This is a genomic window from Glaciimonas sp. CA11.2 (genome assembly GCF_034314045.1).
GTDB lineage: Bacteria > Pseudomonadota > Gammaproteobacteria > Burkholderiales > Burkholderiaceae_D > Glaciimonas.
Map to the genome: position 1 here is coordinate 4,495,136 of NZ_JAVIWL010000001.1, position 57,671 is coordinate 4,552,806.

The window sequence follows — 57,671 nt, forward strand, 5'->3', positions numbered from 1 at the left end:
TATCTCCTCGGCCGCAGGAGCTCTTTCATTAGCGATGATGGCGAGGCAGACCTTTTCGCCTAGTCGGGAATCTGCTACGCCGAATGCGACAGCCTTCTTCACGCTCTCGTGCCGAAGCGCAAAATCCTCAATGTGGGATGGATAAATATTGTAGCCGCCGCGTATGATGATGTCTTTCTTGCGCCCGATGATTTCCAGATTGCCCTCGTTGTCGAAGCGTCCGAGGTCTCCGCTCATGAACCAGCCGCTGCTATTGAAGGAGGATTCGGTTGCCGACTGATTGCTGAAGTAGCCTAACATCAGAACGCCTCCGCGGCCGCCAATTTCACCGATATCACCAGGTACTGCTTCTAAATCCGGATCGTCAGGTTGCCATAATCGAATTTCGTAGCCGGAACACGCTTTGCCGCAAGTACCGGTTATTACGCCAAAAGAGTCGGTCGGTTTGGTGTACTGATGCGAGCCGTTTTCGGTCATGCCATAGACGTTTTGAGGCTTAGCGCCGAGCGATAGTAGCCGGCTTGCGGTTTTATTCGGGATGTTTGATCCTGCCATGTAAAACACCTCGACGTCGCCAATGCGGGTAACGCCGCGCCGCTCAACTTCCTGCAACAAATCGATCGCGTGGGTCGGTACTCCCATTACATAGGTAGTCCGGGTGAGTTCGATCCAGTCGAGTGGCGCGATCCCGGCTAGGGGATCGTACATGACCAGCTCACATCCCGTCACCAGCGCTTGCTCCAGTGCAACGATGGCGACGTGGTGACTCATCGGACTTAAGGTCAGCACAATGGTCTTATGAGTTGGTCCCCAGTCAGCCACCAATGCACGACCGTTAGCCAACAGAGTGTTGTCGCTGTGCATGACCGCCTTGGGCATTCCGGTGGTGCCACTGGTAAATGCGAGGTACACAATCTGATCAGGGTGGGTACTCGGTAGCGGCAGCGGAATACGAGACGGTTGTCCAGTTAAGGGCATGTGGTACGCGCCAGGTGGCATATCGGTATCGGGTGCAAGTAGCGGCGGTAATGCATAGACCCGTTTCATCCCGCTTAGTGCGATGGCCTGCGCGAAAATATCCGAGGTTGCAGCGTCTGCTCCCCATCCGGGTTGCGCGAAAAGGGCCCGGCTTTCGATTCTTGTCAGCAACGTGACGATCTCTGCCACGGTGTAGTTCTGGTGTAATGAGGGATTGCAAATATACCCGTTGCGCGAACAGGCCAGCAGCACGACTACTGTTTCCACCCGGTTTGGTAGCCAGATCGAGACTCGATCACCGCGTCGCAATCCACTGTCATACAAATTAGCTGCCACGGCATCCACCCAGGCGACCAGCACGCGCCAGGTCAACCGGCGCGTGCTGTCACGCAGCGCGTAAGCGTTGCCACACTCCGTCGCATTGCGGCTCGCCAGAGAATACAAGGTATCCGTCTGCCATACGCCTGCGAGGTAGTTCTCCCTGGCAGCGGCCGGATCATGCAAGGTAAGAAGATGTGACATGCTGGTATTCTCCGAAAATGTCGTTCTTCAGTATCTGAAATGCGTTGGATCAGGCGTACCGTGCCTGATAAATAGAGGAGCCGACTAGAGAGGCCGGTCCATGTCACTGGTCCTTATTGCGCCGCCTGAAAACAAGTCTAACGCTGATCTAACCGACGGCTTTTTAAGCATGCGTGGGCGGATCGGCGTCTCCTGGATAAAGCTGGCGCCCTCGAACGACATAAAATCACCCCCTCAGATAATGCCTTTTGTACGCAGGTGTTCCAGCTCTGTACTATCGCTATTGAGCCAGGAACGCAGGATTAGGTCAGTATGCGCCCCAAGTCTGGGCGGCGGCATCTGCGTGCCTTCCGAATGTCCGTCAAATCGGATTCCCAGACCCACTTGAGGAATGGGGCCGTCTTCTCCTTCAGTTTGGTAGATGAAACCCGACTCGCGTAGCGCGGGATCGCTGGCAACGTCGCCTACCGTATTGAGTGGTCCGGCCGGAACGCGGGCACGCGTGAGCAAATCTAACCATTGCGCACGAGGCTTGCTTAGCAGTATCCCTGCTATCAGTTCGACGATTTCTCCGCGCCGCGCACAACGCATTGCATTGCTTGCAAACTCCGGAAGGAGGGCCACCTCGGGCCTCTCCACCGCTTCCCAGAAACGCTTCCAGATCGCGTCGTTGCCTAAGCCTAGCGTGATGGGTTCATCGGCCGTATCGAACACCTGATAGATCGCGATGACACTATCGCGGCCGCCAGATCTGCGGGTAAGTTTGCCAGATCCGAGGTAAGGCATCAGCCTCGGCGCTATGAAGCGTGACATGCTTTCCACCATCGATATGTCAATTTCGCAACCTGCACCATTCCGCTCGCGACGCAGCAATGCGGCCAGTACGGCCATTGCAGCATCATGCCCTGCTAGCAAATCCGCTGCGGGAGTACCCACCTTTTGCGGGGCACTATCCGGCTCGCCGGTGAGATCCATGACGCCGGAATATCCTTCCGCGATCAGGTCATAACAAGGCATATCCGCACGTGCTCCGTGGAGACCAAAACCTGTCACTGAAACATGGATCAGGCCCGGGTTCAACAAGCGTAGCGATACTGCATCCACACCTAGTTTGTGCTGTACCCGCGCGACCAGATTAATTAGAATGACGTCGCATTCGGCCACCAGTTTGCGCAGAATGTCCCGTCCTTCCGGTACGCTGAAATCCAGGGTAATGCTATGTTTGCCCCGATTAACGCTCATAAACCAGAGTGATTCCCCATGTAGAAAAGGAGGTCCCCAGGCGCGTGCATCATCACCTTTCCCTGGCTTTTCCACCTTGACGACGGTAGCGCCCATATCGGCAAGCAACTGGCCAGCATAAGGGCCGGCAACCGATGAGGTGAGGTCGAGAACTTTCACTCCGGCCAGCAGATCAAGCGCTGGTGTCGACTTCAAAGGCAGATCATTCATGGGTAATTGTTTTTGTAGTGTGGACATTATGTTGCTCACTCAGGCATGGATACTTAAATTCCTTGAGCAAACTCTGTGCCATACCATGGTTAGTGTCTCACGCTAAGGGAGACTGGCGATAGCCGGTCCTGAGTGGGCCGGACCTGATCGCAAAATAAGCGTTTGGGTGTCTTTACCGAAGACAAACGAAGGACTATTGCCCTCGTTGCAGACATAAGAAATTGCGTTGTGGAGACACGTTTTATATCTTTGGGTTGTGTCACTGGCATGTATCACCTTCGGGCGATCCCAACGTTTCTGACAGATGGGCTGGTCGACCGTGCCTACGGAATCCACGACGGCGAAGTTCGCGCAGCGGGACCGTTGATCAAATTGGGGAACTGGCTTTGGCTAAGGAATACTTATAGGCGGTATTACGAAGCATTATTATAAAGCGGCGTAAAGCAGATTCCGGGTCGATCACAACCGTGTGATAGAGGGTGATCGCTACCCGGGATAAGTTTAGCCTTCCGACTCCGGGACATGCATTTGCGCCAGGCGCTTGTAAAGATAGGAGCGTGAGATGCCGAGTTCAGTAGCAACCTGTTTTTTGTTACCACGGCAGCGCGCCAATGCCTGACGAATGAGTTGTTCTTCCACTTGTTCGACAGCGCGGCTGACGCGCATGGGCTCTGCCGGGTCTGCCTTTGGTTCGCGCGCAATTTTATCCTCGAACGTATCTGAAGGTGCTGCCTGCGACACTTCGGAAGCATCTGAATCAATGTGACCGAAATCGGCAGGCTCGATCACATCGGACTCGGTAAATATTGCCGCACGCTCTACCATATGTATCAGCTGGCGTACGTTACCAGGCCAGCGCTGACCTTTCAAAAATACCAGTGCCTGATCTGAGAGTGTCTTCGGACGTTGTCCGTGCCGCTCGGTAAACTGGTTAAGCGCCATTTCAGCCAGCAAAGGAATGTCTTCAAGTCTCTCCCGTAATGACGGAAGCCGAATCGTGACAGCACCGATACGGTAAAAAAGATCCAACCGGAAAGTACCATCGGCGATCATCGCCTCGAAGTTACGATTGCTGGCCGTGACCAGCCGAAAGTTCGAGTGATGCGACTCGTTCCCACCGACCCGTTGAAACGAACCGTCCTGCAAAACGCGTAGCAACTTTACCTGAACTTCGGAAGGCATATCGCCCACCTCGTCGAAAAATAAGGTGCCGTTATCAGCTTGCTCGATCTTACCTTTTCTGCCTTTGCGCTCTGCACCCGTAAACGAGCCCGCCTCATAGCCGAACAGTTCGCTCTCGACCAGTGTGGCTGGCAGCGCGGCTGCGTTGACCATCACCATCGTGGCATCGCGTCGGGAGCTCAGCTTGTGGATGGCATGCGCAGCGAGTTCCTTGCCGGTGCCGCTTTCCCCGGTAAAAAGGATAGCGACATCCATCGGTGCGACTTTCACGATCTGCTGCTTGAGACGCTGCATAGCCGGGCTTTCGCCGACCATCTGATCCAGCCCGTAGCTGCGGTTCTTCAGATCGCTTAACTCACGACGGTAAAAGGCTGCTTCAGACTTGACCTTTGCCAGTTCACCCGATAATGCCCGCAGTTGTTCCGGGCCCTTAAACATGATCTGTCCGATAGCCCCGACCATTTCTCCCCGGCTGTTGCGTATCGGATTGCGCGTCACCACACGGGCCACGCCACGCATTTCCTGAATTAACCCGATTTCGGCCTTGCCTGTTGCGGCGACGTGATGCAGCCTTGTATTCTCAATAACATCGGTCACGTGACGCCCTGCAGCGCTGCCCGCCTTAAGACCAAAAAACCGCTCATGCACCGGGTTCATGTAGCGCAGCACACCTTCCCGGTCGACCACGGTAAGGGCTTCAAACGGATTCGTAAGCAGATGGGCGAGGATGTCGCCTCCAAAGTCGATGGAGGCGACCAGTTCAAACAATGCGTCACGACCCTCGCGCTGCATCGCTACCAGCACCGTCGCGTCAGGAGTCGGAAGAACGATCACAACGACATCAGTATCATCCGGGCCCTCTATAGAAAACAGGTGTTGCTGATTGCGACGTGCATCATGCCATCCACGGACGATACGAGCGGCCATTTCGCCCTCGGCGGCGATACCGCCTGCAGCCAGTTCTTTTCCATCAGCACCCAAAATTAGTACGCCGCGCAGGGAACTCGGCGTCACGCCTGCGGGGCTTATGTCTGGTATTTTCATTTCAAATATTATACTTCTATTTTAGTTGCCCTTGCCGCCGGGAGCGACCGCCTTTCACTGAACAAATGTAATTACTACGAACACTAAGCAGATTAACGTGACCGGTGACGAAATCGTCGCGTTTGTGGTGGGTGACAAAAATCTGCCTAGAATTTTGACGGCGCAATGGTCATTTCCTCATTCGATGTATCCCGCACTGCATCATCCAATGTGCGACATCACAAAGTGATTGTTTACGTCGCGTTCACTCCCTTATAAACACTGAAATAATTCGATGCGCTATTCAACAGTCAGGCAAGTTGATTTGGATAAATTTTGGCTAAATTGCGTCAGGTAAATCCGTAGAAGCTGTTTTACATTTACCTGACGAATGTAGTCCGCTCGGGCGACTTATACGGAGGTGTTAGTGCAACTGAGTTATTAAGGCGAAAATCATTACCCACTGCGCACCCATTCGACTGGCCGCTTACGCTTAACACGCGCTCTCAAAATATAATGATGACGACCGCTTTATTATTAAAGCTCTCCGATTAACGCTGTATTACTCTGTCCCAGCTCAGGTGCACCCGCCGCCTGGGTTTGTCGAAATACATTGCATATCGGTACTGGCAGCGCTGGGATTGAATCGCCCTTGCCGCTATCCAGCGTCTGCGTGAATAGCCCGCGTCCGATAAAATGTGGATCGGCGACCGCATCCTCCAGATCGGCTACTAATCCCACACATACTTCCCTGCCCTTAAATTTCTCTAACCAGTAATCTGCTGAATGTTGGGCGATGGCAGCGGCCACCCTTGCTATAGCTTGCTGATCATCGGCGGCAAGTTCCTCCTGTGGTATCCCGATGATTTCAGTAAAATTAGTCCAAAATTTATCCTCAAGCGGTGCCGCCGCAAGATAACGATTGTCGCTGGTCCGGTAGACCTGATAACGCGCCGAGCCACCTGTCACCAGTTCCTTGCCGCGCTTCGGCCATTCACCAGCGCTGAAGCCGTTACCAAGTCCCCAGTACATAAAGGTAAATAAATTGTCGGCCATGGCAATATCGAGATGACATCCGAGACCGCTCTGCGCGCGCGCTTGCAACGCCAGCAAAATATTCATCACTGCCGGATAAGCTCCACCGGCAATGTCAGCCACTAGCGCTGCCGGCAATACCGGCGCGCCGTCCGCACCGGTCGACAGCGCCAGCATGCCGCTATCGGCAACGTAGTTCAGATCATGTGCGGCGATCTGTGCTTTAGGACCGGACTGGCCGTAACCAGTGATAGAGCAATAGATAATCTTCGGATTGATGCGCGAAACAGTTTCATAATCGAGGCCCAGACGTTGCATGACACCTGGACGAAACTGCTCAACGATGATGTCGGCGCTGCGCACCAGTTCTTCCAGACGTGCGCGTTCCGTCACTGATTTGAGGTCAATCGCAATCGATTTCTTCGCTCGGTTAAGGAGAGCAAAATTGACGCTATCATTCCCAAATTTGGGTGTGTAACTGCGCATCTCATCGCCGTTGCCAGGGCGCTCGATCTTGATGACTTCAGCACCCGCCTCAGCTAGCAGCAGCGTCGCCATAGGACCAGGTAACAGAGTGCTGAAATCGAGGACGGTGATACCATGCAGGGGCTGGTGGTGAGGCTGTCCCATATTCAGTCTCCCTGACTATGCGCCATTGCCATCTGTGCTGCACGCGCCGGTGCATAGGGTTCCTGGCGCAATGCCTGGTAAAGCTGCTCGCTGACCCGGCAATGATCGGCCAGACCAGTACGCTTGAGTAGCGCAATCGGACCCTCCGGATAACCGAGACCCAACCTTAGCGTCATATCCATGTCCTCGGCGCTTGCCAATTGCTCATCAAGTCGACGCAGCGCCGCGTTGTAATAAGGCCGCACAAGACGGTTGACGATTCTGCCGGGAAAGTCCCCACACACTGCGACGACCAATCCGGCTGCTTCGAGTGCCCCCTTTGCGGCCGCCAGTGCGACCGGCGATGTTTGTGGCAGACGCACCAGTTCAATCAGATTACTAGGTTCAGCATCGCCCAGACGAAAACGCGCAATACCAACCACGTTAGTCCGAACGGCAGGAGCATTTGTATCGACATGCACACCGAGACATTCGATATCGAGTTCAATAGCGATAAATACAGCGTCAGTTACTGTTGGCGAAGACCGGTAGGCGGCCCCGGCCTGAGCGCCCAGATAGACTGTCGCGATAGCATCGCTATCAGCTTGCGCAATGAATGAATGGTCGACCGGAAACGAGCGGCTGATGCCGGATGAAATAATACAATAAGGTGTCTGCATAGGTGTTTCCATCTCAAGCTCCGAACATTTTAGTATTGGTATAGTTGAGGAAGCCCTTACCGGATTTTTTGCCAAGTCGGCCAGCAGCGATCATGCGTTTGACCAGCGGCGGACAGGCTGCCCGCGGTTCGTTGGTCAACCCGTACATCGCCTCACATAACAGCCGTTGCGTATCAAGACCCACTAGATCAAGCAACTCCATTGGTCCCATCGGATAGCCCAGCGCGGTCTTGATAGCCAGATCAATATCGGCCGCCTCGGCCACGCCCTGCTCAACTAAACGGATAGCATCGTTGTGATATGGAATTAAAAAATAATTCAGGATGAAGCCGGGCGTGTCCTGAGTCCGTACAGGCTTTTGCCCCATGGCCTTACTAAACTCCCAGGCTGCAGCAAATGTCTCTTCGCTGGTGTTCATGCCAGCTGACATCTCCACCAGCTTCATCAATTGTGCAGGAAGGCAAAAATGCATCCCTACAAAGCGATCATCACGGCCACAACCGCCTGCGATCTCGGTAATCGAGATGGTCGACGTATTCGAAGCAAAGATGGTGTGCGGCGGGCAAACCGCATGCAATCGCTGAAACAATTGATGCTTGACAGCCAGGTCCTCAAATACTGCTTCGATAATAATATCGCAATCCGCCATACCTGCTGCATCAGTGCTGCCAGACCAGTTCTGCATGATCTGTTCCAGTTGAACCGGTTCCAGCTTCTTGCGTTGCACTGATTTTTCTAGAAAGGCGAGCGTCTGCTGACGCGACTGCTCCAATGCTTCCTGTCTGGTATCGAGCACCTTGACACGAAAGCCTGCGCGAGCGGCTACAATCGCGATGCCGGTTCCCATGGTGCCGCTGCCGACTACGCCGACGGTTTTAATTACTGTCATGTTTGTTCCTATTTCAAAAGAAAGCTACGGCCAATGAGTTGACGGTGTACCTGATTGGTACCTTCCCAAATCTGGGTGATTTTAGCGTCACGCATGAGCCGCTCAACGCGATAATCCTTGCAATAACCATAGCCGCCCAATAGCTGTACGGCCTCGGTGGCGATGCGCATCGCTGCATCGCTGGCGCGCATCTTTAATATCGATGCCTCGGTACCAAAATCTTTTTCTCCGGAATCGACCATTGCTGCTACACGCCACAACCAGGATTCACACATCACCAGCTCTGCAGCGAGGTCGGCAAGTAAAAATTGAATCCCCTGAAACTCGATAATTTTTTTGCCGGACTGCTTGCGCTCGTTGATGTAAGCCACCGCATCCTCGAAAGCCGCGCGCGCGATACCCAGCGCATGCGCCGCAACACTAGGGCGAGAACGATTTAGCGAGCCAAATAGTATTTTCAGACCATCGCCAGGATTTTGAAGAAGATTGGCGCGCGGCACACGGCAGTTATCAAAAGCCAGCGAAGCAGTACTGGAGCCACGTGTGCCCATCTTATTCTCTGTACCGGTCACGCTTAACCCTGGCGTGCCCTTTTCAAGGATCAACACTGAGATCGCTGCCTTTGGATCGTCAATTTCGCTCCATTTTCCGAACAGCAGATACTGGTCAGCAACGTCACCATTAGTAATGAAAATTTTGCTACCGTTGATGACGATGTTGTCGCCATCCGGACGGAACGAGGTTTTCATACCAGTCGCGTCCGAGCCCGCCGATGATTCGGTGATGGCAAGAGCGGCCAGCGCTCCTTCTGCAATCTTTGGCAGAAACTGCGATTTCTGTTCGTGATTGCCGAACTCGATTAATGGCTTGATCGCATGAAAATTAGTGGCCCAGATGATGCCAGTGGAAGCACACGCCTTGGAAATTTCCCGTACGCATGCCAGATAGCAGGTGAACGACAGCGGTGCGCCACCATATTCTTCCGGAACGAACATCGCGTTGAGACCAAGCTGGTTGATGGCGTGGACATTATCCCAAGGAAACTCTCCACTTTCATCGACTTCCGCTGCTCTTGAAGCAATCTCCTTACGTGCCAGTGCTTGCACACTATCGAGAATCATTTTTTCATCTTCGCTCAGAGGTAAGCGATTATCTAATCTTTCCAGCACATTCATAGCGCGTCCTTCTTTTAGTGTGCGACGCCTTGCGCGCCGTCAATATAAATTGTCTCACCGGACATAAATCCGCCAGGCATGGCAAACAAGAGGGCGACCAGTGCGCCTACGTCATCAGCTGTGCCGGGCGCCCCGTTTGGAATGCGTTTTTCAAGAAATGTGCGCAGCGGACCTTCCGACATAGATGCGCGGTTAAGGTCGGTAACGATATAGCCGGGGGCGACGTTTAGTACCCGCACACCAACGGAGGCCCATTCGACTGCCAGGCAGCGCGTGATCGCGCCGACTGCGGCCTTGGAGGCGCAATAAGCGAGGTTGCGCTTAACGCCCATTTTGTCAAAAAATGAACCTATATTGACAATCAGTCCGCCCTGCTCGCGCAAATACGGAAACACACTCTGACTGCCTATCACTACCGAGTTGGCATTGGTTTGCATTACTTTGTCAAATTCCTCCAATGGAAGCGACGCTGACTTGCCTTCCATATGGATGCCGGCATTATTCACGAGCCCGGCTATCGGGACGCTGCACCGAGACTGAATGTCTGCGATGGCCGCTCGCACCTGGCTAGCATTGGTCACATCGCAAGCGGCACTCAACCAACGTTGGCGTGCTTGCTCCGAAGCATCGGGCCGATGCGGAAGGTCGCCTGAGCGTGAGAGGCAACCAACCATGAAGCCAGCCTCCGCCAGACTTTCGGCAATTGCCGCACCGATTCCACGACTGGCACCGGTTACGATAATACAAGACTGTTTCATGGCTTATTCATCCTTGAAATGAGGAGTCCGCTTTTCAACGAAGGCCTGCATGCCTTCACGTGCGTCGGCGGTTTGAAAGGCCAGCGTTGATAAGTCCGATTCGATGCGCAAACCGTCGATCAGCGGCAACGCTAATGCGCGCTGAATAGCCTCCCGGGCAAACAACAGCGCACAGCGGCTAAAGCCGATAAATTGCTGCGCGTAAGTACAACCGATCGTAATCGGGTCAGCCGCTTCAACCACCAGATTGACTAAGCCAATGCGCTCTGCTTCGACCGCGTCTATGGTCTTGCCAGACAGGATGATTTCAAGCGCTTTGGCTTCGCCGACTAAACGTGGAAGGCGCTGAGTGCCGCCATAACCCGGGATCAGCCCGAGCTTAATTTCCGGCAATCCCATCTTTGCCTTTGGCGTTGCAACCCGAAAAGTACACGCCATTGCCAACTCCAATCCACCACCAAACGCATAGCCATGAATAACGGCAATCGATGGAATCGGCAGCCGATCCAGTTTGGCCATCACGCTTTGGCCTAGCTCTGCACCTTGCTTTTGCGCCAGCAGGCCGCGACCTTGCAATTCTTTAATATCGGCGCCAGCGCAAAAGGCTTTTTCACCGCTACCGACAATCACTAATGCACGCGCATCGGATGCCGCGACCTGATCGATCGCCGCGCTAATCTGGCGCAGCACGTCGAAACTCAGTGCGTTCAAGACTTGCGGCCGATCTATCTGCAAAATCGCACATGATTCCTGATAGGTTAATTGAATAGTCATGCCGTTTTTCCTTCACTGATTAAAGACTTACCGGCTAAAGGCTGACCGGCGCTTGCAATTTCTCTCACTGCTTGCGGGACCAATTTACCGGCACGCGTCAGTTCGATTAGTTCACGCTTGAGTACCTTACCGCTCGTCGTCATCGGAAAGGCGTCCATTTCAATGAAATGCTCAGGCAAGTCATACTTGGAAAGCCCTGAATCGAGGAGATATTTCAAGACCTCATCGGCACGCAGTGCGACACCATCACGCGGGATAACGGCAAGACAAACCTGCTCGCCCAAACGTTCGTGCGACACCGGATACACCGCTACCTTCAGAACGCCCGGATGCCGCTGCGCCAACTCTTCGATATTGACCGGATAAATATTGTGACCACCGCGTATGATCAAATCCTTCTTCCGACCGACTAGACGCAAGCCGCCGTTTTTTTCGAATTGACCGAGGTCACCGCTGAGAAACCATCCACTGGCATTAAATGAATTTTCGGTCGCTTCCTGATTATTGAAATAACCGAGCATCAGCAAGCCACCGCGTCCGCCGATTTCGCCGATCTGTCCTGGCTCAGCTTCGATATCCGGATTTTCCTGATTCCACAGACGCACCTCATAGCCACGGCAGGCGCGACCGCAGGAAGCCACCAGCGTATCAATTTCATCCGCAGGCAATGGATATTGATGCGATCCATTTTCTGTCATTCCGTAAATATTCTGTGGCACCACCCCAAGCGTCAAAAATTGCTCGGCAATTTTGCGCGGGATCAAGGTCCCCGCCATATAAAAGGTCTTTACTTTTCCCAGATGCTGTAAGCCTTGCTGCTGCAGCGCAGCCAGCAAATCGATCGCATGCGTCGGGACGCCCATCACGTAAGTGGCACCGGTCTCAATAATCCAGTCCAATACCGACTTACCCGTTCCCGCATAATGCAGCACCAATTCGCAACCGGTCACCAGCATCTGCTCGCACGCAACCGTAGCGATATGGTGACTGACCGGACTGAGCGACAAGATGACTGTGTCCGGTCCCTGATGCCAGTCACTGGCAAGCGCTCGACCATTAGCAAGCAGCGTATTATCGCTGTGCATTACGCCCTTCGGCATGCCGGTAGTACCTGACGTAAATGCCAGATACGCGACCTTGTCGGGATTCAAGTCGGGAGGTGATGAAACCGATGCCGCATTAGGCTTCGGAAAGGACCGGCTTTTCTCAGGCAGCATCCATTTCACGCCATGAGATGGTAATACCGAGAAGACAGTTTTTATCGACGGCATCGTTAATGCACGCGTAAAAATTGAATTCTCCGATGCATCAGCACCATAACCTGGCATCGCGAACAATGCCCGACATTGCACCCGCTCAAGCAGGACCGCGATCTCCTCCACGGTATGATTCTGATGCAGCGACGGCACGCACACATAACCGTTGCGTGAACAGGCAAGAAAGACGACGACTGACTCGACCCGGCTGGGCAGCCAGACAGCGACCCGGTCGCCGCCGTGCAAACCGGCCTCAGCCAGACCTTGCGCCACGCTGTCGGCCCAATCCACCAGTTCACGCCAGGTCAGACGGATCTCGGTATCACGCAGCGCCCATGAACCCGGACGCGTACTTGCATGGTTTTCGGCCAGGCTGTACAGAGTTTCACCCTGCCAGATCCCTGCCATGTAATACTCGCGCGCCTGCTGCGGATTATGTAATGTTAAAACATTCTGCATGACAGCTTTCTTTGCAAGGAATCATTGGCCAAATTTGGACGCGTCAGGGCTGCGCCGCTCCGCAAATGCAGACGCCAGTTCGGCATGTTCTTCGCTGTCCAGATAGCCTGGGAGCAACAAGTCATGCGCCATGCGCGCAAGACCGCTCACGCCACCATGGCGGGCATTGAACGCAGCCTTGATAGAAGCCAGTGCAAATGCGCCGCGATCGGCGATTTCCAGCGCCATCTTGCGGGTCTCTTTCTTTAGCATCGCATCCGGGACTACTTTATTGATCAGTCCGATCGACAGCGCTTCCTGCGCTGTCATCTTCGGATTACGAAACCAGATTTCTTTAGCCCGCTTCTTACCGACCAGATCTTCAAGATACCAGGTGCCATAACCGGCATCAAAACTGCCGACCATCGGCCCCACCTGGCGGAACACGGCGCTTTCCTTAGCAATCGTCATGTCACATACCATCTGCAGCACGTTACCGCCGCCGACCGCATAGCCGTTGACACAAGCGATCACCGGTTTTTGCAGCCGGTCAATACTTTCATACATATCCAATGTGGGTAACATACCGGCATACAGCTGGGTGTCTTCCATACCTTCCTTCTTACCGCCGGTGCAAAAAAATTTATCTCCGGCGCCCGTCAGCACGATGACCCGGGTCCGGGTCTCGCGCCGGATGGCGTTGATACAATCACGAATTTCATCGCACATCAGCGGCGTAAACATATTGCCGTCATGGGGGCGGTTCAGGGTCATGGTTCCGACTGGACCGTCTTCTTCGTAAGTAATTTCCTGAAATTCCACGTTATTTCCTTTTATTTAAGACTTGAATTGAATGGTCAGATGTCACCTGCACTGCGCAACGCATTGATTTTCGCTAAGTTTATTTCGCTATGCTCATTCCCACTTGCGCCGGCACTTCTGATTCAGGCTGTTCCGGCGGCAGTGCTGGCATGCGGTGGATCGTTTTTACGTTGTCATGCTTAGGCTAACAGCAAATTGCATGCCCGACTATTCGTCAAACGGTCGTCAGGCTACGCGTAGCAAATCCATTTTTGAAAGCTGCGGACAAATCGCAAACATGTGTTTTTCCGCTTTACTGTCCGCGCCAAATACTCGTCATACAGTCGACTGTCCGCAAGACGCACAAACCCCGGTCCATGCGGCTTGAGTTCGAAATGGATCTGGACGATCATGCCGAACCGACCACCCCGCAACTCAGCCAGGTAATGAAATCCACTATTTAGCTTTATTGGCCTAAAAAAAGGGTTTTCTGCAAGCATGAATGATTAAGTGCATGTCATGCGGACACCGCGATGCCGTCGCGTCCTTTCAATGGACAATCTGAGTGAGAGATATAGCGGCTAATTACACCAGACTCATGGTACATAGTTTGCAATTTACAACTGCTCAAGCCTGTCTCTGCGTTAATGTCTGTCCCTGCGTTAATAATCAAACTCAAACATTACTTCCAATTTAACTTCACACCCATTCCAGCATCTTGCGCCCAAAATGCGACTATTCTGCGGTAAGGACAGCCTGTCTTCGCCGGCGCATGAACTAAAGCACAAAGGATGCGATGTCAGGGAGCGAGATGTTCAGCCCACGCGGTCTGGCGCGGTCAGCGACAGTGATAAGCGCGCACGCCGCACGAGCCATGGTGATGGGCGGTAGCGCTGATCGCCGAATGTGGCATGCAATCCCTGAAGGATTTCCAGTATGTGTTTTGCACCCAAGCGATCACCCCACTCGAATGGCCCGGCCGGATAGCCCAGACCGAGGCGCACAGCGACGTCAATATCAGCAGGCGATGCAACCCCTTGCTGCGCCATCTCGCACGCAAGATTGACGATACAGGCGATAACGCGCGGCGCAACATAACCTGGTGAATCTGCAATTACAAACGTCGGAATCAATTGTGCGGCGAAAATGGTACGGGCCGCGTCGACAGTAGCCGCAGCGGTACCCGGGCTAACCATCAGTGTGACCCCGGTTTTTCCACTAAAAAGCGGATCGATTGCGACTGCTTTAGACGGATCAAGTTGCAAGTCCGCAACGGTTGTAGAAAGATCGCGGCCTAATGGTGCCAGCAGAATGACGTCGGCCTCGCTCGCATCGTGCACTCGACTAACAGATTGAAGCAATGCAAGAAGCGAATCCGGTGGCGTGACAGGACTGTTCTCCGGCCACCAGACAGCGACTGTGGCCGCCGCCGCGGTTTGTTGCGATACTAATTGCGGTGTGATATTTTTTTCTTGATAACTATAGAAACCCTGACCGCTTTTTCGACCTAAGAGACCGGCCAGCAACCGGGTGCGAGCGAGTGTCACCGGACGGTACCGGTCATCGCCATAGTATTGGCTATGGATAGACTCCATCACGGGAACCGAAACGTCCAGACCGGTGAGATCCAGCAACTCGAACGGTCCCATTCGAAAACCCGCGCACATGCGCAAGATGGTATCGATAACCGGATGTTCGGCGGCGCGCTCAGCTAACAGTTTCAGTCCTTCCGTGACAAACGCGCGCCCCGCATGATTGACTACGAATCCGGGTGAATCAGAGGTAACAATAGCGCGATGGCCCACGCGCAGCGAAAGCGTTACCAACGCTTGCACCGCTTCAGGCTTAGTACGCGGCGCTTGTATCACCTCTACCAACTTCATGCGGGTCACGGGATTGAAAAAATGCCAACCGACAACCCTCTGGGGCAACGCGCAAGCTGCCGCGATCGCCGTCACGCTAAGTGAAGACGTATTGGTAGCAAGGATGCACTCCGGCCTGACCACCGCTTCCAGCTCCCGCATCAAGCTCTGCTTAGCGTCAAGATTCTCTAGGATAGCTTCCACTATCAGCTCGCAATCGCCCAGTTCCTTCACATCATGGGCGGGCAAAATACGACTAAGTGCGGCAGCCGCATCGGATTCGGAAATTTTACCTTTCGCTACTGCCTGTCCCAGGTCTTCGCGCACAAACGCGATGGCACGCGCTACGGCTTCCTCCACACTGTCAAATAACCTGACCTGGCAACCAGCCGATGCGCATACCTGTGCGATGCCACGCCCCATGGCACCGGCACCGATGATCCCGATATGTTGAATTTCTTTTACGGCTTCTTTTGCCGCTTGATTTGGTGCTTGTTTAACTACTGCATTGACCACATTAAGCTCCAGTTTCAAATCTCGTCTTGACTGTAGTGAGGCTTCGGCCGTTCAGCCACTCGTGTCTGTATCGGCACCGAACCTTCCATTGTCGTGCTCACCAGCGACTTATTACGGGTATTCATTGCTGGGATCCTTGCATGGCACTTAATTGTGCCATATGACCTTTATGCAAACCACGTGCCAGGGAAAACGGATAACCCCGCTCCCTGTCATTGTTTATCCGATGTTCTTTAATCTGACTTCCCCCCGCATGCCACCGCGCAATTTTGTTCATTTGGAAAACACAGCAGTGCGTACTGAAGACACTTCGATATCGGCACGGTGTAAAAAAGCATCTATCAAATTGAGTCGCACTCCTTGCGACTGTTCTCAGAACATATCTATACTGCGTAATAAAAGACAGTGTCGAGCAAAGCCGACGTGCGCCATTACGACGAAGTGGCGCAGGCCATAAAAGTCACCGTTGACCGCTTTGTCTCGCTTGACATTTTGGTCAACAACGCTGTTCCGAAAGTTTGTTGTCCATCGGTTCAAATGAGCGCTTCGCGGTATGGCTGGCAGGGCCTGGCGAATAAGGCCCGGGTGCAATGTCCATCGTGAGGTCGCAGCCAAGTGAACGAAGGGAATCTTAGCGGGGGAGGAATTGCGTGGAGCGACGCATTGCACCAGGGTTGCGCCAGGCTATTTTTACCAGTCTGCGAGGTGTTTAATTGTTCACGATGGATAGCTGAGGATGCTAAGCAGCAAACAGGCAGCGCATAGTGGTGGCAGTGACGTTGCATTTTCTTACCACGGAGGCGAACAAAGAATTGAAGCCGAAGGTCAGGACAGCAGTTTTAAGCTAACTCGATGCAAAGTATGAAACGTGATTTTAGCGAACGCGAAAATGGTCAGAGCTGCTGGAGCTTACTTGAATTTAACAAACGGTGCAGCTAATGACTTACCCAACCTAACCTGGCCGATCAATCCGACACGCACCTCAGGTCGGTCACGTTTATCCCGGATCAGCAGTCATGCTGATCCGGGACATTCATTTAGCCAGCCCTCCTTGGGAGGACCTCATCCAAAACCTGGCAATTATTTTTCCAGGGCTACAACAATTACTTTTTCACCAGTGCGCAAGATCCTTCACTCATCGGCTGATATGCCTGATCGCCTGGAATAGTTTTTACTATTTTCATGAGATCCCAGTCAGACTTGGATTCCAACGGTTTTTTGGCTTCTGCCAGATACATGTCATGCACCATCAGACCATCTTCGCGAATCCGGCCTTTCTTCGCAAAAAAATCATTGATTTCGGTGGCCTTCATTTTTTTCATCACTACTTCCGCATTGTCAGTACCTGCCGCCTGAACCGCGTTCAAATAATGCATCGTCGCGGAATACATACCGGCTTGAACCATCGTCGGCATCTTTTGTTGCAGTGCGTAAAAACGCTTAGACCATGCACGGGTTTCATTATTCATATCCCAGTAGAAACCCGTGGTAAACAACAGTCCTTGCGCGAGAGGCAGGCCCATGCCTTTCAGGTCTGTGTCAAAAATTAACAGGGTTGCCAGCTTTTGGCCACCCTTAGTCAAGCCAAATTCAACGGCACCACGTACCGCGTTCTGCGTATCTCTGCCAGCATTAGCAAAACCGATAATCTTGGCTTTCGAAGCCTGAGCTTGTAGCAAGAACGAAGAAAAATCTGAGGCGTTAAGTGGATGCTTAATCGAGCCTAAGACTCTCCCTCCCATTTCATTAACGACCTGACTCGTATCTTTTTCCATCGATTTTCCGAACGCGTAATCAGCAGTCAGGAAAAACCAGGTATCGCCGCCTGACTCTACGATAGCGCGGCCCGTACCGGTTGCCAGCGCGTATGTGTCATATACATAGTGGACGCCATATGGGGAACACTCCTGATTGGTCAGCACAGTTGACGCCGATCCGGCAAATAACATCACTTTCTTTTTAATTGCCCCCAATTTTTGCAATGCAATAGCGGCAGAAGAGTCGGTCGACTCGATGATCATATCAACATGATCGCGATCGACCCATTCCGATGCGCGTGCAACGGCGATGTCTACTTTATTCTGGTAGTCCGCTGAAACCATTTCAATCGGTTTGCCGGATACCTTGCCGCCGAAATCATCAATTGCCATTTTTACCGCGGCGACCCCTCCTGGGCCTCCAATCCCGGAGTAGACACCGGTTTTATCAACAATGACACCTATTTTGACGCTGTCACCCGTAAATTGCGCCATGGCACTGCCGGGATTTAAACCAATGATGGACGCACTAAGAACGGCAAGGGCGATTGTGGACAAATGCATGGTGTCTCCTATTATAGATTTAGGTAAATCAGGTTGAGTCATCGAAATGGCGGGTCCAACAGGAAAAGCAATTAATAAAGCTTCCTTGTTGCGAACGCGATGCCGTGTACTTCGATAACAACTAGCAAACATCGCGCCATGCTGAATTACGGCAATTTAATGTCAGCAATCTTATTTGCTTAGCTATCGAAGACGGCCGCTCTCACATGCGTCAGCCATGGTGTCGTCACGACGCACACAAGATGGCCGTGACAAACACAAAGAACAGATTGGAATGACCATTTCACGCGGTTGAACCGGGAGACGATTCTGGTACCCTTAATTTCTAAAGTCTTACAAAAGTAGGCGTTTAAATGATGCAAACCGCTAAATTGGGCTATCCGGGTGCACTCCAGAAAGTATCGACAGGTCAGCTCGCTGCCTAATCAATCCAAGCAAACGACGAGATATCAATTGCAATGAGACGTCGACGTAAAACGAAATCCCCATAACCCCATCCATACCGGCGCACTATATATATGCTGACTGGTATTTATATTTTTCCAAATGTCATGACACACATAAATACGTTCATTATTTCCCGCTACTTTCACTGACAAAGCGTACCAATGCTGCGTCGCTCCTTTGCCGTCTTGCTTACTTAACACGGGCATTTGCTCAAGTCGAACCGGTTCGTCGGCCATGAGATAGTTTGAATAAAAAGCGAAAGCACAGGTGACCAGCACAACTCCTTGCCACATCAAACCAATAATCGCTAACCTTGTACCATTGCCAAGAATATGAAAAAAAGTCCTCTTGAGAGTCAGACATATTGCAGTGGCTAGTACGGCACCGATACCGAGTCCAAAAATTGCCAAGCGCCCGGCATCGAATGTAGCCTCAACCTGATCGCCAACTAGAACAAGCGCTAATAAGCCGGTGAAGAAGGTCCCTAAAGCTGTATAGACCATCGGCTCCGGATTGCGGGATTGATGTAACACCATCATATTCCTTAATATGGTTACGTCATTTTTTGGTGTGTCATACGTATAAACATTCACGTTGAAATTCAACCTATAAGCTATTTAAGTAATTGGAGCGCTTTTCTCGTCAGAAGGTTGCGTGGCATGAAAACTATTCCCCATTTCTTGAGCTTATTGTTGCATTAACTGCAATTAATGCAGCTTACACAGGCCTTGTGTATTTGTCATAATTGTTTGTATATTGCGAGGTATAGATTGTGTATTGACTTTGCGTTATCAAATGCACAAATGTGACTTGGGAGAGAACTAGCTGCCCGGGGGGGGAAGTCCGTTACTTGCCCGGCTACAACTTGTTGACTAGCTTCTACCGCGTCCGTCTCACCAAGCGCAACGAACCGATTGTCACCCGCCCTTCGCCAAACCCGAAGTCGTCAGATACCTGACTAGCTCACGGTCGGGACATGCATATTCGATTCGGCGGCCAACAGCGCTTAAGCTGATCGAGGGACATTAACGCCAAGCAAGGGTTATTGCCTCATAAAAACTGATTTCTCAGGTATTGATTTATCTCATAAAAAGTTTTAAAAAAAAGCTGGACATCCTTTATTCTTCGGGTAAAATATGAATTGTTGCAGTGCACCATTTACTCGGATACCTGCATAACCTCATTATTGACCCATCAGGAGTTCTTATGTTTTCGAATCTAGATAAATTCTCATCTGCAACCAAAGCCGCCTTTGAATCCCAGTTTGCCACTTCTAGTGCACTCGTAAGCAAGATCATGGAAAGCAGCGAAAAAGCAATTGCACTGAATATCGCAGCTGCTAAAGCGTATGCAGAAGAATCAAGCATTGCGACAAAACAATTATTGTCAGCAAAAGATCCACAAGCATTTTTCGCTTTGATCGCTTCACAAGCTAAACTGAACGCTGAAAAAGCCGCGTCATACAGCAGCCATTTGACCGAAATCGCTTCAAGCGTCAAAGCTGACCTCACGCAAGCTGCTGAAGCGCAAATTGCTGAATCAAAAAGCAAAGTGACTGCATTGGTTGAAGAAGTCGCCAAAAGCGCACCAGCCGGTTCTGAAAATGCTGTCGCCATGTTGAAATCGGTCGTCAGCAATGCAAATGCTGGTTACGAACAACTCTCTAAAACCACTAAGCAAGCAGTGGAAACAGTTGAAGCGAATGTTGCCAAAGCAACGACCCAGTTGTCCCAAGCTGCAAAAAAAACTGCTTAATATTGCATCACGGTTAACGACCGATCAGTAACTGAGTAACTGAAACAAGTAATATCTCGGCCGCCAACGCGGCCGATTTCGATTTTAGCGATGATGCCGAAACCACGCAGATAATTCAATTACGTACTTTGGCGCACGTTCCTTAACGTACGCACCGCATACAATATTTATGCCCCGGATTAAACATCCCACAGCATCGGGGCTTTCGTCAACGTCATGCTTCAACGATTGACGCACGCTGCGCTCCTCCCTTCCTCCAAATGACTTATCGCGCTCTATTGTCGTTTTAGTTGCTGATTTCAGGCCAGCTAATCGTTTCTCCATTTTGGCAGTGAAGTAAAGGCCTGGATGTTCCTGTTAAATCGAGGTCGAACTAATCCAAAAAACGTGCATAGATTAAATAAAATTATGCTCAAGGATGCGCCTTTAACTTGACAAACATCGTTTACGACCTAAAATACCATCCATATAGATGGCATATGGATGTCATGCGGAGGTATTATGAGCGTATTAGTGTTAAAGCCGAAAATCAGTGAAAGTGAAAAAATTACTATTAATCTTGGATTAATCGATTTAGGACAAATCGACTTATTAGTCCAGGAAGGGTTTTATTCAAACCGAACTGATTTGATCCGTACCGCGATCCGCAATCAACTAGCAGTCCATGCCGATACAGTCAAACAAACTGTCGCTCGCAAGAGCTTGGTTCTTGGCTTGCAAACGTATTCCCGCGCGGATCTTGAAGCATTACGAGACGCGGGGCAAACACTGCACATTCAAGTACTCGGGCTAGCTACTATTGCTGCCGACGTCTCCGCAGAATTAGCCTTGGCAACTATCGCATCCATTTCTGTTTTGGGTGCATTCCATGCAAGCCCTGCCGTAAAAGCAGCGCTCGCCCAACGTATCCATTAAAGTCAATTAATTATCTGTTAATTATGTCGATCTGAAAGGCTCCCATGAATCTGACTGAATATTTACGCGCTCAACTGCGCCAGGCAACCCGTAAGCTAATGTCCGACGGAGCCTCAGAGGCAACCGCTGCAATTCAAAAAGCGCTCCAGACCTTACCTGGTCAGCCCAACGGTGCAACACCGCCTTTGTCAAACGCCATGCCTAACAAAAATGCCACATCAGACATTGGTGATGCATCAGTTACGGTACCAAATTTTGTGTCTGACCTATTGAATCGGTTAGGTATTCCGGCCGCGTACGGGAATATAAATACTGGCAAAAAAGACGCCGAAGGAGACTTGCTTAGCCCTGAAGAGCTGGAATCCGGTAAGGCCACCGCAAATGGCCAGTTTTTAACCAAGTCGTTCACCAATCACGCCGGGACACGCAATTACAAACTGTACATTCCATCTTCTTATCACGGTCAAGCCATGCCGCTCATGGTCATGTTGCATGGCTGCACCCAAAATCCGGACGACTTTGCAAGCGGCACCAGGATGAATATTGTGGCTGAAGAGTCACCATGCTTTGTGGTCTATCCAACGCAGACCCAGGCAGCAAATACTGCAAAGTGCTGGAACTGGTTCAAGGCCCTAGACCAGCAACGCGATCAAGGTGAGCCATCCATCATTGCAGGCATCACTCAAACGGTCATTAATGACTATAAACTCGACGCTGGCAAAGTGTACATAGCCGGACTTTCAGCGGGCGGCGCAATGGCGATTATCATGGGAACCACTTATCCCGATTTATATGCCGCTGTCGGCGTGCATTCAGGTTTACCGTACGCAGCCGCACATGACTTGCCGTCCGCGCTTGCGGCAATGAGGGGCAACGTGCCGATCTCGGGTTCAAAACATAAGCACGTTGCTGATGCACGCTTGCAATCGATTCCCATCATTGTTTTTCATGGCGATAAAGATGCGACGGTCAGTCCTCAAAATAGCGAGCAACTGATGGCGCAGAGCGTACCTGAAGTGATCTTTAACCAGCGTAATAACAAATACGATGCATCCAAACCGATTAAGCCAGTGGTAATCGTTCAAGAAGATCAAGTGCCGAATGGACATCGTTACACGCGAACGTCGCATCACGACGCTCGAGGACGGTCGATCGCTGAGCACTGGATGATCCATGGTGCAGGACACGCCTGGGCCGGTGGCAATAAGAGTGGCACATATACCGATGGCAAAGGTCCTGATGCTTCGCGAGAAATGATGCGATTCTTTTCAACCCAATCGCATGATTAAGAGCCGGCGTTACGCTGCGATTTAAGAGGTTCAGCGGCAAGCGACTGCCTTGATTATGCACGAAAATACTGAAATCACTTCGTGAGGTGAGCGGTGGGTTTCTGGGGCAACACTCACCTCCACGCGGGTAATCCAAGTATTACCAGCGCCTCTGCTGGAGACGCTGCGCGAGCGTTATGTTGCGCACAGCGCTCAACGTCAATACTAACCAGCTAGAAAATGTGGCAGCGTACTTATAAATAGTTTTTAAACAAATGACGACATCTGCGTATCCAATAATGGTCGTTATATCACGCACTCTTCCGCGTCGCAAAGCACGCGGAAGAGCCAGCGCAGCAGATATTTAGACCTTGCCCAACTCACTCATCGGCGTGCGGAAGGTCTCGCGTGAGGTCGCAACGGAGATTGCCGAAATCACCGAGGTGATCGTTACAAACACCGCGACAGGAATCCAGCCATCCACACCCGGCCGAAGAATAGCTGCGCTGATGGTTGGTGCGAAGCCACCTAATGCGAAGCCGATCTGGGTACCGATTGCCATGCCTGACAGACGAACACGGGTGTTAAACATTTCACCGTATAACGATGGCCATACGCCATTGGCAGCACTGTACACAACACCCGACAAGAGCAAGCCGATCACAAAAATCAACGGGATATTGGCATGACTAAGTGCCCACATGTAGGGCCAAATCAGGAGGGCTGAGCCTAGCGCACCGAACAGAAACACTGGCTTACGGCCAATACGATCAGACAGCATCGCGAAGGCTGGAATTGCCGCAAGCGCTAACACATTCGCCAGAACGAGAACCGTCAACATCGTCGCACGCGGGATGTGAACAGTGTTGACCGCGTATGACAAGGTAAAGACGCTAAAAATAGTGCTGACCACCGATATCAACGCTGCAAAAATCACCCGAATCAGGTTTGCCTTATGGTCACGTAAAAGCACTGCAACCGGCAACTTAGCCTGCGTATGCGATTTCTCTTCCTCGTTAAATGCCGGTGTCTCGGGTAAAGTTCGACGTACCCACATACCCACCGCTACCACAATCGCGCTTAGGAAAAAGGGAATACGCCATCCCCAGGACAACAACTGGTCTTCTGGCAATGCCGAAATCGGCAGGAAGATCAGTGTCGCCAGAATCAGACCCGCCTGCGTTCCACTCAGGGTAAAACTGGTAAAAAATGCGCGTCGATGCGCCGGAGCATGCTCAAGCGTCATTGAATTGGCACCCGCCTGTTCCCCGGCCGCAGACAATCCCTGCAACATACGCAGCACCACCAACATGATCGGTGCCGCGATACCGACTTGTCCATAGGTCGGCAGCAAACCCACCATAAAGGTCGACACGCCCATTAACAACAAGGTAAAGGTAAGCACTTTTTTGCGACCATATTTGTCGCCAATATGCCCCAATAAAACAGCACCGATTGGCCGCGTCACATAACCAACCCCAAAAGTCGCAAACGCTGCAACAGTGGCCGTCACAGGGTCAAATGAAGGAAAAAATATTTTTCCGAACACCAGCGCTGCGGCAGTGCCGTAGATGAAAAAATCGTAATACTCAACCGCGCTGCCGATCCAGCTGGCGAACGCCGCTTTACGCGGTGAGCGCGTGGTTGATTTCTGTTCTTCGCCAGCGCTGCTTTTAGCGCTGGCTTGTTGCGAAAGCGTAGATGTAGACATGTCGTCCTCCATGATCTGTAGATAATGTTCACATTAAAAGAACGAATTCTTTTAATGCGTCCTCAAAGTGAAAACCTTAGAACCGATGCAGAATGCCAGCTTGCAGGCCCACCAAACTCCTGCCATTGATATCGGTACCGGCCAAGTTCGCCGTTGGACCAGCAGAACCACTAAACCGGAAACCGGCGTTAGTATCGTTCTTCATGTAATTAGCAAAACTATAGAGCGTAGTTCGCTTGGACATGTCGTAATAAACACCGACATTACCACCCTGCGCGCCCGAATTTCCGTTCGAGGTATCTTTCATGACGCCATACAAAGCGCCGATACGTAACTGTGGAGTCAGACGATAATCAGCCGAAACCTGGTAAATGTTATACATCCGCAATACGCTTGAATTATTACCCGCAAACGCGTTAGTCGGGATGCTGACATTGCTCAAGATAGCGGTTGCATTATTACCGTTTGCATTCGCCGTCACGTTGTTACTGCGCACGTAAGCAAGATAAATCTTACCTTTGCCGTAGTCGTAATCGGCATAGACATTGTGATAGACCACCGCGTCTGCGAACGCTGCATTCGCTAGCGGCTTGGCCCACAACCCAGCGTAACCGGCACGGTAAGGGCCATTGGTGTAATCAACACCGGCTTGATAAACGCCGCGCGTACCAATACTTTCGCCTGCGGTTTCGGTCAATGCGTAATGCAAATCGAACTGAAAATTAGCAAGACGCGGAGATTTGTACGAGATGTCATTATCGAAGCGCGATGGAACGCCAAATGTATTGATGATTGAGCCGAAAGTGGTCCGCTCGGTGTAATCAATAGCACCACCTATGAAAAATATGATGGTGTTCTGACGACCAATACGAAATTCACCCGCTGGTGTATTGATACCGACCCATGCCTGACGATCAAAAAGACGCGGCGCATCGGCCAATGCACCGGTATTGGCACCGAACCCTTGCTCTAGCGTGAACTTAGCCTGATAGCCGTTACCAAGATCCTCGACACCACGAAAGCCGAGACGGCTTCGCAAAATAGCGCCGTCATTCAGACCGATGACACTCTTTCCACTGCTGCTATGGATGTAATCGATGTATTGGTCAACATCTCCATAGATTGTTACATTTGATTGTGCTTGTGCGAAGGTTGAGCACGCTGCGAAACAGCAAGCGACAGCAATTTTTTTCCTCATTACATCTCCCAAATAGTTCATTTTTATATTGTGTAGGTGACGCCCAAAAGGGCGTTACACCAGTTCTCCCCTCAAGGATTTTCCGAAGCGAGGGGCCTCCGTAGTTCAATTCATTAAATCAATGGCGGCACTCTAATTTTCAAGCGACAGCACCCAGCCATAACGACAGCTAAACGACTGCGCCAGCGTTCAATGCTTTACTTCAGCGTTTAAATTCTGCGGCAGGCTGCATGGCAAGCGCCGCAATCGCCAACGCATAACCTTGAATACCAAAGCCCAGAATCACTCCGTGCGCAACTGCCGATAACCACGAGTGATGCCGAAACGTTTCGCGCGCATGGACGTTCGAGATGTGTAATTCGATCAGATGCACCGAGGCGCCCTTGATCGCATCGTGCAACGCTACAGAGGTATGGGTATAAGCGCCGGCGTTAAATATCACGCCGGCGAGATCGCCATTCGCCTGTGCAATACCTGCTTCGTGGATCCAGTCGATCAATACGCCTTCGTGATTGGACTGGCGAAAATCGAGCGCAAAGCCATGCTCTTCGCAGGCGTTGCAGCAAAGAATTTCGACGTCGGCTAAGGTCTGGCCGCCATAGACTGACGGCTCACGACTACCTAGAAGGTTGAGGTTCGGTCCATTGAGGACGAGAACGGATTTTGGACCTGCTGTCATACTGTCTCCTTTAAAGCTGCATTATTTTTTTGTTCAGCTATTTTGTACTGCGATATAACTAAGCCATGGTTGGATGGCCAGCCGTTGGCTGTCGGACCTGAAGGCTGCGGCGAAGCACTTGATCAGTCACCCACTTGGTAGCACGATGCGCGCGGCGAGCGACGATATCCGGTGATAGTTGCAAATAATCGTCGTTAAAGACTTCAAAACTATAGTCGCCACGATAGCCGCCTCGGTCCAGTCGACGCAGCAGATCGGACAACTCTTGGGAATGCGCGCCCTCACCCGGGAATACGCGCAAATGTCGGGCTGTTTCCAGGCGTTCTTCTGCGCTGCGAATATCACGCCACATAAAATCCGATAGTTGCACCATCGCGATTTTGTCGCTTGGAATATCTTCAAGTCCATCAAAGTCAGCCTGATTTGCCAGCATGTGGAACGAATCAATCACCACGCCCAGATTGGAATGATCAGCCATTTCAACCGCTTCCCACGACTGTGTATATTGATTAACGTGACGGCCCCACGACAATGCTTCATAACCAATCTTGACGCCCAACGGCACTGCAAGGGTTGCCAGCTTAGCCAGATGACGGGCAATCAGGGACATGTCTCCCGTGGCATGCGACGAAGTACTCGAACACACCATCAACAATGGTGCGCCGACCGCTTTGCACATTTGCAATAAATTTTTAGCGATGTCGAGTTTGTATTCATGCAGCGTGCCAGATAACCCTTCAAAATCACGCATGACTTGAATGCCTGTGACGCGAACTCCACTCGCCTTCACCAGCTGCACAGCTTCGTTTACGCCACCCGGATGTCCAGCCAAATCTTTAGCCCACAGCATGATTTGAGAAAATCCGGCGACCTTGGACGCCATCAATTTCGACTCCAACGGACCAGCCAGCGTGATGCTGTCCATCCCGAAATTGCTGAGATTCATATTGCCTCCAGCGCGCGGAAAGCGTCCGAAGACACGCCAGGCCAGCCGAATAACTCCAGATATAAAGGTGCCTGTTCAATCATCATTTCACGGCCTTTCTGGATACGGCAGCCACGTTGCTGCGCTTCGATCAATAAGCGTGTCATTTCGGTCTTCATGCCGCAATCAGCGACGATGCAGGACGCCGAAACCTGACTTAAATCGACTGGCAACGGATCGTCAGGGCTCATCCCTAATGGCGTTGAATTGACGACCAGATCATAGCCCTCGGCATTCGGCGTGCCGATTACCACTTCCGTTGCGGGGAATGCTTGCTGCAAGCGCTCTCGCAGTGCCTCGGCCTGCGGCAAACGCGTATCGTAAATTGCAACGTGACCAATGCCACGTGTTGCCAAAGATGCCGCGACGGCACAGCCGACACCGCCGCTTCCGACAACTAGCGCTTTAGCCCTTGCCCAATCAAAGGCTGCACCGTTTAAAGTGCGGTCAAAAGCACGGACAAAACCTTCGCCATCGATCAAATCACCAACTAACGTTTTACCATCGTCCGCTTTGAAAATCGCGTTGCAAGCGCCAGCCAGCAAGGCGCGAGAGGTGGGCTTATCCACTGCATCGACACTCATCGGCTTATGCGGAATCGACACAAAAATGCCACCCACGTTTTCAATCGACATCAGCGTACGAACTGCCGACATGTACGAATCAGGTGCAATTTTAAGGGGAATAACGCGCGCATCTATGCCGTGTTTCTCAAAATAGGCGTTGAATAGCGCGGGCGCTTTGACCTGCTCTACCGGCCAGCCAATGACAGGAAAAATACGCGTAGTACCGGAAATATTAAGCATGGTCGTTCTCCAGATTGCTGACAACGAGTTCAAAACTGATGCCGCTCTTGTATAACTGTGTCAACGCACCCTTTTCGCTCGACTGCGTCGGTTCGCGATCGATGAAAATAATTCCACGTTGTTTCAGTTCTCTCACCGCAGCGAGTACATCTGGCGCACCTAAACCAACCCGAATCAATTGTTCATCCCATTGCAATCCGGCAGCGCCTTCTGGCGGCTCTACCAACTGCAAGTAAAATTGATGGCACGGACTTTCCAGCAAGGTTCCTTTAGGCAAGACCCCAAAATAGTGACCTTGCGGCAGCGGCCTGAAATCCATTAATTGCTGATAAAAATCAATCCATTCAGGCGACCGGTCGCGGCCAATTGCCTGGACAACACCGAAGAAATGCAGCCCAGCTATCGCGGGCGGATTAACCGGCGCATTCGGAATTGGTTTGAAATCGACGTCATAGATAGAAAAATCACGAAAGCGGTCCACGAAATACAAAATTGAGTCGCCAGCGCCATGCACTCCGGGAATATTCAGTTCCATGACGCCAGCTCGGGTTTCAATTGCCCATGCACCCATTGAGATCGCATGACGATACGCGAGGTCAGCATCGCGCACACGTAGTCCAATGGCGCTGATCACTGTGGTTTGCAAATCAGTGTCGGATTGCGGCAAAGCACGCGGATCGGCATTGACGATCACATTCATGCTGCCTTGTCGATATAAGGTAACTTCACGTGAGCGGTGACGTGCGGTTGATACGAACCCCATTTTTTCGAGCAGCGCACCGAGCGCCAACGGCTGCGCAGTTGCATACTCAACAAATTCGATACCATCGATACCGAGTGGATTATTCGGTTCGGCGTTGTGCTCTTGCGCAATCATGATGATCTTTCGCTAAATTGATGTGCGAAGTATAGGAACGGGTTGACAAAAAAAACAGTGGCAAAAAACGGCTATACTGCGCTTATCGCTCAACCGGCGCGATTAGCGCACAAGATCAGGATTATTTTCAAATGAAAAAACCAGAGCTACAAAATGTCGCAGTCGCCAAACGTGACCTGATTGATGGCTTGATCAAAGGCATTGATGTCATCACCGCTTTCAACGATGATTCGGCGCGTCTGACCGCGACCGATCTGGCAGAAAAAGTGGCAATTAGTCGCAGTGCTGCGCGCCGTTACTTGTTAACGCTAGTGCATATTGGATTGGCTTCGACGGATGGGCGTAGCTTTTGGCTGACACCTAAAGTACTGAACTTGGGGCGTTCCTACCTTGATTCTGCACGGCTGCCGCGCGCCATCGTGCCGTTTCTTCAGCGCTTGACGCTACAGCTACAAGAATCAACTAACTATTCCGTGCTGGAGGGCGACGACGTGGTGTATGTCAGTCGGGTAAATGCGCCAAAACTGCTCACTACTGGCTTCGAACCCGGCACGCGCTTGCCTGCCTACACTGCCACCGCTGGCAGAGTACTCCTTTCAGCGCTGCCGGACACCGAGTTACGCGCCTATCTTGAACGGGTCGAACTGATCGCTTTTACCCATCTAACTACGCTCGACAAAGAGCAGTTATTCAAAGAGCTGATCGCGATCCGTGAGGACGGTTTCGGATTAACTGAAAATCAATATGAGATAGGTTTTCGTGGCATTTCCGTGCCAATCAAAAGCCGCCGTGGTGCACTGATTGGTGCGTTAAGCGTATCGATGATGATTTCGAGTTGCTCAAAAGCCGAGGCCGTCGCACGCTGCGTGCCAGCATTGCAAGCGACCGCAAATACCTTGATGTTATGGGTGTGATGGTGTGGTTGCTTAATGGTGGGTCTAATTATTATTGATTGCTTTTTTGCGGCAATGTTTTTGAAGGTGAATGAATTTAGACAATTCAAAGCACAAACTTCTCACCGAAATTACGTCGCTCAAGTTTCACAACAATGCCGCCAGTTCCACCTGCACCTTTAACAATGCAGGCAAGCAACGTTCGACGATATCCTCAATTGGAATACGCGCCGCGTGCACGCTGACATTCACCGCGGCGACCGTTTCTCCGCGAAAATTCTTCAGCGGAACCGCAATCGTCCGCAGTCCCAATTCAAGTTCCTGGTCCACCACTGCATAACCTTGTGCACGGGTACGTGTGATTTCCAGCAAGAGCCGCTCTTTGTTGATGATCGTGTGTGCGGTAATTGGCTCAAGCTGCACGCGTGCCAATAGCGCCTCAATCTGCGGTTGCGACAAACTTGCTAACAAAACGCGACCGTTCGCGGTGCAAAATGCGGGAACCCGCGTACCCGGTTGTAGTGTGGCAGACACCAATCGACCTGCGCTGACCGCAGCTACACAAACCAATTCATCATGGTCCAAAACGCCAGCCGAAGCTGCCTCTTGCAGCGAATAAGCCAAGCGATAAAGTAACGGCTGGACAATCCGCGGTAGTCTGGCGGAATGCAGATACGATTGGCCCAACCGCAACACCTTGGGCGTCAATGAAAATACTTTTTGCTCATGTCTGACATATCCCAGATGCGTCAACGTAATCAAATAACGTCGCGCCGCGGCGCGAGTCAGCCCGACACGTTGCGCGACTTCGCTGATCGTTAGCCGGGATCGCTCCTGATCGAATGCTTCAATCACTTGTAGACCTTTTTCAAGTCCCGCAATCAAGTCGCGTTTTAGCGGTCCTTCTTCTAGTTCTCCATTTGGCGCATCTATTATTGCCAAAGACGGTCGTATCTTGACGCTTTCCCCTTCAATCATAAATCCTCCTATTTGTGCGATTATCGCACGAAACGGGCGATAGCCGGTCGTCACGTCACATCCGGACCTTGTTGACCGGCTATTGATCACCTATGATCCAATTCATTCATGACAAGATTCATCTAATGCGCTCGTTACGCCGCGCAAGTCATTTCGGCAAACTGACCAGCTTAAGCGACCTGAATTGCGTTAAACCCCAAAAATATAAAGGAGAACGGAGTGAAATTTCAACCCACAGAAACCGGGGTCTATCCAACCCTCGTCTATTTACCTTACGCTTCAACGCTAAAACGTGGCCCGACCCAAGAACCGTTGCGGATTCGCGCCGCAGATCCAGTCAACACCAATATTGCAGCGTCCCGCAGCTTGATCCTTCCACACGACACTGATCTCACCGCGCAAGGTCAAGCTGCGCCATTGGGCGAAAAAATCGTGGTCACCGGACGCGTACTGGATGAGGATGGTAAACCCATCCGCAACTCGCTGCTGGAAGTGTGGCAATGTAACTCGGCTGGTCGCTATTGGCACAAACGCGATCAACACGACGCGCCACTCGATCCCAATTTTTTCGGCTTTGGCAAGATGCTGACAGATGACGAAGGCGGCTATCGTTTTGTCACGATTAAGCCCGGTCCTTATCCCTGGGGTAACCACCATAAAGCATGGCGTCCTGCCCACATTCACTTCTCCTTATTTGGCAGCGTGTACGCACAACGTCTTGTGACACAGATGTATTTTCCTAGCGATCCATTGTTCGACTATGACCCGATCTTTCAAAGCATCTCGGATGTTGCCGCACGCCAGCGATTAATTGCTCGCTTCAGCATGGTCGAAACAGTCGATGACAAAATGCTTGGCTATCAATTCGATATCGTGTTGCGCGGCCGTGATGCCACGCCAATGGATCTTTAAAAAGGAAAAATAGTATGGATCTCAACATTACCACCTCACAAACCATCGGTCCTTTTCCGCATGAGGCATGGCGCTGGGGCGTCGATGCGACCAGTACACTGATCAGTCACGTACCAACAATTACCATCAGCGGCACACTCCGAGACGGAGACGGCAATCCGATTAATGATGGATGGATTGAAGTTTGGCTACCGGATGCAGTGACCGCCGAAGCCGAGCAAGCAATACCGGGGTTTCGCCGCATTCCTAGCGATGATCAAGGTGGATTTCGTATTGAAGTATCGCTACCGAAAGCAGCGACCAAAGGCAAGCCCGTCCTGTATGCAACGATCTTTGCACGCGGTCTGGTCAAGCATCAGTTTACTGCCGTTTTTCTCGAAGATGATACGGGTCTGGCGAAATCCGATATTCTCAATCAGGTTCCTCTCAATCGACGCAATACCCTGATTGCACGCAAGCAATCCGAGGCCGAATATCAGTGGGATATCTGGATGCAGACCGACAAAGAAACGGTATTTTTCGATTACTGTTAATCGTGGAAGTCGTAGAAATCGCCGCAACGATTATTGCCAACAGACGAACGGAGCTCATGTGAGCGTTTCAATATTTGATAGTTTTCTCACCACTCCGGACATGATCGCGGTATTTGACGATGCCGCAGTGGTGCAGGCCATGTTTAGTTTCGAGGCCGCTCTGGCAGGCGCGCAAGCAGCCGAAGGGATTATCCCGGACACGGCTGCGCGGGCTATCGCCAGTGTCTGCAAGGCGCAGTTATATGATATTCCGGCGATAGTGCATGCCAGTCGGCGCGCTGGCAGTCTGGCGATTCCATTGGTCAAAGAATTAACCAAAACGGTCGCACTTTTTAATCAGGAGTCCGCCACATTTGTGCATTGGGGCAGTACTAGTCAGGATGTGATCGATACCGCGATGGTGTTAGTCACCCGCGAGGCGTTATCGTTACTTGATGATAGGTTGCAAACTCTCACAGAGAGTTTATTGACGTTGGCGGAACGTCATCTGTCCACGCCAATACTGGCGCGCACATTGATGCAACCTGCACAAGTCACTAGCTTCGGTTTCAAATTGGCAGGTTGGGCTGCGCCACTTGTACGCGCCCGTGTACAACTGCGCTCAACCGCACAGCGCGCGCTGCAATTACAACTCGGCGGTGCAGTGGGGACGCTCGCCGTCATGGGCGCAAAAGGTCCGGCAGTAGTGCAAAGGGTCGCAGACGATCTGGGATTGGTCGCCGCCGATGCAGCTTGGCATACGCAACGCGATGAGTGGGTGCGGCTAGGATTAGAAGTCGCCGTGCTGGTGGGCAGTCTCGGCAAAATTGCTACTGATCTGAGCCTGATGACGCAGGGCGAAATTGCGGAGTTGGCAGAACCATCTGGTAATGGCCGGGGCGGTTCATCGGCGATGCCGCACAAACGTAATCCTGTGTCCTCGATGATCGCCCTGGCAGCGGCAACACGGACACCACAACACGCTGCAGCGCTGCTGGCAAGTATGGGCCAGCAACACGAGCGTGGGCTAGGTAACTGGCAAGCCGAATTGGCGGAATGGCCCGGCCTGTTTCTCAGCGCCCACGGTGCGTTGAATGCATTAACTGAAGCAATGGCAGGATTGAACGTCGACACCGCGCGCATGCGCCAGAACATTGACGGTCTGCAAGGATTGGTGTTTGCAGAAGCCGTGTCGATTTATCTGGCGGGTGCAATTGGTCGGCCACAGGCACATAGCCTGATGGAACAATTGACGCAGTTAGCTGCTAGCAGTAGCACCAGTTTGAATATTGTGGTGATCGATGCGGTAAAAAAAGATGTCCGGTTACGCGATTTCATTGACCTCGATAGTCTTCAAAATTTGTTTGATCCAGTCTCTGCAACGGCCCCAGCCGAAGTGTTGGCTCGCGGTCAGTTAAAAACGTTAAGAACTGCGGTAGCGGCCTTGACTGCCCTTCCCTCATCAACCTTTTCTAAAAGTGAATAAACCATGAGCTACGACCCGATCGACCATGATTTTGAACGTGGTATGGAAAACCGTCGGCGCATCCTCGGTGATGAATGGGTCAACCGTTCCGTTGCCAACGCGACCGAATTCAATGCCGAATTTCAACATTTGATCACGCGATTTGCCTGGAATGATATTTGGGGACGCCCCGGATTAGAGAAAAAAACCCGCCGCGTGATTGTTCTGGCTATCACCATGGCACTCAGCCGTTGGGAAGAATTCGAACTGCATGCGCGCGCAGCCCTGTTGGGTGATCCAGAAACGCGCCTGACGCCGGATGAAATGAAAGAAGTGTTGATGCAGGCTGCGATTTATGCAGGCGTACCAGCGGCCAACACGGCTTTCACGCATGCGCAACACATCTTGCGTGAGATCGGCGCACAAATTGGTTATCCTCTATTACCGTTGCTACCAGCAAATACTTGTCATCCAGGAATTGGTCAGGAGGGTCTCACAACTAGCAAACCTGCATTGCATTACAGCGTGCGCGCACCGCGTAGCGGCAAAGCACCACGCCATACCGTCGTGCTCAGTCATGCGCTGGGCTGCGACCTGACCATGTGGGACGGTTTGGCAAACTTGCTGGCAGCCGATTGCCGAGTCATCACTTATGACCAGCGCGGGCATGGCAGTTCCGATGCACCGACCGGTTTAACGACAATCACCGAACTTGCCGACGATGCGGCACGGCTATTGCGCGAGCTCGATTCTGGCCCGGTCGTGTGGATCGGTCTGTCGATGGGGGGCATGGTCGGTCAGGAGCTGGCAATCAATCATCCATCGCTCATTGCAGCGTTGGTCATCGCCAATTCAACTTCTTGCTATCCTGATGCAGCGCGAGAAATGTGGCAGCAACGGATAGAGACCGTTCGCAGCAAAGGTCTGGAAGCCATTGCTGAAGCCGTCATGGGACGGTATTTTAACGACCGGTTCCGTACTGAGCACAGCGCCACCGTAACACGCTTTCGCCAGCGTCTGATCAGCACTGATGTTGACGGCTATATAGCTTGCTGTCATGCGGTTGGAAACGTGGATACCACTGCACAACTAGCGCAGATTGCGGTACAGACTTTGGTGATTGCCGGTGCACAAGATCAAGGAACGCCATTAGCCATGTCGCAAACGCTATGTGAAAAAATCTCCAACGCACAACTGATTGTGCTGGAGGATGCCTCGCATCTGAGTGCAATCGAACAACCGGAGGCGTTTGCAAAAGCAGCTCTGCAATTTATAGCGGATTTGTAGCCAATTCTGAGTAACCTAAAGCGCGGCCTTGGTTGTGGCAAGGCGCTAAAATCAGGGCGGCAATCTCAATAGAGGGCAGGCAAAATTTGCCCATTATTCTCATTATTTATTCTTGGTTCACCTATTCTTGACCATTTCTTCGACCCCGCGTTAACCGTGCATATCGGTTAAGCCTGATGCACGACCATCATTTCAATTCAGTATTTCCCGCCACTCCAATCAAAAATCGCACGATTTACTTCTGATAAACCATGGGGATCGCATCTACATGGCGCTGCACGAGACTCCCGCTATTTATTGCTACCTCAACAAGTCTTACAACGGAGAGAGGCTTTGTCTGATGTTAATGGCGGTATTTGGAAGATAAGGTGTCGCTTAATCAAACGAATTCAGGAGAAATCATGACTACGATATCCCGCTTACAGGCACCCGTCTTTACCGCAAAAGCATCTCATAAAATGTTGCAGTTGCTGGGCATAACTGTGCTGGGAGTCGCTGCAATGGCGGTGACCGCACATCACGCACACGCCGCTGATAGTTTGGCGCGGCAGGATAAAAGCTTTCTGACCAATGCCGCTGAATCCGGGAATGCTGAAGTTAAGGCTAGTCAATTGGCGCTGCAAAAAAGCAGCGATCCTGATGTTAAATCCTTCGCCCAAAAAATGATTGATGACCATACGAAAGTTGGCGACGATCTGAAAACGCTCGCAGCATCGAAAAGCGTGACCGTACCGGATGATCCCAGCATAGCGCAAAAGGCCAAAATTCTGGTTCTAAGCAAACTGGATGGGCACACGTTTGACAAGCAATATGCTGGAATGATTGGCGTCTCGGCGCATAAAGATGCAGTCAGTTTATTTAAAAAAACCGCTGCCAGCGCCAAAGATGCAGACATCAAACAATTTGCTGCAAACAATTTGCCCGCCCTGCAAGAGCATCTGCAAATGGCAACGCAACTAAAGTCGACAGTTGACGCTAAGAAATAAGTAGCCTCTCAATCTAAACGAAGTTCACCATGCCCCGTGGTGATAAGTTCGCATACCGATAGGAAAAAATGCCAGATCGGTGTTATCAGTTCTTAAAATTGAACTGTGAAGCGGTTGAGCGCTCCTTGACCGCCCATGCTGTTCACAATCAAAAAAAGGGATAAGCGAAATACCTCCTGCAACATAAATTATGAGGAAGTGCTTAAGGTTATATGAAAGTCCGGCTATTGCGGAAATGCCGTTCAGCTAAAAACTGAGCGGCATTTTTTTGTGAGTGCTATTGTTACCACTGACCTGAGACCAACCCAGTAATGGAAGCCCGCTGCGTTCAGCCAGAATCTATTGACAATCACCTTTAATAAAAAAATGGCATGAATCACTCCACCACAATCTCTACTCAAACACTGTCCAGCCGCGATCTGGCGCTATTGCGCCAGTCAATCACCTTGTCCGACGAGTCGAAGCAACGTGGGCGTCATCCATTTGCAGCATTGGTGGCCGATGAGGACGGCAACGTGGTTGTCACAGCGGGTAACAATTCAATGCCACCAGAAGGTGATCCAACCCAGCATGCGGAACTGATCGCCGCGGCCCAAGCGGCGCAGAAACTAAGCCCGGAACAACTTGCGAAGAGTACGCTTTATACCAGCGCTGAACCCTGTTGCATGTGCGCTGGCGCCATCTACTGGACTGGTATTGGCCGCGTAGTGTATGCCTTGTCCGAGCATACTTTGTTAGGACTGACGGGAGATCATCCAGAAAACCCTACCTTTTCATTACCTTGTCGGGAAGTATTTGCGCGCGGTCAACGCAAAGTCACGGTGGTTGGGCCGCTGCTGGAGGACGAGGCCGCGAAACCGCACGAGGGCTTTTGGAAATAGGCATCACAAAAACCGACTTAACACCATTTTTTCTTGGTTTGGCAGATACTCAGACCAGCCTACAAGGTGGCTGGTAACTGCTGTCACTCGATAAATGTTACGAATTCTGTGACCGGCACGCGTTCAGTCACCAGCGTATTTTCGATCTTACTCATATCGGCGAATCCCAGGGACATGCCGCACACAAAGGTTTCGCTCTCAGGCAATTTCAAGACGTCACTGATGACGCGATGGAATTGCGTGAAGGCTGCTTGAGGACAGGTATCAAGCCCGCGTCCGCGGGCCGCGATCATAATGTTTTGCAGAAACATTCCATAATCCAGCCATGAACCTTGCTCCATTGATCGGTCTATTGTAAAAATAAGCCCGACCGGTGCGTCGAAGAACGTATAGTTACGACCGTGTTGCGTATGCATTCCTGACTTGTTCTCACGTGTCAGGCCTAATAATGCATACAAGTCCCAACCGACTTTACGTCGTCGCTCAATGTAAGGCGACACCCATTCAAGTGGATAGTAACGATATGCCTGTTTATGCTGACTCGCTTCCTCAGGGTTATCATGGATTTTTAGTATTTCGGCACACAGTCGCTCCTTCGGCGCGTCGGTCAATACATAGACTTTCCATGGTTGAATATTGGTACCGGACGGTGCACGTGCTGCCACTTCAAGGATTTTCTCGATATCCTCGCGCGCAACTGGCGTCGGTAGAAAGGCGCGGATCGAACGGCGGGAAGTGATCGCCGCGTCGACAATTTTTTGTTCGGTAGTTTCTATCATGATCGTTTTCAGGCAATTTTCAGGCAAAGTAGCCAATTCGTCCGGATTGCAGCAGATCAGTGACGATGCGAGTCAGTAACGATGCAAGTCAGGACATTGGAAAGACTTTATAAATCCGCAGAAGACGACCAATAAAATTTCGAACCATGAACATCTTCCTGTCGACAAGATACACCAACAAGGCGAAGCCGTAAAATACCCTCCAACCCTGATCACGCTATGCGGCCCATAGCGGCACACAGTAAGTCATCTATTTTATATCGATCGATTCGACTGCGCGAAGTCATCTGGTCCTTTAGATCAGCATATCCTTAAACAGCATTCGTCCCGTGATCTGGTCCATAGAGCGGGCTCCACATAGCTGCATCGTCCTGACCAATTCGTCTTTCAAGATCGACAAAGCACGGCTGGCACCCGGCTCCCCCGCACACGCTGCACCAAATAAGGTGGCGCGGCCAAGCATAACGCCTTGAGCGCCCATTGCCAGCGCTTTGACGATATCACTGCCGCGCCGCACACCGCCATCGAGTAAAACAGGGATTCGCCCATTGACTGCCTTGACCACCGCCGGCAGCGCATCAAAGGTAGCGACTGCGCCATCTAACTGCCGCCCACCATGATTGGAAACGACCACCGCGTCACATCCCATCAACGCAATACGGTTAGCATCCTGAGGATTAAGAATGCCTTTGACAATCAACTTACGCGGCCAGGTATCGCGAATTTTTTTAAGGCTGTCCCAATTGAAGGATGGGTCATAATTACGACCCACCGACGAAGCAATCGCGGTCGAATTGGTCGCCTTCGCATCAAGCCCGATCAAGTTCTCCATGACGGGCATACCATATCTGATGATGTCCGAAAGCCACGCCGGGTGTAGTCCAAAATCCAGCATATTCTTGATCGTAAAACCGAATGGGATCGAAAAATCATTACGGTAATCGCGCTCGCGTTTACCGCCAACCGGCAAGTCAACGGTGATCACCAATGCCTCGTAATCTGCTGCCAAGGCCCGCGCGATCAACTTCTCCAAAAATGGTTTATTACGTAATATGTAGGCTTGAAACCATAGTCGGCCTGGCGCTGCTTTGGCAATCTGCTCAATCGAGGCAGTCGCCGTACTGGATAATGTGTACGGAATACCGGCGGCAATGGCCGCACGGGCGATGGCAATATCACCACCACGCCAACCAAAACCGACCGCACCGGTCGGCGCTATCGCCATTGGCAATGCTGCCGGCGCACCCAAAATGAGAGTATTGGTATCGATACGCGATACATCATGTAATATTTCAGGCATTAACCGTGTGCGTCTGAATGCTGCTGTGTTATCACGCAGCGTGACCTCATCTTCGGCCCCACCGTCAAAGAAATCAAAGACTGCACGGGGCAACCGTCGCTGCGCCGCGGCTCGCAGATCTTCTATTGAATACGCTTTGGCTACGTTATAAGACATACCTGAACCTGGTTAATAAGTGGCAAAATGAGCGGTGATGACATGCTAGCTTCATGCCCCGGCAACGCAAGCACCAAAGAAAGAATAGCTGAATGTAGGAGTGCAACGACTCGGTCAATCGACCAGACTTTATTCCGCCTTAATCTGCGCCGCTTTAATCAGATCAGCCCAGCGCGTGTAGTCACGCTTTAGGTAGATACTAAATTCCGTAGGAGAATCGCCGACAATCACCGCGCCGAGTTTTTCCAGTTGCGCTTTGACTTCCGGTTTGGCAAGCGCCTTGACCATGGCGTCATTGAGCCGCTTGATCACTGCGAGAGGTGTTTTGGCCGGTGCCAACATGCCTACCCAAGGTGCTGTCTCTTCAAATCGAGGAAAGCCAACTTCCGACATAGTCGGCGAATCAGAAAATCGCGGCATTCTTTTTGCCGTGCCAACTGCCAAAATTTTCACGCGCTTGGCTGCGACATTTTCTGCCAGTCCGATGATCGGGTAAAACATAAAATCAACTCGACCCGCCATGACTTCCATCAGCGCTGGTGCATTGCCTCTGAACGGCACGTGGACCATTTTAGTTTTGGCTTGAGCGGCCAGTAGTTCACCAGCAAGATGGCCAGAACCACCGTTTCCGGAGGATGCGAACGTTACTGCATCAGGATGCGATTGCGCTTTTTTAATCAGATCCTGCATCGACTTGAGTGGCGAATCGTAAGCGGTTACCGCCACCAAAGGCAGCGTTGCTGCATTCGAAATTGGCACGAAGTCAGTCTTGGGATTATAGCCAGCCTGTTCACCCAGCAGAATGGGATTAACATTCAGTCCCAGTGAAGTGAACAAAATACTATAGCCATCCGGTGCAGCGGCTTTGATTTCTCGCGTGGCAATCATCGAACTCGCGCCGGGCTTGTTTTCAACAATAATTGATTGCCCCAGCACAGCTGACATATCCTTGGCCAAGACACGCGCAATGATATCGGTTGGTCCGCCAGCAGCAAACCCGACCAGCAAATGGATAGGTCTGTTTGGATAATCAGAAGCCGCAAATGCTGGCGACACTGCGCTACACAATAAGAGCCCACCGGCAATCAAACCAACCAACGTATTTTTCATCAAAAGTCCCCTAATTTTTCTATTTTTTTGTTGCAGTAACTGCTGGTCGTCAAACGATCCGGTGCGCCATCGTGCCCACGTTAGTCACCTCAAAGCGCAGCTGATCGCCCGGCTGCAGATACTGCGGCGGTTGACGGAAAGCGCCAATTCCGGCGGGTGTGCCGGTACTGATAATGTCGCCCGGCTCTAACGTCATATATTGAGAAATATAGGCAATGAGCGTTGCCACCGGAAACAGCATATCTGCGGTATGACCGTGCTGCATGCGATGATCATTTAACCAGGTCGATACTTCCAGTGTCTGCGGATCGGGAATTTCATCGCGAGTAACAATCCAAGGCCCCATTGGAGCAAAGCCGTCCATACTTTTGGCAAACGTCGTCTGAGGTGGCGTAGTATCGAGCTGAAATTCCCGCGCACTCAAGTCGTTCAGAATGGTGTAGCCAGCGACCAACGAAAGCGCATCCTCTTCCAACACATTTTTTCCATAGCCACCAATCACAACAGCCAACTCGACCTCGAAATCCAGCTTAGTCACAAGAGTCGGTCGGGGAACTGGCGCGCCCGGCGCTGTCACCGACGACGCTGCTTTAAAAATAATACGCGGATGCTCAAATGGGGCCACGCCTGTTTCTTTTGCATGGTCGGCGTAGTTGCGTCCTACCCCAATAATTTTTCCCGGGCGTGGGACCGGAGCGTATAGCTGGACATCTTTGAGCAAATCCCATTGCACCGCTGGATTTTCAAGCGCAGACTGAACATGGCGCTGTAAAGCGGCAATCGCTTCCGAGCCAGACTGTAACCAACGCAGTATGCCGCATGCTGCTGGCCTGATACCGGCCGCCGCAGTATGACGATGCGTATCCACCGACACTGGCAAAGCAGCTATCCAAGCGCTGATGTCTAGTATCCGTTCCTGAACTACCACGCCGGTAAGAATGGCGCTATTGGGCTTGCGATAGGTAATCAGTTTCATGCCTGGACATTCCCAAAGTAACGCGTCGCTGCCACCTGGCAGCGCTTAATGTAACGGTGTTCATCACGGCCGTAATCGGCCACAGCGTTGTGTAATGTTCCCATGTTGTCCCACATGAGAACGTCGCCCACACTCCAACGATGCCGATATTGATATTTTGGTTGTAATTGGTGCTCAAACAAAAATGCCAAAATACGATCGCTTTCATCTTCCGGTAGTTCGTTGATACGCATGGAATAGCCCGGATTTGCATACAGTACCTTTTTGCCGGTAATCGGGTGTTGTAAAAACACCGGATGCGAAACTGGCGGCTTGGCTTGCCGCTGCGCAGCGGTGAGCGGTGGCCGGGAACTGCCTTTTTCCAAGCGCATCTTATCCCAAAATTTGGCAAAATCGTGCGTGACGGTCATGCCATCAAGTTTGACTTTCAATTCTTCAGGCAGGTCTTCATAGGCGGCATGCATATTGCAAAATTCGGTATTGCCCAGTGGTTCACCGTCGCGATGCGGAACCTCAAGGGCGTATAAAACATTAGTAAATGCGATCATATTGCTATAAGACATGTCGGTATGCCAGTCCTGACCAGCATCACTTAGGCCAAGCGGTTTGCCATCTTGATCAACTTTATTGGAAAGAATCATCAACTGCGGCAAGCCAGGCTCTTGATACGCGTTGGCGACGTTGACTTCAAGCCGACCAAAGCGCGCGGCGAACTCACACAGTTGTGCCGAGGTCAATTCCTGCTTTGGATAGCTGAGAACGCCATATTTGCCTAGCCCTTGCTCCAGCGCAGTAAACTGTTCATCCGACAATGGTTGAGACAGATCGATACCTTCGACCCGCGCACCAAGCGTTTTTCCACTTTCCACGAAATTCATAGTTGTTTCTCCATTTTTTTAGGCTGGTTGGGCGTCTCGGGAAGGACGAATTCAAATTCAGGCGTCAGTGTCAGTTCAGCTATTTTCCAGACGCCGTCAGTCGGTCGCAGCGTGGCGTTCAGGATGGACAGTCGCAACGGCTGGCTTATTTCTACCGCACCGGTATGGTATGCGCCGTCATCAAACCGATAGGCGGTCATATACGCGACCAGTTGCACCGCTGTTTGCGAAGCTGATGCGATAAAACTGTTCGTGATGACATGGCGAATTCTCTGCGTGAGTGATCGTTGCAGCATTGCTTGCATCATTTGGGTGCGACCTTCGAGGATTTTTCCCTGCCGATGCCACTTTCCGTCCGGTTCAAAAAGCGCAATGAGTTCGTCGTTTTTAGATTCATCTAGAAAATAAAATAGCTGATGAATCAGCTGGGTACATCCGGGCAAATCGTTAAGCGAATCCGTCGTCATGCATTTATCCCGGTTGAGCTACTTTTTATTTTTTATCTCAGATTATTCTACCTTCTCCTATTTGATCCAGATAGAATCCAATAGTAAATATATTGTTCTGATTTTGGAAACAGAGAAACACTCATGGATCGACTGCGATGTGTTGAAGTATTTAATGAAGTAGCGCGTAGCCGCAGTTTCTCGGCAGCAGCGCTGAGGCTGGGCATGGCCAAAGGTAACGTCAGCAAGCACGTGGCGTGGCTGGAAGAGTTGTTAGGTGCGCAACTACTCACTCGGACTACCAAAAGTGTCAATCTTACCGATGCAGGCATTTCCCTGCTGGAGCACGGCCAAGACCTGATTGACCGCTTCGACTTGGTGCAGGAGGTCGTTCGTGGTGCAGTTATGTCAGCCCGAGGTACGATTCGGATAGGCACACCACCGTCGTTTGGGGCGGTTCAATTAGTGCCGCTGATCACGGAATTTTCGACGCTGCATCGAAATATCCAGTTTGCGATACATTTAGACGATGGCAAATTGGATCTCGTCAGCGAGGGCCTCGATCTTTCGGTGCGTATCGCCCCGTGGCTAAAAGATACTAGTCTGGTGGCAAAGAAGCTTGGCAACGCGCCGCAAGTGCTGGTGGCCTCGCCCTCCTATCTGGCTACCAAAGGACAGCCCCAGAAACCGCAGGATTTGCTATCCCATGATTGTCTGGTGAATGCATTGAAATCACCAACAAATTTTTGGATACTTACGGGACCGCAAGGCAAAGCTTCTATAAGGGTTTCCGGCAGCATGCGGTCGGACTTTGGGGATGCCTTACGCCACGCTGCAATTCTAGGGCATGGCATTGCAATGCATCCGACATACATGGTGGCGCAGGATATCCAGGCACAAAGACTAAGCCTCGTGCTGCCGGAATACACACCGACCGGGCTTGACATTTACGCCGTGTATCCTAGTCGAAGAAATATGCCAGGGCGCGTCCGACTATTTTTGGAATTTTTGCAAGAGCGATTCGAAACTGCGGCGATGGAGCAACTACAATAGTCGACAGGATGACCTTACTTAAAAAATTAATGTGATTTATTTTGGCCGAAATCGGGCCAACAACGGGCTGACCAACTTATAAGGAAAACTCACATTGACTGATCAATACTCATCGGCGCTCACCGGTCGCTACAGCGCGTTCCTTTTCGATATGGATGGAACGCTCCTTAACTCTATCGCTGCGGCAGAGCGCATTTGGCGCGCCTGGGCGATCCGTCACGGTCTCGATGTTGATGCCTTTCTGCCGACCATTCACGGTGCGCGCGCCATTGACACCATTACGCGGCTGTCGATACCGGGCATGAATTCGGAACGCGAAGCCTTCGGCATTACCCAAGCGGAAATCGCCGACGTAGAAGGCATTATCGAAATTTCCGGTGCGGTAAAATTTTTACGGTCCTTACCATCCGAGAAATGGGCCATCGTCACTTCGGCTCCACTCGCGCTGGCAATACAACGCCTGAAGGCCGCGGGCGTTCCTGTTCCCGCTGTGATGGTGACGGCTGATGATGTTGCTAACGGCAAGCCAAACCCTGCTTGCTATCTTCTTGCCGCCGCCAAACTGGGTGTGGATGTTGCGGATTGTCTTATATTCGAAGACGCCGATGTCGGCATTCTTGCGGGCGAGGCCTCTGGCGCGCGGGTGATAGTTGTTACATCAACCCATGTTCATCCCATGGACACGCCGCATGCATCGATTGGCAATTACGACACGATCATAGCAAAAGTCGATGACGAAGGATTCATTGTGTTTGAAGAACGAACATTCTGATTAAATGCTCGCCGCAGCGCCAGCGCCCAACGCGACTGTGTCGACGCATTTTGTATCAACCACCAGCGCCGTATAAGGCGGCGGTGGCTACCATACGAATAGCGCCACTCTCAATATCAAACCCAATCAATGTTCTTGGTTATATCAGGCAAAGACCACTGTCGAGAACTAGAAATACGCAATTAAAACGGTTTATTCGGCAAGAATTTTCCATCCAGCGTAATCAGCGCACGTGAGCCACCATCCGGATCGTCGACTTTTTTAATATTCAGTTTAAAATTAATAGCGCTAATAATCCCATCACCAAACTGCTCATGCACCAACGCTTTCAATGTCGTGCCGTAAATCTGGACCATTTCGTAAAAACGATAAATGGTCGGATCGGTTGGGATACCACCGGCAATACTGCCTCGCAACGGGATGGACTGTAATTCAGCTGCGTCCTGCGCATCAAGACCTAAGCGTTGGCAAACGATTTCGGCGACGTTTTTTGGCAATGCATGTTGGCCTAATAACGCTGCCGTGATATAGACGATACTCAGTCCGGTGTCGGCGGCTATTTGCTCCCACGAGAGATCCTTCAACGCCTTAGCCACAATAACGCGCGACGTGAGCGCGTGGCGGGAATCTTGATAAACGCTAGACTGTTGCATGGTGTTTTCCTTTAAATCGACGAAATGGGAACGTGAGCAAAATCAGGCGAGCGGTAAGCGATACCTAACGAACGTATTTTTTGAGACGTGACATACGCCTACATCAACGCTGTAACTTACCAATACTCCATAAACTCACACCGACAATCAGCTAGTTGACCGGGCAACTATCAGGCAATCCGTTCAACCCTTGCTTATCCAGACTAAAAGTCACTCGTCTATCGGCCGCTTCACCTGTAATACGCACCACATAGATACTATCAAAATCTCCCCGATCCCATAGCGGAACTTTTGCGGCTTCATTTTTATCCATGCTTTCTACCAGACTTTGAACAATTTTCTGTGCCCAAGTGTGCTCCCAAGCCACGAATATCACCGCATTTTTATAATTCGGCGACAACAGCGCCGCTTGAAGGTCGGCACTATCTTTAATTCCAAATTGTAAATTGATTGGCAAACCAAGGCGAACAGCTGTTGGCTCAATCGTTGCTAATGGTCGAACATAAAAGAAAATTTTGCCACTTTCCTTTTGAAGCGCAGTAGGATTAGGATTAGGGGCAAAAATTGCGTCAGGCTTGCCAAATTTATTAATCAAATTCGCTGGCAACGCAAGTGAGCGATTCAATCCCTGGCAGTTTAATTGGCCGAATTCACTTTCTGGCTTTTCACCGTGTCGGATGAAAACAATAGTTTCATCTGCGAGGACATTGGTACAGAAAAATAGAAATAATAATGTGGCGGCAATTTTCGTCATTCTTGGCTCCCATTTTTTATGTCGGTTTTCATATGACACGATTGTTTCTAGCGCCCCGATTGTATCTCCCGAGAAACAAAAATAGGATTAATTTCTTGACTGCGTAAAAGAAGCCGTTAGCGTCGACCACCAGATACACGCCAAAAGACCTAACTGCAAAACCAGTCTAAATGCTAGTAAACTTTCTGGAACGCTGGGAAACAGCTTAGCATTGCACCACATATAAACATTAGCGGGCGTCACCACAATAGTGAGGATGAATAGCCCAATCCCAGCCGCCCTCCTACATCCCAAAAATAGAAGCCCTATCGCACCGGCCAATTCGAAAAATCCACTGATGTAGACGGCTTGCATCTTAAACGGCAAGGTCGGTGGGATAATCTGCAAGAAAAAATCAGGAGCAATAAAATGCGCCACACCACCCACCAGAAACCATGTGAACACGATGGCTAAACCAACTTTTTTGAATAACATATTTACCCGTTTTTAACTTTAAAGCGCGCGATCAGTAACTCATATCAGCGCCATGCTCACCATTTAGCTCAGTTAACTACGTTCTCAAATGCGGTTTGGATGCAGTGCGAATGGTTTTTTACTTATATTCGTTATATTTCCTCGCGTCGCCTCGTACACGTTCGGCAGGATACTTGATCTCGTTAAGCGTAATTTTTTCTTTTGCAGCTTCGATCAAATCGACTTCCATTTTATCGGCAAGCATTACCAGATACAAAAATACATCTGCAATCTCATGACGAATTTCGACGCGCTTTTTAGTGCTAAGCTCATCCATAGTGCCGGTTTTGAGCCATTGAAACGGTTCCAGCAATTCTGCCGTCTCGACACACAAAGCGGTGGCCAGATTCTTCGGTGTATGAAACTGGTCCCAATCGCGCGCTGAAACGAAAGCACGCACCAAACTACGTATGTCAGTCAATGGATTCTCGGAAGACAATAAGGGCATTGGTGCTGGAGTCGTCATTTTTTCTGCCTTTGTATGAATCAATACCAGCGATTTTACAAGAGCAGGCACATCGTTGGCGTTACCTTTCGGTTGGATGATGGATTGCTCTACGCCACTTTACGTCTTTGCATGCCAAATTAGAGTGCATTATGCGGTATAAAAAAAAGCCTGACGGAAGTGATGGACGATAAGGCAATCGCACGCAGATAATCTACATGTTGTTATTGGGTGCTTGAGCGATTATTAATGTTCTTTTTTTCGCCATAGTGCATGCAAGCGCTGTGCGATACCGGTAAAAATAATATCAACCTTAATTTTAGATTGGAGTGCGATTGATGAAAATTCCAGCCCCACATGGACGACAACCGCTATTAATCGCTCGCCGCAATCAAAAAATGGCACGTTCCCCGCACGCCTATGTACGCGGAAATACCGCGCAGTATTATGAGTGGTTGCATCACTTACATGGTCATACGCTGCCGCATGGCCCTCCGATCTGGATTTGTGGAGATTGCCACCTCGGCAATCTCGGTCCTCTAGCTGCGGCCGATGGCCATGTCGATGTACAGATACGCGATTTTGATCAGACGATTATCGGCAATCCTGCGCACGATCTTATCCGGCTTGGCCTTTCACTCGCCGCCGTCGCACGGGGTTCGCGCTTGCCAGGAATGGTGACCGCACAGATGCTTGAACATTTGGTGCTGGGTTATGAACAAGCCCTTGAAGCTGGCGATGAACGCGTCTCCATACAAAAACCGGAAGTCGTAAAGGTGGTGTTGCGTAGCGCAGTCAAGCGCTCATGGAAAGAACTCGCACGCGAACGGATCGACGACACCCGCCCCAATATTCCACTGGGGAAAAATTTTTGGCCGCTGTCAAAATCGGAGAAAAAAGGCATCGCGAGCATGTTTAAAACAAAAGAAATGATAAAACTTGTGACCACGTTGAAATCGCGTGACAGGGATGCAAAAATCGAAGTAATCGACGCTGCTTATTGGGTGAAAGGTTGCAGTTCATTAGGCCGATTGCGCTACGCAGTTCTAGTATGCGTCGGGGGGGATGATTTCTGCCTCATAGATATCAAAGAAGCCGTTATCGCTGCCGCGCCACGTTATCCGCACGTTAGTATGCCGCGTGATAACGCACGCCGTGTGCTGGAGGGCGCACGCCACATGTCGCCGGCATTAGGTGAACGGATGGTCGCACAGCGTTTTTTGGACCACGGCGTATTTATCCGCGAATTATTGCCGCAAGATCTGAAGTTGGAGATCGAGGAGCTTAAAGCTGATCAGGCAACCCACATGGCGCGTTATCTTGGATACGCCGTTGGTCGCGCCCATTCCCGACAAATGGATGATGATTCCCGCAGCAGCTGGCTTGGAGAACTGAAACTTAATCGGACTAAGACGCTGGCGACACCGGCGTGGCTATGGAGCAGTGTTGTGCACCTGGTCGCTAGTCACGAGGCTGGCTATTTAGAACATTGCCGTAAATATGCAATGTAAGCGATTTGCCTCCACTCTATCAGGAAGAGGCGATCAATTAATATTGGACATGTCTTTAACAAATGATTGGCAATAACGACAATTAAGTTGTAAATGATTTACAACTAAGCGCCAACAAAAATCTTTATTGATTAGGTGAAAAATGACACAAATAAAAATCTTGGCATTCGATATATTTGGCACAGTCGTTGACTGGCACGGCAGCATCTCACGAGAAATTGACGGATTGCAACTTGGCATCGACGGTGCAGAATTTGCTCTGGCATGGCGGGAAGGTTATAAGCCCGCCATGCAAAGAGTGATGTCCGGTGAGTTGGGATGGACGCTGATTGATGACTTACATCGCATTATTTTAGACGACATCCTTGAACGATTCGGTATCAATGGATTAAGCGAATCACAAAAACGTCACCTCAATAAAATCTGGCATCGCTTAGACACATGGCCGGATTCTGTCGAAGGACTTACGCGATTAAAATCAAAGTACACTATTTGTACCTTATCCAATGGCAATATCGGATTACTCACCAACATGGCAAAACGCGCAGGATTGCCATGGGATTGTATCTTGTCTGCCGAAGTATTTAAAAGATACAAGCCTGATCCTGCAACTTACCTTGGCGTAGCGAAAATATTTGACGTTGCACCAGACGAAGTCATGCTGGTCGCAGCGCATCAAGATGATTTGGATGCGGCGCACAATGTTGGCTTAAAAACTGCCTATATTGAGCGACCATTTGAGTTTGGTATCGCACAGATAAAGGACGTTTCTCCCCATCCTGAAAATGCGTTTCATGCTCCTAATCTTTTGGCGTTAGCAACAATCCTGGGATGTTAGACACTTACTCTTAAAGCGACTTACATATTTTTCAGGCTTCTACTATTTCAAATCAACCAAGACCAACGTCGTAGTCGCCATTTTCCAAAGTATTTCCATTGTTTCGATAGATGACGTTATAACTTTCCTCTCAGAAAACAATCAATTCATCTGCTAAGACGAATGAATTGATTACTCGATGGCAGCAAGGAATCGTCTTACAACCTCGCCTACTTGTGAAACCGCGACAGGTGCATCCGCAAAGCGCTGACGCGTGCGCTTGCCATTTTTTTCAACATCAAAACCGTAACAATCAATTCCCAGGATGCGTAACGGATTTGGATAGGTATTAGCGATGCCGTGAATCAACATTCTTTCATCCGCCACTGGCAATACTTCGAGGCTTGCCCACTCTTCGTTTTCGATCCATCCCATTTGTCCAAATCCACCGACATAACGGGATCGTTGAGGTGTTAATTGATGAAATGAAAAACCTCCCAGCGCCAAATAGTCCTTTGCATCCGGATGATAACGAAGATACCGTGCAATAAGATCTCCCGAGGGAATAATCGGCATGACGTCCCCGATGATCGAAATCCGCTCGGCCGTCAAGACATTCTGCCCGATTGAACTGTGAATTAAAAGGCTAGATCGAGAGTCAGTGAAGAGATTCTTCGTATGCTCAGCAAGGTCACTGAGCAGAAAGATCGGACAGTGTTGCTCGTCTAACGTGAATGGCAAGATGGTCGCAAAAGGATATCCAGCCACCTGCGTTGAGTGCGTCGCCAAGCTTCCCCAAGCGCCTTCGTGCATTAACTGAATGGCAGAAGCTAAAGTGATTTTCATATGCGCTTTTTATCGCTTGAATGCAAAAATTGAAGATTAAATTACGCCACTGAAACTATTGTTCTGCAGAAATTCCGACAACGATATAACCTATAAATGCCACGTCATGAATTATTATATGCGCTGATCATGCATAAAGTCTCTGATCAAATTATCTCTTAATATCTAGCGTCTGGTGATAGCAAATTGCTGCCATCTCATTGTAAAATTGACGGCAAACCACATTTATCCATTGTTTACTTTTAAACCGTGACGCATGCATGGCAAATATACCTTCGTGAAGTTTTCATCATCCTTGTTCGTGTCGTGGGCACTTTTACTAGCGTTGGTGTTGACTCTCGCCAGCGCAAAGAGTTATGCGATGGATACAGTTATCGGCGCGGCGGTATCTGAAACCAGCGGTGCGACGCGGACAGCATCCAATCCACATCAAAGTAAGCAAAACCATAATTGTTCTTTACAAGCCATCGCAGAATGTTTTTTTAGAGTTAGCCTGGACGCCACGCATCCTGATGGCACTTTAGGATTTTATGCATCAACTCCAATCAATACTAACAATGTGCGCTTCAACGCCGCGTTGATTGTGATTCACGGTCACTCGCATGATGCAGCCAAGACATTCGATGCCGCCATTGCAGCGGCTACAACCGAACGTCTAAGCACCACATTAGTAATTGCTCCGTTGTTTCAGGTCAACGATACGAATGCAAAAAAATGCCGCTCTGAAGAGCAACAAACTGCACAGGCTAATGATTTTGTGTGGACGTGTGCCAGTTGGATGGAAGGTGGTTCGTCTCAGAATGACCCCAACCTGACATCCTTTAAAGCAATAGATAAGTTAGTCGAAAAAATAATCCAGCGCTATCCCACCATTCGTACCGTTACGATCGCCGGATTTTCGGCTGGGGCTCAGACAATACAACATTACATCGGTTTTTCCACGCTAGATGCTCAATCGTATTCAGTCCGCTACGTGATAGCAGATCCCGGCACCTGGCTATATTTTGACAACGACCGCCCGCAACCAATGATTGCCGATCGCCGAGTAACATGGCCTGAATGCGACGCAGACGGTCAGAGTGATTTTGCTAAATGTACTGTTAAGATTGTTTCCTCCTCAGAAATGATGAGTAGCTGCCCAACTTATAACAATTGGAAATACGGCATCGAGAATCTACCTAAGGTCCTGATGCAGAAACACACCGCGAATGCCGTACGTATCGCTTATCAAAGCGCCGACATAACCTACCTGGAAGCGGCCCTCGATAGCGATAACAGTAAAAAAGCGTCGTACAAGGTTCTCGATAAATCATGCGGCGCCGCCTTGCAAGGACCTTTTCGACTGCAACGCGGGCTGGCTTATGCGCTTTACGATCAACAAAAGCTGCGCTCACCACATCACAAGATGATGAAAATCGTACCTGATTGCGGCCATGATGTCAGCTGTGTATTTCCGTCCGAGAGTGGTCGACAAGCCCTTTTCCACTAACAAGTTCGAGCACAAATTAAGCGTTAATATGGACAAAATAGATAAACAAATTTTGGCAATCCTCCAAGAGGATGCGACGATTTCAGTGGCCGAAATTGCCGAGAAAGTAAGCCTGTCATCAACACCATGTTGGCGTCGGATTCAGAAATTGGAGGAAGAAGGTTATTTGCTTAGGCGCGTTGCACTGTTAGATGCCACCAAGCTCAATGTTGGCGTGACCGTATTCGTGTCGATCAAAACGAATCAACATAATGCTGCCTGGTTTGCGCAGTTCAGTACTAACATCAAGCTGATTCCGGAAGTAGTCGAGTTTTATCGCATGAGCGGAAATATCGATTATCTTCTGCGCATAGTAGTGCCCAATATCGCCGCATATGACAAGGTGTATCAGAAACTAACGCAATCAAATGCGCTGTTCGACGTCAACGCCAGCTTCGCGATGGAGAAGATTAAACACACTACCGCCCTGCCGTTAGGATATATAGACCCGGAATAGTTGCATCCTGACTAAAGTAGCGCGTTTAAAGGCTAACGTACTAATCGTTGGCCCGAAAAAATACCACCTAGAGTGCAAGTGCCATACATTTGAACGCACGGTCCATATCACGCTTGAGATCGTCAATATTTTCCAGTCCAACGTGAATCCGGACCAAAGGATTTTGATACGTCTTGCGTGATGCCACCCGTGTTGGCGGTTTGTCGATAGGCAGTGCCAAACTCTCATAGCCACCCCACGACAAACCGATACCAAACAACTTCAGACTTTCAAAAAAACTGGCAAATGCGGGACGACCAACCGGTTTCAACTCTATTGTAAATAGCCCGCTGGCGCCCAGAAAATCACGCTTCCAAAGCTGATGACCTGGATCGGATGGCAAAGCAGGATGTAAAACACGTTCCACTAACGATTGTGTCACAAGATGTTCGGCCAACTGCATGCCGCTATTCCAATGCTGGCGCAAACGCACTGCCATGCTACGCATGCCCCGTAGCGCCAGATAGATATCGTCAGGTCCCGCAGTTTGACCGAAGTCGTGCGCACCCTGCTTTAAAATTGGCCACGCGCGCTGGTTCGCGCTTGCGACTCCAAGTAAGGCGTCAGAATGACCGACGATATATTTGGTAGCAGCATGAATGGAAACATCCACGCCGTGTTCGAACGGCTTAAAATATAATGGCGTAGCCCAAGTATTGTCCATCAGCACGTACGCGCCAACCTTGTGGGCTTCTTCTGCGATTGCCGGAATATCTTGCACCTCAAAGGTCCAGGAACCAGGTGACTCAACGAATACGACGCGTGTATTTGACCGTATCAATTGTCGGATTTCGCCACCGATCAATGGATCAAAGAACTCCACTTCCACACCCATGCGACGCAATACGCGCTCGGCAAATGTGCGGGTCGGTCCATAAGCGCTATCCGTAATCAATACATGATCGCCAACCTCAACAAAAGCCATGATGCTATGGGTGCAGGCAGATAATCCCGACGGAAATACTAATGCGTGATCACCACCTTCTAATGCCGTGATCGCTTGCTCAAACGAACGTGTGGTTGGCGTACCAAAGCGACCGTATTTTGCCATCGGATTGTCAGTCTGTCGGCCGGCCTCCCAATCATCAAGGTTATCGGCCATGATGGTCGATCCACGAAACACAGGCGTATTGACCATGCCACCATAAAGCGATGGATCACGACCGGCGTGAATCAGTTGCGTATCGACATGTCGCATCACTCGCTGGTCCAGGGGCACTTGAGGAGCTTGTTCGGGCTGATGACTCAAGTCCTGCTGCGTTGTGGAATCAATCGCTAAATCAGCGGGCACATCGCTGGGAGTATCCGAATGGTTGCTTGAAGATGTGCCTGGTAAGGAAGCTGAAGACATATTATTTTCCATCATTGACCTGCTGGCGAGATTGCCAGCCATAAGTTTAAATGAGCTAACTAGAAAAATAGTTTCGAAATTACTCTAAAAAAAACCACTAATTAGAATAATTAACCAATATTAATATAATTAAGAGTAATTTATTTTTATCAACCTTCGAATAGTTATGTATCAGACAATTTTTTATAGATTAGGTGCGATCAAAGCTCAGTAATATGCAAAAGGTCTTAATGATCTATAAATCATATATTTGACAACACGATAGGGTCAAGGCACTCTAGGCGCAGATTTGTAGCTAATTATGGGCGTTTTTAACCCAATATAGTTACGCCCGATTGAATTATTGGAGATTGAAGTCATGCCAGAATATCGCTCACGCACCACCACACACGGCCGCAACATGGCCGGCGCCCGCGCTCTTTGGCGCGCAACCGGCATGAAAGATGGGGACTTTGACAAACCTATCGTTGCCGTGGTTAACTCATTCACCCAGTTTGTTCCCGGTCACGTCCACCTGAAAGACCTCGGTCAAATGGTCGCCCGGGAGATCGAAGCAGCGGGCGGTGTTGCGAAAGAATTCAACACTATTGCAGTCGATGATGGCATTGCAATGGGTCATGGCGGTATGTTGTACTCATTACCATCCCGCGAGTTGATTGCTGATTCTGTCGAATACATGGTCAACGCCCATTGTGCCGATGCGATGGTATGTATTTCGAACTGCGACAAAATCACGCCCGGTATGTTAATGGCAGCGATGCGCCTGAACATTCCGGTAGTTTTTGTTTCTGGCGGTCCAATGGAAGCCGGAAAAATAGTCGAGGCAGTGTTGCCAGGTAAAGCGCCAGGAACCCAGCGCATCATTAAAATTGATCTGGTTGATGCAATGGTCAAGGCTGCCGATTCGTCTGTCAGTGATGCGGAGATCGCCGAAATCGAACGCTCAGCTTGTCCAACGTGCGGCTCTTGTTCCGGGATGTTCACAGCAAATTCAATGAATTGCCTGACCGAGGCACTCGGCCTGGCATTGCCGGGTAATGGCACGATTCTGGCGACGCATGCGGATCGCAAGGAATTATTCCTGCGCGCTGGACGACTAATCGTGGAATTGGCGAAACGTCATTACGAACAAGATGATTACTCGGTCCTGCCGCGCACGATTGCCAATAAGGCTGCGTTTGAGAATGCAATGACACTAGACGTGTCGATGGGCGGCTCCACGAATACCGTACTGCATTTACTGGCGGCAGCGCAAGAAGCCGAAGTTGAATTCAAAATGGCCGACATAGACCGTATTTCACGCAATGTGCCTTGCTTATGTAAAGTGGCACCCGCGACCGACAAATACCATATCGAAGACGTCCACCGTGCTGGCGGTATTATCAGCATCTTGGGCGAACTGGCGCGCGCCGGCTTGCTGGACACGACACGTCCAACAATCCATAGTAAGGATTTGGCAGAAGCGATTGCCAATAACGACATTACACAAACGCAAGATCCTGCGGTACACAAACTATTCAGTGCGGCGCCAGGCGGCGTGGCGACACAAACAGCATTCTCGCAAGAGAAACGCTTTGACAGCCTGGATATGGATCGTAGTACCGGTTGCATCCGCGATAAAGCGCACGCTTATTCGCTAGACGGTGGCTTAGCCGTGTTGTACGGCAATCTGGCCGTTAACGGTTGCATCGTTAAAACCGCTGGTGTGGACGAAAGCATCCTCAAATTCACGGGCAAAGCGCGTGTGTTCGAAAGCCAGGATGCCGCGGTGGAAGCTATTCTGGGCGATGTAGTACAAGCAGGTGACACCATCATTATTCGCTACGAAGGGCCAAAAGGCGGTCCTGGTATGCAAGAAATGCTGTATCCAACTTCGTATATCAAATCGAAAGGTTTGGGCAAATCATGCGCTCTGTTCACTGATGGTCGCTTTTCAGGCGGCTCATCCGGCCTGGTAATCGGTCATGCATCGCCAGAAGCTGCAGAAGGCGGCGCAATTGGACTGGTTGAAGATGGTGACACCATCGAAATCGACATTCCAAATCGTCGTATTCACCTGGCTATCAGCGATGAGCTATTAGCGCAGCGCCGCATTGCCATGGACGCTAGGGGAAAAGATGCATGGAAACCGGTTAACCGTCAGCGTTACGTTTCCCAGGCATTGCAAGCTTATGCTGCAATGGCCACATCGGCGGATCGCGGTGCGGTGCGTGATATCAGTCAGTTGAAGCGCTAAGCCAAGGCAGAATTGATTGGCTTGCGAATAATCTCGTGAGCGAGTAAGCAATATATTAAAAAACGCGCCGACTGGCGCGTTTTTTAATGCTTGAACAGAGTATCGAACAAAACAAAACTCTACCAAATCCGGTTCAATCGGTAAGCACAAATATCGCTCAGGCCAACTGAAATCTATACAAACCCAGCGAAAATTTGTGAAGATCCCAATCAGTCAAACCTCATCTTTCGTCAGCACTATTTTAGGCTCAGCATAATTTATTATAAATTTTCATAGTAAGTAGTGCGTAATGCTGTATGGTTCTATTTTTAGATTACGAATTCATTTTCTAAATTTCGAAAATTGACATTAGGTTTAACCTCCATATAAGCAGGCTCCATAATGAATCGTTGTAGACATATAGCAGTTTTTTTATTGTGCATCGGGTTAGCTACTGCAGCACAAGCGTTTCCTGATCATCCGGTCCATATCGTCGTCGGTTTTGCACCAGGTGGCGCGGATATTTCTGCCCGACTGGTCGCTCAAAAGCTCTCGGTCCTTTGGGATCAACCAGTCATTATTGAGAACCGAGCAGGCGCGGCTGGCAATATCGCCGCCGCCCTAGTCGCTAAAGCCGCACCTGATGGCTACACGATTCTGCTACTGGTGAATTCCTACACCATCAATACAACGGTTTACCGCAACCTGACATGGGACTTGCTCCGTGATTTTGCCCCCATAGGCAGGTATGCGAGCACGCCAATGGTTGTACTGGTCAATGACCAGTTACCGGTCAAAACTTTCGCTGACTTTTTAGCCTATGCCAAAGCCAACCCGGGCAAGATTAATTATGGATCGGCAGGTTCTGGCACAACAACGCATCTGGCCGGCGAAATGTTTGACATGCGCTCTGGCGTCCAGATGACACACGTACCTTACAAGGGCTCGGGTCCTTCAGTGGTGGCCCTATTGTCGAATGAGGTGCAATTGTCATTCGGATCAATGGCTGCGTTTGATGGCCTGATCAAGCAAGGCCGGATACGTCCGTTAGCCGTGACTACGGCGACGCGTTTTTCTGGGCTTCCCGATGTACCAACACTGGCCGAAAGCGGGATGCCAGGTTTTGATGTGAACGTCTGGTACGGCTTGGTTGCGCCCTTAAAAACACCTCCGGCGATCATAAAAAAAATTAGCGACGATTTAGCGAAAGTGATGGCGGACCCCGACCTCGCAGTCAAGCTACGCGCAACAGGACTAGAACCGTCGTATCTGGATAGTAAAAAAACAGGTGAATTGATGAAGCAAGATGTGAGTCGTTGGCGCGAAGTCATCAACAAACTCAAGTTTTCTCTCGAATAGAATAATCTTATAGCGCTTTAAATGGCGTTAGCCAATTCTCTAAAGTGGAACACCGCCAGTTCTTATCTTTATATGACTAACGCAATACTCTGTCCTGCTCCATGATAGTTATGCTGGGTAAAAAAGTATCACATCTTCTTTACAAGAACGCCCTATTTTCTTGTGTGCACAATCGGTTTTATAACTTTACTAGCGGGACGAATAGCCGATTCCGCGCTTGATCTAAAACGAGGAATTACCTCCCATCGATGCACGAGCTACAAAGCGCACCACCGCTCTAGAGGTGCGTATCCCTACAATGTCCAAAAACTTGTGGATCAGCCGCGATGCTTAAGCCATCAACAAGATAAGCCAATGTCAGCACTTTCAATACTGCGTGCAGATGATCTGGCGATCTGATCAGCAAGTTACCCGCCCCCTTTTTTAGCCCTCACCAAAAAACCTTGAATTGTGGTTTTGCACGTGGTATATGCTGACACGACAATTTTTATATTTTTTGCCAATTACAGCAAAAATGTGCCGCCTCGATTCCCTGTTTTGAATCAATTTTTTTACGCTAAAGAAGGGCGGTTTCAAATACCAAGCGCAACACTGGGTTAATTAACAGTGTCAGTCGGATGTTGTAGCAACGCGATGTGCTGAGTATAAACGACGAGTGGCGACTCATAATCGAGCCTTGCTCTTGGACGCGTATTGAGCGACAAGGCGATGGCGTCGAGTTCGTCCTGAGAGTAGATCGACAGGTCCGAACCCTTGGGCATGTATTGGCGCAACAAGCCGTTGGTATTTTCATTTGACCCGCGCTGCCAAGGGCTGTGCGGGTCGGCGAAATAGATCTGAACACCGGTGCGCTCGGTGAGGATTTTGTGGCCGTGCATCTCGCGCCC

The 57,671-nt window shown here is 50.5% G+C and carries 53 protein-coding genes (2 of these 53 running past the window's edge); 19 read left to right on the forward strand and 34 right to left on the reverse strand.

Annotation, left to right across the window (positions count from 1 at the left end; all coding sequences use genetic code 11):
* The 12 genes from RGU75_RS19570 to RGU75_RS19625 form a co-directional block, all read right to left on the reverse strand.
* On the reverse strand, positions 1-1,500 hold the 5' portion of the coding sequence (locus RGU75_RS19570; protein WP_322238809.1) for a class I adenylate-forming enzyme family protein. It extends 171 nt beyond the left edge of the window; 1,500 of the gene's 1,671 nt are visible here — the first part of the coding sequence; the start codon lies at positions 1,498-1,500; the stop codon falls past the left edge of the window.
* Positions 1,501-1,734: 234 nt separating this feature from the next.
* On the reverse strand, positions 1,735-2,979 hold the full coding sequence (locus tag RGU75_RS19575) for a CoA transferase (RefSeq protein WP_322238811.1): 1,245 nt from the start codon (positions 2,977-2,979) through the stop codon (positions 1,735-1,737).
* Positions 2,980-3,453: 474 nt separating this feature from the next.
* Positions 3,454-5,178 carry a sigma-54 interaction domain-containing protein gene (locus tag RGU75_RS19580; protein WP_322238814.1) on the reverse strand — a complete coding sequence of 575 codons (1,725 nt, stop codon included), beginning with the start codon at positions 5,176-5,178 and terminating at the stop codon, positions 3,454-3,456.
* 516 nt (positions 5,179-5,694) lie between these two features.
* On the reverse strand, positions 5,695-6,822 hold the full coding sequence (locus RGU75_RS19585) for a CaiB/BaiF CoA-transferase family protein (protein WP_322238816.1): 1,128 nt from the start codon (positions 6,820-6,822) through the stop codon (positions 5,695-5,697).
* 2 nt (positions 6,823-6,824) lie between these two features.
* A complete protein-coding gene (locus tag RGU75_RS19590; RefSeq protein ID WP_322238817.1) occupies positions 6,825-7,493 on the reverse strand; it encodes a 3-hydroxyacyl-CoA dehydrogenase family protein in 669 nt (222 codons plus the stop codon).
* Between the two features lies 1 nt (position 7,494).
* Positions 7,495-8,370, reverse strand: a complete 876-nt coding sequence (locus RGU75_RS19595; RefSeq protein ID WP_322238819.1) for a 3-hydroxyacyl-CoA dehydrogenase family protein — start codon at positions 8,368-8,370, stop codon at positions 7,495-7,497.
* 8 nt (positions 8,371-8,378) lie between these two features.
* The gene (locus tag RGU75_RS19600) at positions 8,379-9,545 is read right to left on the reverse strand and encodes an acyl-CoA dehydrogenase family protein (protein WP_322238821.1); all 1,167 of its coding nucleotides are present in this window, start codon (positions 9,543-9,545) and stop codon (positions 8,379-8,381) included.
* Between the two features lie 14 nt (positions 9,546-9,559).
* Positions 9,560-10,303, reverse strand: coding sequence for an SDR family oxidoreductase (locus RGU75_RS19605; protein WP_322238823.1), 744 nt, complete (start codon positions 10,301-10,303; stop codon positions 9,560-9,562).
* Between the two features lie 3 nt (positions 10,304-10,306).
* Complete coding sequence (locus RGU75_RS19610; RefSeq protein ID WP_322238825.1) at positions 10,307-11,077, reverse strand: enoyl-CoA hydratase/isomerase family protein; 771 nt, start codon at positions 11,075-11,077, stop codon at positions 10,307-10,309.
* Positions 11,074-12,792: a class I adenylate-forming enzyme family protein gene (locus tag RGU75_RS19615; RefSeq protein ID WP_322238827.1), complete on the reverse strand. Its 1,719-nt coding sequence runs from the start codon at positions 12,790-12,792 to the stop codon at positions 11,074-11,076. Before RGU75_RS19615 ends, RGU75_RS19610 begins: the two co-directional genes overlap by 4 nt.
* Before the next feature lie 21 nt (positions 12,793-12,813).
* Positions 12,814-13,593 (reverse strand): enoyl-CoA hydratase-related protein, encoded by a 780-nt coding sequence (locus tag RGU75_RS19620; RefSeq protein WP_322238828.1) that lies wholly within the window; start codon positions 13,591-13,593, stop codon positions 12,814-12,816.
* 794 nt (positions 13,594-14,387) lie between these two features.
* A complete protein-coding gene (locus RGU75_RS19625; protein WP_416186830.1) occupies positions 14,388-15,950 on the reverse strand; it encodes a 3-hydroxyacyl-CoA dehydrogenase in 1,563 nt (520 codons plus the stop codon).
* 405 nt (positions 15,951-16,355) lie between these two features.
* On the opposite strand from RGU75_RS19625, the gene RGU75_RS19630 reads away from it, so the two are divergent.
* A complete protein-coding gene (locus RGU75_RS19630; RefSeq protein WP_322238830.1) occupies positions 16,356-16,553 on the forward strand; it encodes a hypothetical protein in 198 nt (65 codons plus the stop codon).
* A 500-nt stretch (positions 16,554-17,053) separates the two neighbouring features.
* Here RGU75_RS19630 and RGU75_RS19635 read toward each other — a convergent pair whose 3' ends face one another.
* The gene (locus RGU75_RS19635; RefSeq protein WP_322238832.1) at positions 17,054-18,271 is read right to left on the reverse strand and encodes an ABC transporter substrate-binding protein; all 1,218 of its coding nucleotides are present in this window, start codon (positions 18,269-18,271) and stop codon (positions 17,054-17,056) included.
* Between the two features lie 449 nt (positions 18,272-18,720).
* Positions 18,721-19,254, reverse strand: a complete 534-nt coding sequence (locus RGU75_RS19640; protein WP_322238834.1) for a hypothetical protein — start codon at positions 19,252-19,254, stop codon at positions 18,721-18,723.
* A gap of 613 nt (positions 19,255-19,867) precedes the next feature.
* On the opposite strand from RGU75_RS19640, the gene phaP reads away from it, so the two are divergent.
* From phaP to RGU75_RS19655, 3 genes are all read left to right on the forward strand, one after another.
* Positions 19,868-20,473, forward strand: coding sequence for a TIGR01841 family phasin (gene phaP, locus RGU75_RS19645; protein WP_322238836.1), 606 nt, complete (start codon positions 19,868-19,870; stop codon positions 20,471-20,473).
* A gap of 501 nt (positions 20,474-20,974) precedes the next feature.
* On the forward strand, positions 20,975-21,388 hold the full coding sequence (locus RGU75_RS19650) for a CopG family transcriptional regulator (protein ID WP_322238838.1): 414 nt from the start codon (positions 20,975-20,977) through the stop codon (positions 21,386-21,388).
* A 44-nt stretch (positions 21,389-21,432) separates the two neighbouring features.
* Positions 21,433-22,677 carry a PHB depolymerase family esterase gene (locus RGU75_RS19655; protein ID WP_322238840.1) on the forward strand — a complete coding sequence of 415 codons (1,245 nt, stop codon included), beginning with the start codon at positions 21,433-21,435 and terminating at the stop codon, positions 22,675-22,677.
* 343 nt (positions 22,678-23,020) lie between these two features.
* Here the strand turns inward: RGU75_RS19655 and RGU75_RS19660 are convergent, their stop codons facing one another.
* From RGU75_RS19660 to RGU75_RS19685, 6 genes are all read right to left on the reverse strand, one after another.
* Positions 23,021-24,367, reverse strand: coding sequence for an MFS transporter (locus RGU75_RS19660; RefSeq protein WP_322238842.1), 1,347 nt, complete (start codon positions 24,365-24,367; stop codon positions 23,021-23,023).
* A 76-nt stretch (positions 24,368-24,443) separates the two neighbouring features.
* Positions 24,444-25,565: a porin gene (locus RGU75_RS19665; RefSeq protein ID WP_322238844.1), complete on the reverse strand. Its 1,122-nt coding sequence runs from the start codon at positions 25,563-25,565 to the stop codon at positions 24,444-24,446.
* Positions 25,566-25,767: 202 nt separating this feature from the next.
* Positions 25,768-26,244: a type II 3-dehydroquinate dehydratase gene (aroQ, locus tag RGU75_RS19670; RefSeq protein WP_322238846.1), complete on the reverse strand. Its 477-nt coding sequence runs from the start codon at positions 26,242-26,244 to the stop codon at positions 25,768-25,770.
* A 58-nt stretch (positions 26,245-26,302) separates the two neighbouring features.
* Positions 26,303-27,190, reverse strand: coding sequence for a sugar phosphate isomerase/epimerase family protein (locus RGU75_RS19675; protein ID WP_322238848.1), 888 nt, complete (start codon positions 27,188-27,190; stop codon positions 26,303-26,305).
* Positions 27,187-28,035, reverse strand: a complete 849-nt coding sequence (locus RGU75_RS19680) for a shikimate dehydrogenase (RefSeq protein ID WP_322238850.1) — start codon at positions 28,033-28,035, stop codon at positions 27,187-27,189. The genes RGU75_RS19675 and RGU75_RS19680 overlap by 4 nt, the downstream gene beginning before the upstream one ends.
* Positions 28,028-28,912, reverse strand: coding sequence for a 4-hydroxyphenylpyruvate dioxygenase (locus RGU75_RS19685; RefSeq protein ID WP_322238852.1), 885 nt, complete (start codon positions 28,910-28,912; stop codon positions 28,028-28,030). The genes RGU75_RS19680 and RGU75_RS19685 overlap by 8 nt, the downstream gene beginning before the upstream one ends.
* Positions 28,913-29,043: 131 nt before the next feature.
* Here RGU75_RS19685 and RGU75_RS19690 point away from each other — a divergent pair, with 131 nt between their 5' ends.
* Positions 29,044-29,826, forward strand: a complete 783-nt coding sequence (locus RGU75_RS19690) for an IclR family transcriptional regulator domain-containing protein (RefSeq protein WP_322238854.1) — start codon at positions 29,044-29,046, stop codon at positions 29,824-29,826.
* A 126-nt stretch (positions 29,827-29,952) separates the two neighbouring features.
* On the opposite strand, the gene RGU75_RS19695 is transcribed toward RGU75_RS19690, so the two are convergent.
* Positions 29,953-30,783 (reverse strand): IclR family transcriptional regulator domain-containing protein, encoded by an 831-nt coding sequence (locus RGU75_RS19695; protein WP_322238857.1) that lies wholly within the window; start codon positions 30,781-30,783, stop codon positions 29,953-29,955.
* 219 nt (positions 30,784-31,002) lie between these two features.
* On the opposite strand from RGU75_RS19695, the gene pcaH reads away from it, so the two are divergent.
* From pcaH to RGU75_RS19725, 6 genes are all read left to right on the forward strand, one after another.
* Positions 31,003-31,695 carry a protocatechuate 3,4-dioxygenase subunit beta gene (pcaH, locus tag RGU75_RS19700; RefSeq protein WP_322238859.1) on the forward strand — a complete coding sequence of 231 codons (693 nt, stop codon included), beginning with the start codon at positions 31,003-31,005 and terminating at the stop codon, positions 31,693-31,695.
* A gap of 14 nt (positions 31,696-31,709) precedes the next feature.
* A complete protein-coding gene (locus RGU75_RS19705; RefSeq protein WP_322238862.1) occupies positions 31,710-32,228 on the forward strand; it encodes a protocatechuate 3,4-dioxygenase in 519 nt (172 codons plus the stop codon).
* Positions 32,229-32,286: 58 nt separating this feature from the next.
* Entirely contained in the window at positions 32,287-33,693 is a 1,407-nt protein-coding gene (pcaB, locus tag RGU75_RS19710) for a 3-carboxy-cis,cis-muconate cycloisomerase (RefSeq protein ID WP_322238864.1), read from the forward strand.
* Positions 33,694-33,696: 3 nt separating this feature from the next.
* The gene (locus tag RGU75_RS19715) at positions 33,697-34,959 is read left to right on the forward strand and encodes an alpha/beta fold hydrolase (protein WP_322238866.1); all 1,263 of its coding nucleotides are present in this window, start codon (positions 33,697-33,699) and stop codon (positions 34,957-34,959) included.
* Positions 34,960-35,360: 401 nt separating this feature from the next.
* Entirely contained in the window at positions 35,361-35,945 is a 585-nt protein-coding gene (locus tag RGU75_RS19720) for a DUF4142 domain-containing protein (RefSeq protein WP_322238868.1), read from the forward strand.
* A gap of 371 nt (positions 35,946-36,316) precedes the next feature.
* Entirely contained in the window at positions 36,317-36,826 is a 510-nt protein-coding gene (locus tag RGU75_RS19725; RefSeq protein WP_322238871.1) for a nucleoside deaminase, read from the forward strand.
* A gap of 83 nt (positions 36,827-36,909) precedes the next feature.
* Here the strand turns inward: RGU75_RS19725 and RGU75_RS19730 are convergent, their stop codons facing one another.
* From RGU75_RS19730 to RGU75_RS19755, 6 genes are all read right to left on the reverse strand, one after another.
* Positions 36,910-37,605 (reverse strand): nitroreductase, encoded by a 696-nt coding sequence (locus RGU75_RS19730; protein WP_322238874.1) that lies wholly within the window; start codon positions 37,603-37,605, stop codon positions 36,910-36,912.
* A 295-nt stretch (positions 37,606-37,900) separates the two neighbouring features.
* A complete protein-coding gene (locus RGU75_RS19735) occupies positions 37,901-39,061 on the reverse strand; it encodes an alpha-hydroxy acid oxidase (RefSeq protein ID WP_322238876.1) in 1,161 nt (386 codons plus the stop codon).
* Between the two features lie 129 nt (positions 39,062-39,190).
* A complete protein-coding gene (locus RGU75_RS19740) occupies positions 39,191-40,171 on the reverse strand; it encodes a tripartite tricarboxylate transporter substrate binding protein (RefSeq protein ID WP_322238879.1) in 981 nt (326 codons plus the stop codon).
* Between the two features lie 49 nt (positions 40,172-40,220).
* Complete coding sequence (locus tag RGU75_RS19745) at positions 40,221-41,147, reverse strand: fumarylacetoacetate hydrolase family protein (RefSeq protein ID WP_322238882.1); 927 nt, start codon at positions 41,145-41,147, stop codon at positions 40,221-40,223.
* Positions 41,144-42,025: a TauD/TfdA dioxygenase family protein gene (locus RGU75_RS19750; RefSeq protein WP_322238885.1), complete on the reverse strand. Its 882-nt coding sequence runs from the start codon at positions 42,023-42,025 to the stop codon at positions 41,144-41,146. The genes RGU75_RS19745 and RGU75_RS19750 overlap by 4 nt, the downstream gene beginning before the upstream one ends.
* A complete protein-coding gene (locus tag RGU75_RS19755) occupies positions 42,022-42,492 on the reverse strand; it encodes a nuclear transport factor 2 family protein (protein WP_322238888.1) in 471 nt (156 codons plus the stop codon). The genes RGU75_RS19750 and RGU75_RS19755 overlap by 4 nt, the downstream gene beginning before the upstream one ends.
* 123 nt (positions 42,493-42,615) lie before the next feature.
* Between RGU75_RS19755 and RGU75_RS19760 the strand changes: the two genes are divergently transcribed.
* Together RGU75_RS19760 and RGU75_RS19765 are read left to right on the forward strand one after the other, a co-directional pair.
* Positions 42,616-43,524, forward strand: coding sequence for a LysR family transcriptional regulator (locus RGU75_RS19760; protein ID WP_322238891.1), 909 nt, complete (start codon positions 42,616-42,618; stop codon positions 43,522-43,524).
* A 94-nt stretch (positions 43,525-43,618) separates the two neighbouring features.
* Positions 43,619-44,296 carry an HAD family hydrolase gene (locus tag RGU75_RS19765; RefSeq protein WP_322238894.1) on the forward strand — a complete coding sequence of 226 codons (678 nt, stop codon included), beginning with the start codon at positions 43,619-43,621 and terminating at the stop codon, positions 44,294-44,296.
* A 182-nt stretch (positions 44,297-44,478) separates the two neighbouring features.
* On the opposite strand, the gene cynS is transcribed toward RGU75_RS19765, so the two are convergent.
* The 4 genes from cynS to RGU75_RS19785 all read right to left on the reverse strand — a co-directional run bounded on the left by cynS (position 44,479) and on the right by RGU75_RS19785 (position 46,682).
* Positions 44,479-44,949 carry a cyanase gene (cynS, locus tag RGU75_RS19770; protein ID WP_322238897.1) on the reverse strand — a complete coding sequence of 157 codons (471 nt, stop codon included), beginning with the start codon at positions 44,947-44,949 and terminating at the stop codon, positions 44,479-44,481.
* Between the two features lie 151 nt (positions 44,950-45,100).
* Entirely contained in the window at positions 45,101-45,703 is a 603-nt protein-coding gene (locus RGU75_RS19775; protein WP_322238900.1) for a histidine phosphatase family protein, read from the reverse strand.
* Between the two features lie 87 nt (positions 45,704-45,790).
* Positions 45,791-46,177 carry a hypothetical protein gene (locus RGU75_RS19780; RefSeq protein ID WP_322238902.1) on the reverse strand — a complete coding sequence of 129 codons (387 nt, stop codon included), beginning with the start codon at positions 46,175-46,177 and terminating at the stop codon, positions 45,791-45,793.
* Positions 46,178-46,295: 118 nt separating this feature from the next.
* Positions 46,296-46,682: a nucleotide pyrophosphohydrolase gene (locus RGU75_RS19785; RefSeq protein WP_322238905.1), complete on the reverse strand. Its 387-nt coding sequence runs from the start codon at positions 46,680-46,682 to the stop codon at positions 46,296-46,298.
* Positions 46,683-46,999: 317 nt separating this feature from the next.
* Here RGU75_RS19785 and RGU75_RS19790 point away from each other — a divergent pair, with 317 nt between their 5' ends.
* Both RGU75_RS19790 and RGU75_RS19795 read left to right on the forward strand, forming a co-directional pair.
* Positions 47,000-48,172: a DUF2252 domain-containing protein gene (locus RGU75_RS19790; RefSeq protein ID WP_322238908.1), complete on the forward strand. Its 1,173-nt coding sequence runs from the start codon at positions 47,000-47,002 to the stop codon at positions 48,170-48,172.
* A gap of 142 nt (positions 48,173-48,314) precedes the next feature.
* Positions 48,315-49,010, forward strand: a complete 696-nt coding sequence (locus RGU75_RS19795) for a haloacid dehalogenase type II (protein ID WP_322238910.1) — start codon at positions 48,315-48,317, stop codon at positions 49,008-49,010.
* Between the two features lie 171 nt (positions 49,011-49,181).
* Here the strand turns inward: RGU75_RS19795 and RGU75_RS19800 are convergent, their stop codons facing one another.
* Positions 49,182-49,835, reverse strand: a complete 654-nt coding sequence (locus RGU75_RS19800) for a pyridoxamine 5'-phosphate oxidase (RefSeq protein WP_322238912.1) — start codon at positions 49,833-49,835, stop codon at positions 49,182-49,184.
* 256 nt (positions 49,836-50,091) lie between these two features.
* Between RGU75_RS19800 and RGU75_RS19805 the strand changes: the two genes are divergently transcribed.
* Together RGU75_RS19805 and RGU75_RS19810 are read left to right on the forward strand one after the other, a co-directional pair.
* Complete coding sequence (locus RGU75_RS19805) at positions 50,092-51,324, forward strand: hypothetical protein (protein ID WP_322238914.1); 1,233 nt, start codon at positions 50,092-50,094, stop codon at positions 51,322-51,324.
* Between the two features lie 28 nt (positions 51,325-51,352).
* The gene (locus tag RGU75_RS19810; RefSeq protein ID WP_322238917.1) at positions 51,353-51,820 is read left to right on the forward strand and encodes an Lrp/AsnC family transcriptional regulator; all 468 of its coding nucleotides are present in this window, start codon (positions 51,353-51,355) and stop codon (positions 51,818-51,820) included.
* A gap of 67 nt (positions 51,821-51,887) precedes the next feature.
* Here RGU75_RS19810 and metC read toward each other — a convergent pair whose 3' ends face one another.
* On the reverse strand, positions 51,888-53,057 hold the full coding sequence (gene metC / locus RGU75_RS19815; RefSeq protein WP_416186882.1) for a cystathionine beta-lyase: 1,170 nt from the start codon (positions 53,055-53,057) through the stop codon (positions 51,888-51,890).
* Positions 53,058-53,568: 511 nt separating this feature from the next.
* Between metC and ilvD the strand changes: the two genes are divergently transcribed.
* The gene (gene ilvD, locus RGU75_RS19820) at positions 53,569-55,446 is read left to right on the forward strand and encodes a dihydroxy-acid dehydratase (RefSeq protein WP_322238921.1); all 1,878 of its coding nucleotides are present in this window, start codon (positions 53,569-53,571) and stop codon (positions 55,444-55,446) included.
* Positions 55,447-55,827: 381 nt separating this feature from the next.
* Positions 55,828-56,784, forward strand: a complete 957-nt coding sequence (locus RGU75_RS19825; RefSeq protein WP_322238923.1) for a tripartite tricarboxylate transporter substrate binding protein — start codon at positions 55,828-55,830, stop codon at positions 56,782-56,784.
* Between the two features lie 596 nt (positions 56,785-57,380).
* On the opposite strand, the gene RGU75_RS19830 is transcribed toward RGU75_RS19825, so the two are convergent.
* Positions 57,381-57,671 carry the end of an IS30 family transposase gene (locus RGU75_RS19830; protein ID WP_322234666.1) on the reverse strand. The gene runs 726 nt beyond the window's last position, so only the last 291 of its 1,017 coding nucleotides appear in the window; its start codon lies beyond the right edge, outside the window; the stop codon is at positions 57,381-57,383.

Bases quoted from the DNA above. Each gene is read 5' to 3' on its own strand.
- RGU75_RS19575 (WP_322238811.1), bottom strand. From the start codon at position 2,979: ATGTCCACACTACAAAAACAATTACCCATGAATGATCTGCCTTTGAAG.
- RGU75_RS19580 (WP_322238814.1), bottom strand. From the start codon at position 5,178: ATGAAAATACCAGACATAAGCCCCGCAGGCGTGACGCCGAGTTCCCTG.
- RGU75_RS19585 (WP_322238816.1), bottom strand. From the start codon at position 6,822: ATGGGACAGCCTCACCACCAGCCCCTGCATGGTATCACCGTCCTCGAT.
- RGU75_RS19590 (WP_322238817.1), bottom strand. From the start codon at position 7,493: ATGGAAACACCTATGCAGACACCTTATTGTATTATTTCATCCGGCATC.
- RGU75_RS19595 (WP_322238819.1), bottom strand. From the start codon at position 8,370: ATGACAGTAATTAAAACCGTCGGCGTAGTCGGCAGCGGCACCATGGGA.
- RGU75_RS19600 (WP_322238821.1), bottom strand. From the start codon at position 9,545: ATGAATGTGCTGGAAAGATTAGATAATCGCTTACCTCTGAGCGAAGAT.
- RGU75_RS19605 (WP_322238823.1), bottom strand. From the start codon at position 10,303: ATGAAACAGTCTTGTATTATCGTAACCGGTGCCAGTCGTGGAATCGGT.
- RGU75_RS19610 (WP_322238825.1), bottom strand. From the start codon at position 11,077: ATGACTATTCAATTAACCTATCAGGAATCATGTGCGATTTTGCAGATA.
- RGU75_RS19615 (WP_322238827.1), bottom strand. From the start codon at position 12,792: ATGCAGAATGTTTTAACATTACATAATCCGCAGCAGGCGCGCGAGTAT.
- RGU75_RS19635 (WP_322238832.1), bottom strand. From the start codon at position 18,271: ATGCATTTGTCCACAATCGCCCTTGCCGTTCTTAGTGCGTCCATCATT.
- RGU75_RS19640 (WP_322238834.1), bottom strand. From the start codon at position 19,254: ATGGTGTTACATCAATCCCGCAATCCGGAGCCGATGGTCTATACAGCT.
- RGU75_RS19650 (WP_322238838.1), top strand. From the start codon at position 20,975: ATGAGCGTATTAGTGTTAAAGCCGAAAATCAGTGAAAGTGAAAAAATT.
- RGU75_RS19655 (WP_322238840.1), top strand. From the start codon at position 21,433: ATGAATCTGACTGAATATTTACGCGCTCAACTGCGCCAGGCAACCCGT.
- RGU75_RS19660 (WP_322238842.1), bottom strand. From the start codon at position 24,367: ATGTCTACATCTACGCTTTCGCAACAAGCCAGCGCTAAAAGCAGCGCT.
- RGU75_RS19665 (WP_322238844.1), bottom strand. From the start codon at position 25,565: ATGAGGAAAAAAATTGCTGTCGCTTGCTGTTTCGCAGCGTGCTCAACC.
- aroQ (WP_322238846.1), bottom strand. From the start codon at position 26,244: ATGACAGCAGGTCCAAAATCCGTTCTCGTCCTCAATGGACCGAACCTC.
- RGU75_RS19675 (WP_322238848.1), bottom strand. From the start codon at position 27,190: ATGAATCTCAGCAATTTCGGGATGGACAGCATCACGCTGGCTGGTCCG.
- RGU75_RS19680 (WP_322238850.1), bottom strand. From the start codon at position 28,035: ATGCTTAATATTTCCGGTACTACGCGTATTTTTCCTGTCATTGGCTGG.
- RGU75_RS19685 (WP_322238852.1), bottom strand. From the start codon at position 28,912: ATGATTGCGCAAGAGCACAACGCCGAACCGAATAATCCACTCGGTATC.
- RGU75_RS19690 (WP_322238854.1), top strand. From the start codon at position 29,044: ATGAAAAAACCAGAGCTACAAAATGTCGCAGTCGCCAAACGTGACCTG.
- RGU75_RS19695 (WP_322238857.1), bottom strand. From the start codon at position 30,783: ATGATTGAAGGGGAAAGCGTCAAGATACGACCGTCTTTGGCAATAATA.
- RGU75_RS19705 (WP_322238862.1), top strand. From the start codon at position 31,710: ATGGATCTCAACATTACCACCTCACAAACCATCGGTCCTTTTCCGCAT.
- RGU75_RS19715 (WP_322238866.1), top strand. From the start codon at position 33,697: ATGAGCTACGACCCGATCGACCATGATTTTGAACGTGGTATGGAAAAC.
- RGU75_RS19720 (WP_322238868.1), top strand. From the start codon at position 35,361: ATGACTACGATATCCCGCTTACAGGCACCCGTCTTTACCGCAAAAGCA.
- RGU75_RS19725 (WP_322238871.1), top strand. From the start codon at position 36,317: ATGAATCACTCCACCACAATCTCTACTCAAACACTGTCCAGCCGCGAT.
- RGU75_RS19730 (WP_322238874.1), bottom strand. From the start codon at position 37,605: ATGATAGAAACTACCGAACAAAAAATTGTCGACGCGGCGATCACTTCC.
- RGU75_RS19735 (WP_322238876.1), bottom strand. From the start codon at position 39,061: ATGTCTTATAACGTAGCCAAAGCGTATTCAATAGAAGATCTGCGAGCC.
- RGU75_RS19740 (WP_322238879.1), bottom strand. From the start codon at position 40,171: ATGAAAAATACGTTGGTTGGTTTGATTGCCGGTGGGCTCTTATTGTGT.
- RGU75_RS19745 (WP_322238882.1), bottom strand. From the start codon at position 41,147: ATGAAACTGATTACCTATCGCAAGCCCAATAGCGCCATTCTTACCGGC.
- RGU75_RS19750 (WP_322238885.1), bottom strand. From the start codon at position 42,025: ATGAATTTCGTGGAAAGTGGAAAAACGCTTGGTGCGCGGGTCGAAGGT.
- RGU75_RS19755 (WP_322238888.1), bottom strand. From the start codon at position 42,492: ATGACGACGGATTCGCTTAACGATTTGCCCGGATGTACCCAGCTGATT.
- RGU75_RS19760 (WP_322238891.1), top strand. From the start codon at position 42,616: ATGGATCGACTGCGATGTGTTGAAGTATTTAATGAAGTAGCGCGTAGC.
- cynS (WP_322238897.1), bottom strand. From the start codon at position 44,949: ATGCAACAGTCTAGCGTTTATCAAGATTCCCGCCACGCGCTCACGTCG.
- RGU75_RS19775 (WP_322238900.1), bottom strand. From the start codon at position 45,703: ATGACGAAAATTGCCGCCACATTATTATTTCTATTTTTCTGTACCAAT.
- RGU75_RS19780 (WP_322238902.1), bottom strand. From the start codon at position 46,177: ATGTTATTCAAAAAAGTTGGTTTAGCCATCGTGTTCACATGGTTTCTG.
- RGU75_RS19785 (WP_322238905.1), bottom strand. From the start codon at position 46,682: ATGACGACTCCAGCACCAATGCCCTTATTGTCTTCCGAGAATCCATTG.
- RGU75_RS19790 (WP_322238908.1), top strand. From the start codon at position 47,000: ATGAAAATTCCAGCCCCACATGGACGACAACCGCTATTAATCGCTCGC.
- RGU75_RS19795 (WP_322238910.1), top strand. From the start codon at position 48,315: ATGACACAAATAAAAATCTTGGCATTCGATATATTTGGCACAGTCGTT.
- RGU75_RS19800 (WP_322238912.1), bottom strand. From the start codon at position 49,835: ATGAAAATCACTTTAGCTTCTGCCATTCAGTTAATGCACGAAGGCGCT.
- RGU75_RS19805 (WP_322238914.1), top strand. From the start codon at position 50,092: ATGCATGGCAAATATACCTTCGTGAAGTTTTCATCATCCTTGTTCGTG.
- RGU75_RS19810 (WP_322238917.1), top strand. From the start codon at position 51,353: ATGGACAAAATAGATAAACAAATTTTGGCAATCCTCCAAGAGGATGCG.
- metC (WP_416186882.1), bottom strand. From the start codon at position 53,057: ATGCGACATGTCGATACGCAACTGATTCACGCCGGTCGTGATCCATCG.
- ilvD (WP_322238921.1), top strand. From the start codon at position 53,569: ATGCCAGAATATCGCTCACGCACCACCACACACGGCCGCAACATGGCC.
- RGU75_RS19825 (WP_322238923.1), top strand. From the start codon at position 55,828: ATGAATCGTTGTAGACATATAGCAGTTTTTTTATTGTGCATCGGGTTA.